We start from the raw sequence: 57,671 nt of genomic DNA, 5'->3' as shown, positions 1-57,671 counted from the left end.
GCACCGTCGCGATCAAGCTGGTGCGCGCCGAGCTCGCCGCGCAGCAGGAGTTCCGCGACCGGTTCCGTCAGGAGGTGCGAGCCGCGCGCCAGGTCGGCTCCGCCTGGACGGCACCGGTGCTGGACGCCGACACCGAGGCCGCCGTGCCCTGGGTGGCGACGGGCTATGTCGCCGGCCCTTCCCTCCAGGCCACGGTCTCCGGCCGACCGGGAACCCCGCCCGTCCCCGGCGTCGCCGGACAATCGGCACCGGTACCTGGCGTGTACGGCCCGCTGCCCGAACGCTCGGTCCGCATCCTGGGCGCCGGCCTCGCCCACGCCCTCCGGGCCATCCATGCCGCCGGGCTCATCCACCGTGACCTGAAGCCCTCCAACATCCTGCTGACGATCGACGGCCCGCGCGTCATCGACTTCGGCATCGCCCGGGCCCTCGACACCGTCACCGACGGTGGGCTCACCCGTACCGGGGCGCTGGTCGGTTCGCCCGGCTTCATGTCGCCGGAGCAGGTGCGTGGCGAAAGGGTGACCCCGGCGTGCGACGTGTTCTGCCTCGGCTCGGTACTGGCGTACGCGTCGACCGGCCGGCTTCCGTTCGGGGACTCCGACAGCGGTGTGCACGCGCAGATGTATCGGATCGCCCAGGAGGAACCGGATCTGACCGGCGTCCCGACGGGTCTCGTCGAGCTGATCCGGGACTGCCTGCGCAAGGCCCCGGCCACCCGCCCGTCGACGGACGCGATCCTGGAACGCCTGGCGGACGGTGACGCGGCGGAACCGTGGCTTCCGGGCGCGCTCATCGCCCAGCTCGGGCGCCACGCCGTGGAACTGCTGGACTCCGAGGACCCGGACGAGGGGCCCGAGCAGCGGCCACCCACAGGCTCGCAGGCCACGGCGCCCACCACGCCCGGCGTGTCCACCACCCCTCCTGCCGCCGCCGGACCCCCCGTTCCTTCCGTTCCTTCCGTTCCTTCCGCGCCCCCAGCTCCCACCCCCACCACTCCAGCCGGACCCGTCGCAACGGACGCATCGGGCGACCGGTCCGTTCCGACACCGCCCGGCGCCACGCACTCGATACCCACCATGGTCGGCGCCCCCGCTCCCGTACCGCCCCCCGCGCCGCATTCCCACGCGTACGGGTACCCGCCGCCCGCCCAGCCGCACCCGGGTCAGATGGCGTTCGGTACGCAGCAGAGCGGCACCGGGTACGGATATCCGCAGCAGCAACACGCGTACCAGCAGCCAAGATTCGGCCCAACACCTCCGTACGGCCCGCTCTACACCCCCGCCCCGCAGCCCGCCCCGGAACCCGTCCGACGGGGCAGGGGGGCGACGATCGCACTCGTCGCGGTGGCTGTACTCGTCGCGATCGGTGCGGGCGGGTCCGTCTACACGCTGTTGAACGAAAAGAGCCATGAGCTCGTTCCGTCCTCCACCGTGTCACCGCCACCGGCCGGGACGTCCTCAGGTGCGCACGGCGGCGACGATCAGGCGTCCTCGGCTCCGGACGATTCGCCCTCCGACGACGAGCGGAGCGGCCACGGCCCCATACCCGCCGGCTTCCTGGGCAGCTGGTCGGGTTCCATCGACACCCCCTCGGGGCGTTCGACCCGAGAACTCGTCATCCGGCAGGGCGCGGTCGGGGATACCGTGCTCACCCTCACCGCGGACGGACCGCTCGACGGCGGCGGGTCGTACCACTGCGTCTTCGAGGCTTCCCTGTCCACGGAGCCGTCCGTGTCCGGTCCGATGGAGGTCGACGCCTCCACGGTGGTCGTCGGTGAGCCGATGTCGTCCTGCACAGCAGGCAAGCCCACCGTGCTCACACTGCTCCCGGACGGCTCGCTGCACCGCAAGAACAAGGACGGCAGCGGACAGTTGGCCTATACCAGGGCCGACTGACCTTCCTTGCATGGAACTTGTGGCATGTCAGATGGCGGAACTGTCCTGGACGGAGCTCGCAACTCACCAGTGAGGAACCGACGTTCCTGGGCTGGCCGGAAACGAACGGATGAGAACGGACGGGGACAGCTCACGGGCGAAGAACGGCCCACTGACGGGAAGGGCCCACTGATGACGTGCCGACGGCGGGCGGGCACAGCCCTGGTGTACGAAGCGTCCCGACGGGGGACGGAGGGCGGCCTGACCGACCGAAGCGGATGCGGTACCGGCCTGCCCGCCGGAAGGTCTCGCCGCCGGGACCGGCACCTCGTCCTGGTGCCAATGGTCTCGCCTCGAAGCGAGAACTCGGTGGCGGGCCCGGGCCGTCACGGACGAGCATGGTGCGCATGAGTGACCAACCAGCGCGATGGAGCCAGGCGACCGTCTACCCCGATATGTGGGTCGATCCGGACGACGACCCCCGCGACAACGCAGGGCCGGGGCCGGAAGGCGAGCTTGCGACGCTGCAGGACTTCCTGACGGGCTACCGCATGACCTTGCGGATGAAGTGCGAGGGACTGGACGCGGAGCAACTGGCCCGTCGGTCGGTTCCCCCGTCGACGATGTCGCTGCTCGGCCTGGTCCGGCACCTGGCCGAGGTGGAACGGGACTGGCACAACTGGATCGGCGACGGTGACCCGCTGCCGAAGCTGTACGGCGAGCGTGACGCGGACTTCGACGGAGCCGTCGCCGAGCAGGCCGTGATCGATGCCGCGTACCGCGATCTGGAGCGTGAGCAGGCAGCGACCGACGCCGCGCTGGCCCGGCACCCGGACCTGAGCGAGCGCATGGGAAAAAACAAGATCGCGGTCCGGGAGCTGATGGTGCACAGGATCGAGGAGTACGCCCGTCACTGCGGGCACGCCGACCTGTTGCGCGAGTGCCTCGACGGAAGGGTGGGCCAGTGACGACGGCTGATCGGTGACAAGTGCGGGTCGGTGACGAGGGTGGGCCAGTGACGAGCGCGGGTCCGTAGGACGTCCGAATCCGTGACGGAGCGGGGACACACCGCACTCGGCGGGCGCCACCGATCCGCCGCCTGTCACCGGCGTCACGGCCCAACGACCCAACGGCCCAACGGCCGCATGGCCTCACGACCGCATGGCCTCACGACCGAGTATCCCTAGACCAGCGGCTTGACCGACATCAGAAGATGCTGGTGGGTCGGAGGCGTCGCCTGCCGAACCGCGTCCTCCCGGGACGGCCAGCCGGTAATCATCGCACGCTGCCCCGGACCCATCAGGTCGAGGCGGATCACCGGTGCGCCGAATGAGGACAGCCCGTTCGACAAGTACACGGGGTCGAACGCCACCGTCATCTCGTCGGCGCCGATGAGCTCGACGTCCAGACGCTGGGAGGCCACGTCGTCCTCGTACCCCGCCTGAAGCAGCGCCGAGCCGCCCGAGAACGTAAGGTGCAACGGGCTGCCGCCCTCGGCGACCACGGCGACCCGAGCGACCGATCCGGTCAGCTCCTCCCGATCCGCGATCACACTGACTGGGTCCGTCAGCGCGAACAGCTTGTCGTGGCGCGGCAGTCGGCCGTCGAGCAGTCGCACCGTGGCCCGCGCGCCGTCCTGTTCGAAACCGGCCGAGCCGCCGTCCAGGGCCAGTCGACACGCCCCGGACCGGTCGAAGGAACGGGTGATCTCGGACAGCCTGCGGGCGGATACCAGCACATCCGCCGAGACGTCCTCCCTGCCTGGCTTCCACGTGACCGTACGCACTGCGAACCGGTAGCGGTCCGTCGCGGCGAGCATCATCCTGTCGCCGTCCAGTGCCAGCCGGACACCGGTCAGCGTGGGCAGCGAGTCGTCCCAGGCCGCCGCCACCGAGACCTGGGCGACCGCATCGGCGAACTCCGCCGCGTCCACCTCCCCGAGCACCGGGGGCAGCTCCGGCAACGCCGGATAGTCGTCGAGCGACAGCACCGAGAGCCCGAACCGGGCGCCGCCACCGGTCAGGGAGAACCGTGCCCCCTCGACCGCGCACTCCACCACACCGTCGGGCAGCACCCGGCCCACCTCGACCAGCCGCCGCCCCATGACCAGCACCTTTCCGGGGCGCACGATCTCCGCGTCCACCTCGATGCACGCGGACGCCTCATGGTCCATGCCCGAGATGCGCAGCCGGCCGGCCTCCGCCTCCAGCAGCAGCCCGCCCAGCACCGGAACGGTCGAACGAGTCGGCAGCACCCGGGCCGCCCAGATCACGGCGTCGGTCAGCGCTCTGCACTCGATACGGAACTCCATGGCGATGGGCTCTCCCGGTCGGCTCTGCTCGCGGTCCTGGTCGTGAGCAGAGCCTAAGGGCTGTCCCGTAATCCCTGGCGGGCGCACGACGACAGCTACGGCGCCTCGCCGCGTTGTCGGAACGCCCACATACATCCAGTATGCGGGCGCCCCTCCGCCTTGCGATGCACCGCATCCGACGCCGCGCGCTGCTCCACCAGGGATTACGGGACAGCCCTTGGAGACCACCACTGACAACGGCCGGAAGAAGCCGAAGGAACAGGGAGAAGAGAAAGAAGGGAAGGGGAGAAGGGGGAACAGTCGCGGCCGACGGCAGCGGCCACCCCCGTGAGCCGCTGCCGTCGCCCCCATGCCCCTCTCCCGAAGGGCGCCGCAACCGTGTTCGAACTTTATGACGTCAGGTAGACGACAGAAAGATTCAGTTCGCACTGCGTGGGCCGCCCGAGGTATCAGTTCGCACAGTGAAACCGGTACGCTGCGCCCCGTTTTTGGCGGGCACAGAACGCGCGGAGACACAGAAACGTGGAGGCGCAAGGGCGCGTGGACGCGGAGGCACAGAGGCACGGGAGCACGGCGCGATGAGCGGAGGACAGGTGCAGGGGCGGCAACGGGCCGACGACGTACTGAGGATGTACCGGCTGGCCCGGACCGGTGGCTCGCGCGAACTCCTGCGCTGGGTGTCCAGTCGGGCCGAAGGATGGGCCGGGCTGCTCAACGCGGACGGAGGTGTCCTGCACGGCGCGACCAGGGCCACGGACGGCACCGATGCAGGGACAGCCATCCGGACGAGGACGGGGACAGGAGCCCGGACTGGCACGGGGGCAGAGGCAGGAACAGAAGTCGGGACAGGGACAGGGAAAGGGGCGGAGGCAGGGACAGGGACAGGGAAAGGGGCGGAGGCAGGGACAGGGACAGGGAAAGGGGCGGAGGCAGGGACAGGGACAGGAGTCCGGACGGGGGCGGACGCCGGTGTCCCGGCCACCGGCACCCCGGCCGCCGGCGCCCCGCCGACCACCGGGACCGCCGCGTGGGCCGTCGAGGCCGCCGCCTTGGCGGCCGACGGTGCCAAGGAGCTGGCGTCGCTCGGCGCGCGCTCCTTCTCTTTCGACGAGGGGCCGCACACCGTGCTGCTGTTCCCCCTGGACGGCCCGCCCGGCACCGCCGCCCCGCTCCTGGCCGTCGTCGCCCCGCGCCCGCTGCCGGACGGGCTGGCCACGCTGGTTTCCGACGTCGCCGTACCGCTCGCCATGTGCTGGGCGGCGGAGACCGTGGAGCGCACGCGCCGCCGCGTCGATCTGGCGGAGTCTCGCAACCGCGAAGCGGTGCTGCATCTGCTCATGACCGGCCAGCTGTCCCTCGCGCATCAGGTCGCGGGAGCGTTGAAGCCCGAACTGTCCGACCCGGTACGGGTGTGCGTCGTGGAATGCCCCGAGGGCCATCGGGACGAGGTGGCCCGGGTCTGCGCGGAGATCTCCGGAGGCAGGTCCTGGATCGTGCGGTGCCCCGTGTACTCGCGTCATCTGATCCTCGTCGTACCGGCCGGTCCGGACACGGCCGACCCACCGGTCGGACGCCGCGTCGCCGATGTGGTGGACGAGTGCATCGTCGGCGCGAGCGAGGACGTGCCGCTCTCGGATACGGCGACCGGTTACCGCCAGGCGTTCCACGCCCTGGCCGTGGCCCGCGGGCTGCCCAGCCGGCACGCCCGGTTCGGTTCGGCTCCAGAGGCGGCCCTGGTCGTCGGCGCGGCCGGTGCGCGGTGGGCGGACGCGCTCCTGAACCCGCTGCTCACCCACGTGCCAAGGCGCAGCCATGACCCGGGCAGCCAGGAACTGACGGCGACGCTCTCCTCATGGCTCTCCTTCTCCTCGCACGCCACCCAGCATCTGAAGATCCACCGGAACACCCTCGCGGCGCGACTGCGGCTGATCGGCGAACTGCTCGGCCACGACCTGAACCGGCTCGCCGACCAGGCCGCCCTCGACCTCGCGCTACGCATCCGCGCTACACCTCACACACCCACTGGGCCCCACACACCCGCCGCCCCCCGCACGCCCACCACACCCCAGGCCCCCCAGACTCCCCAGGCACCGCAGACGTCCCTCCCCGGTCGACTGGACGACCTGGACGACATCCTGCGCGGGCCGGCCGTCCGGGAATGGGCGGTGCACCAGTTGCGTCCCCTCGCCACGGCGGGCACCTCCCGGAGCGCCTCCGACCCGCGCAGCACCCTCCGCGTCTGGCTGGACTGTGAGGCCCAACTAGCCTGCACCGCCACCGCGTTGGGCATCTCGGTACCGGGTGCCCGCAAGCGCCTTACGCGCCTCGAGTCAGTGCTTCAGCGGTCGCTGCTCCAGGCGCCGAGCGCCCGCTACGACCTGTGGCTGGCCTTCCGCGCCTTGGAGATCGCGGAAGAATCCGGCGAAACCTTCTGAGCGCGCGAGCCGTTCCCTGGACGCGGAACGGGGGCGTGTCCGATCGAACCGGACACGCCCCCGTCGTGTGCGGGTGCGGGATACACCAACCGGCACCGCAGCCGGCCCTGTCGGTTCTGCCAGTCCTGCCGGTCCTGCCGATACTTCCCGGCCGCTACTCCCCGCCGCCGGTGCTTCCCAGCCGCGTCAGCAGCTCAAGTTGTCGCCGGGTGTGGTGCCGAGGATCTGTGTGAACGCCTTGTAGAGGTCGACACGGCTCTGGACCTGAGGCGGATTGCCCCCGTTGCACTCCAGGGCTCCGTTGATGGAGCGGATGGTCTCGCCGAATCCAGCGCCGTTCACCATGGCCTGGTGGGCGGTCATGGTGCCGGGACCGTTCTGGGTGTTCCAGTACCAGAGACCGGTCTTCCAAGCGACGGAGGCGTCCTGCTCGACCAGGTACGGGTTGTGCAGCAAATCGATACCGAGGGCGTCACCGGCGGCCTTGTAGTTGAAGTTCCAGCTGAGCTGGATCGGGCCTCGCCCGTAGTACGCGGCCTGACCGGCCGGGCAGCCGTAGGGCTGGCTGCTGTCGCAGTAGTGCGGATAGTTCGACGTGTTCTGCTCGACCACGTACACCAGGCCGCCCGTCTCGTGGCTGACGTTGGCGAGGAACGCCGCCGCCTCCTGGCGCTTGACGGTGTCGCTGCCGGTGTTCGCGAAGGCCGGGTAGGCGCTCAGCGCGGAGGTGAGCCCGCTGTACGTGTAGAAGGGGTTCCGGTTCGGGAACATCTGGTTGAACTGCGCCTCGCTCACGACGAAGCCGGACGGGTTGCCCGGGTCGGTACCGCCGCCTCCTCCGCCGCAACTGCCCTGATCGGCCCAGACGTCGGAGGTTCCGGGAGTCTCGTTCTGGGTCCACCACTTGGCGGTCCAGTTGTGCCCGTTGTAGGAGACCGTTCCGCCACCGGTGTAGACGGACGAGGAGCTCCAGGGTGTCGCGCACTCCGCCGCCGCGGCGGCAGTGGTGGCCGGAAGGGCCACCATCATGGCGGCAACCGCGCCCAGCGCGGCAAGCAGGCCCATGACGCGTCTGATCACGTGATCACTCCTTCGGTGCGGCGCACCGAAGCTGGACGGTGCGCCGTCATGGGGGGTGTGACGGCCACTCAAGCGCCGCTGGTCCAGACCTGTCAAGGTCTGGACCAGCCACGCAAATTCTTCCGAATCCCCACCTTCGGACCTGGCTCATGGAAGGGCTGATACGGCCGCACCACTCCCTCAACAGCGGTATGGGCGGGAGGACTTGATCCATATTCATGGCCGGAGGGGCACAACGGGAGGCTCCGCCTCCATCCAGCACGCAACACCCGGCCCGGGGTACGCGAAAGTCGAGACCGTCACACCCCATGCGGACTGTCGCACCCCATGCGGACCGTCGCCACCACACGAGAAGAACGCCAGAACGGTCAGGCCAGATCCCCCATCCACACCCGGCGGCCCAGTTCGTCCAACTCGGTCTTCAGTCGGCGGCACTCCGGCAACGCCCTGCCCAGCAGACGCCAGTACTCGGGGCCGTGCCCGGCCACCCGGACGTGGGCCAGTTCGTGCGCCACCACGTAATCCACGAGATGTATCGGCAATTGGAAGACCGCCCAGTGCAGGGAGATCACTCCGTTGTCGTCCATGCCGGCCCGGTAGCTCCCCCACCTGTGACCCAGGTCCCGTACGCGTACCCTCGGCTCGGGAACGTCCATCCGAGCGGCCCAGGGTTGCAGACGGCCCCGCATCCAACGCTGCCCCGCCCGGCTGTACCAGTCCGCAATCGCCCTGCGCGCGAGTCCTGGATCCGTCGCAATCGCGCTGTCCAGCCGCAGCCTTCCGGCAACGAGACGAACGGCGGGAACCGAGGCTTCGTCCCGCCTGTTGTCGACGATGAGCAGCCGATGGTCCCGCCCCAGGTACCGGTGGATCTCGCCGTCTCTGAGGGACCGCGTGGGATGGAGTTGGCGCCGCTCTTCACTGAGTCGCGCCTTGGCGTCGATCCAGCCGGCACTGGAGCGTACGAACTCTTCGGCCCGCCGGACCCCACACCCCATGGGCACGTGCAGGGTGAGCGACCTGTCCCGCTCGACCGTCAGGCCCAGACGCCGACGGCGCACGCTGATCCGCACGCGCAGTTCCCGCCCGTCGACGACCAGCGTGCCATCCTCGGTGAGCGCGCGCTCGCCGAGGGGGAAGGCTGGACCGGAAAGCTGGGACATATGGCTATTCTCTCCGTACCTCGGAGCGGAACGCTTCCAGGTGCTGCGTGGCATACCCCGCGAGCGTCGAGGCGAGCCGCTTCACCTCCTTGCGCCCCTCGCCTCTCTGGCGGTACCCGATCTCACGCAGCCGCGTGTACAGGCAGGCCTCCAGCCATGCCACGTGAGCCGCCTCACCGCCGAAGGAGGCCAGGCTCACCCGGTCGGTGATCTCCCCGTACACCTCGGCCACGACCCTGCGAAGTTCCTGCGGTTCCGGATGGCCCAGCAACTCGCTCTCCACCAGCTTCTCGCCAAGCAGTACGTAGAGCCGCTGCTCCATGGGGGTGAGGTCGGCTACGGTCGGGTCGGTCTCCTCGGCCCGCCGGGCCCGCTCGACCAGTGGGCCCAGCTCACGGACGATGTCGTCCCAGCGTCCGGCGAACTCCTCCAGCACCCGCTCCAGCTCCGCCGACAGCTGCCGGTACACCGCCCGGTCCTCCACTGCCTGCCGTTCCTCCAGGTGGTAGCGCAGGCCCTGGATCTGCTCGGCCGCCGCCTCACGCACCGGAAGCCTGCCCACGACCTCGTCGAAGTCGGGAGCGAGGATCGACACGGGCGGCACGGCCTGGTTCACCTCCTGCGCCTCCAGGTGGTCGGCGATCAGTGCACGTACCTTGCGTCCGTATCCGCGCATCACGAAGCCGCCACCGGTGTCGTCGCGGTAGTGGCGGCGCACACGCATCTGGAGCACACTCCACTGCCGCGCCTCGGGGAGGAAACCGAGGGCGTCCTCATGCGGCAGTGCCCGGTCCACCGCGCCCAGGAACTCTCCGAGCCTCTGGTCGAATTCCGCCCGCCGAGCGGAATCCTCGAGCTCGAACACCGCCTGCGCCAGTCCCGCTCCGGTCCTGAGGCCGTCCGCGTCGATGCCCACTGCCCTCAGCAACGCGCGGAACTCCGCAGCCGTCCGGCCGAGCTCGGGCAGTTCGTCGGACATGTCACGCAACGAGTCGAGAGCGCGCGGGTTGCCTTGGTAGGCGGCCAGGGTCACGGCGAGGTTGTTCAGTACGCCGTAGTAGTCGACGACCAGGCCCTCCGTCTTGCGACGGGCGGGCCGGTTGACGCGGGCGATGGCCTGAAGCAGCTCCGCGTCGCGAATCGGCCGGTCCAGGTAGAGCGCCTGCTCGATGGGGGCATCGAATCCGGTGAGCAGCATGGATTTCACGATGAGGATGGCGATGGGCGGCGGGTCGGCCGCCTCGTCGCCCCAGACCAGGTCGCTCCAGGGGTTCATGCCACCGACACAACCGGCGGGAACCGGATCCGGTTCGGCGGGCGGAGTGAACGCCCAGGGGTTGTCCGGGGGCAGTTGCGGGAACGGCTGGAGGAACCCGGCGATGTGCTCGCGCTGCTTCTTCTCGTCGGTCCATTCACGCCATCTCCCGGACTTCTGTTCCGAGCCGGCCGAGATCACGGGTACGAAGTCGATGCGCCGCAGCAGTTCCTGGAACTGCCAGGCACGCAGGAGAAGCGATTCCTCTCGGGTGTAGGTCTCCGGAGCCCTTCCCCTGAGCGACTCCCGCCGCCCGCTCCGGTCGAACTCCGCGACACGCAGCAGCAGTGTGGTGCGCGCCTCCTGGAAGGCGTTGCGGTAGAGGACCGCGGCCTTCCTGCTGGCCACGGCCACCTGCGCCTTGAACCCGCCTGTCAGTGGGCCGGTGACGTAGTGCTCCAGCATGTCGGCGGCCTTGCGCCAGATCAGTGGCGGCGACTCGGCCACGGCCCGCTTGGACGGGGTGCTGTACTTCGCGCGCACGCGCGCCCGCTCGGCCTCCTCCAGGGGCTCGATCAGGTCCTCGAAGCACTCGTCCAACTGCTCCTTGTCCCGCACCTCGGCGGTGGTCGCCCGACCCGTGTACCGCACGGGCACGACGACCTTGTCTCGTTCCGCCTCGGTCATGCGGTACGTGTCGAGGAACTCCGGTTCTCCGCCTGGCGTGCTGCTCGGCTCCAGGCCGAAGATGCGCCCGGTGTCGGTGAGTCTGCCCTCCATGAGCGGGGTGCCGGTGAAGCCGACCCTCGCCGCGTTGGGGAGGGCCTTGCGCAGGCAGGCGTGGAGCACGGAGGTGTGGGAGCGGTGGGCCTCGTCGACCAGGACGAGGACCCGGTCCGAGTCGCTGCACTCGGGGAAGATCCGCGCGGCCTTGCGCAGGGTCTCCTCGTCCGGTACGGGATCGGCGACCTCCTGAGCGCTCACACCCGCCGCGACCTTCGCCCGGCCGGCCTCGAACTCCCCGTCGAGCGAGCGTTCCTCACCCCCCGCCGTGTCACTCGTCCCGTCGGCGACGCGGACCAGGTCACCGAGGAACTTCTGGATGGTCGCGAAGATCACCGCACGCCCACCGGGGCGCCCGGCCCGGCCCAGCAGGCTCTCCAGATCCGTCCGGGACTTCGCCTCCCGTACCTCGGACTCGCTCAGCGCGACGGCCTTACGTAGCTGGCGCTGAAGGTCGATGCGGTCCGTGACCGCGACGATCGTGATGCCGTTCAGCGCGGGGTCCGGGCTCGCGTGCAGCCGCCGGGCGAGGAACTGCATGGTGAAGCTCTTGCCCGCCCCCTGGGTGTGCCACACGACACCGCCGCGCACGTCGAGGTCCCCGCCGGTGAAGGCGCGGCTGCGGCGCGTGCGCAGTCGCTGGACGATCTTCTCCGTCGCCCGGTACTGCTGGTGTCGGCAAACCACCTTCGCCGTCCGGGGCTCCACTGCCCGCCCCCGCACGCCCCGCCGCTTCGTTCCGGTGCCGCTGTCGTCGCCGAGCGGTTTCTCGAAGACGTAGTGCCGGACGATGTTGAGCAGATTGCCCGGCTTGAGGACGATCGCGGTCAGCTGCTGCTGGAGGGTGGGCCGGGCCTTGGCGTCGAGGAGCCCCCAGCCGCGCAGCTCCTGCCGCAGATGCTCCGGCTTCTCGTAGTCCGAACTGATGCTGCACCACAGGGAGTAGTGCTCTTCTGAGGAGGAGTACGTCCCGAGCGCGGCTTCCGTTCCGTCGGCGGCGACCAGCAGCTGGACCGGCGCGAACAAGTGCGGCACACCTCGTGGCGCGCCCGTTCCGCTGCGGGTGTCGTCGTCCACCGGGCGCGCGGTGTAGGCACGCAGGTCACGGATGGCCTTGCCCAATGGGTCACGTACGTCCGGGGACTTGCACTCGATGACGACGAGGGGGATGCCGTTCACGAAGAGCACGAGATCCAGAACGGCCGCCTTGCCGTCCGCGTCGCAGACCCTCAACTGATCGACGACGAGGTAGTCGTTGCGGGCCAGGACCTCCTCCCGGGTGCCCTCCAGCGCCTCGTACGACCAGTCGACGAACCGTGTCTTCACATCCCGCTCGTCCGGGCCGGAGTGCAGGACGCCGTCCAGGAGAAGCTGGGTCGCGGCGCGGTTGGCCTGCGGCAGCGACTGCGCGGACACGTGCCGTGCCGCGGCGCGCAGCGCGAGAAAGGCCGGGTTGGTGTGCGTATCGTCCGTCATCCACGGGGAGTTCCGGCGCACGGCGGCCCGCAGTCGCCGCTCCAGCAGTACGTCCCGGAAGTCGTCGCGCTCGCCCGCAGCCTTCAGCCGGGCGCCCTCGATGTGCCGCCACCCCATCGCCTTGAGATGCGCCAGCAGCGGCCACTCCGCCTCGACCTGCTCGGTCGTTCCCTCGACCTGCTCGGAGGTCGCCCCCTCGACCACTTCGGCAGCCATGCCCCGTGCCCCTCCCCGCGTACTGGCGAACCCGTGCGAAGGGTCCATTGTGCGCCAGTGCGGGCGGGCACGCGGCCAGGCCCCGCAACGGGCTGCGGGACCTGGCAGGTGGAGGCGGGGTACTCAGGTCTGGCGGCGCGTGGTGAGGATGCCCTTGCGGCAGTCCGGCCTGGCTGAAACGGGGTTGATGAGGCCAGCCGTTTCGTCGTCCAGCGCGTAACAGAGCTGAGCGTGCAGCACCTCGGCCTCGGCGGGGGTGAGACGGAGTGCGGCGTCAGCCTCGAAGGCCCCGTCACGGCGCAGCCAGAGGTCGATGGCGAGCAACCCGTCCGCCTCCCGCCGCACGGGCTTGCTCGGCACCCGGCTGATGCGTACCTGCCCCGCGCTCATCAGGCCACACCCCTCGCCGACGCGAGAACCACGCTGCCGACGCTGTGCGCCTGCCCCACCCCGGCCGCGACCACCAGCCCGTCGAGGGCGAGCCGCATGGCGGTGCGGCGGGCGCGGCGTTCGTGGTCGATGCTGCGGGGCACGAGGCCGAGCGGGCCGCACCCGCACGGGAGTTGGGGAGGGGTGGGGGAACCGACGCGGGGAGTGAGGACCCGCGCGGGTACGGACGTAGCGGAAGCGGGGGCGCGCAGGTCACGCGCCAGGGCGGGCAGAGCCATCTGCACGAGTGTTCGTGGCAGGTGGGTGCGGATACGGTGGAACATGCTGACGCTCCTCTGAGGCGTTGGCCATGCCCCGGGGTGGTGATGACACCGCCGGGGCACTTCGCGTCCAGGCGGTAGCCGATTAGCTACCAACCACAAACAGAGGGTAGCGACAAAAGTGCTGCTGCATCAACGTTGATGCGGAGTGCGATCAGGTTGGCATATGCGGCTGGGAAGGCTCCCGCTCACACGAGATCGTCGAACTCGCCGGCCTTGGCTCCCGCCAGGAAGGCCGCCAGCTTGCCCGTGGTCGTTCGGACGACCACGGCGGGATCGTCGCTCTCCCTGACGAGAACATCGCCGTCGACAACAGCAAGCTCCAGACAGTTCCCCGACTGCTCCGAGAAGGAGGACTTGCGCCACTGAATTTCCACGATCCTCAAGCTTTCATAGCTCGTGCAGCACCCTGCGGATGAAGTCGCGCGAACGCCCTGGTTCCAACGAGCGCGTCTCCATACGATCCAACACGGCGCGGTAGTTCGTCAGATGGGTCTCGGCGTCAAGGAACGTGATGCTGTTCGGTACGTCGATCTGCACAGTATCCAACTGCCGGACCGGACCGCTCGCGTACATCGTCGAGCTGCCCGCACTGGGAAACCCGCCCGCAGCGAACGGGATGACGCGCAGCGTCACGGAGTCCCGCTCGGAACACTTCAGCAGCTCTTCCAACTGCCGCCGCACGGTGGGTCGGTCACCAAAGAGCATCCGCAGCGCAGCTTCATGCAGGAGGAACGAACAGTCGGGAGGATCCGGCCGGTCGAGCAGTTCCCGGCGCCGCATCCTGAAGTCCACTTGGAGGTCCATCGCCTCCGGAGCCAACGGCGGGACGGCCTCACCGAAGACAGCGCGTGCGTAGTCCTCGTGCTGCAACAAGCCGGGAAGATGCGTGATCTGCACATGCCGCAACGACACGGCATGGTGCTCCAACTCCACCAGGTCCAGCATGAACGAGGCGATCGAGTCACGGAACTCGTCCCACCAGTTCGACCCGGCGCGTTCCCGGGCCATGTCCGCCAGCGCATCCACGTACGCGCGGTCCGGGCAGGAGTAGTTGGAGGCCCACACGCGTACACGGTCAGCGCTGACACCGAATCGCGCGGACTCAGTGTTGCTGATGGCGGTCTTGTCCACCCGGTGCAGTGCGGCAGCCTCGGTGAGGGAGAGCCCGACGTGCTCGCGCATCCGCCGAAGCTCGGCCCCGAGCCGCCGCTGACGGGCGGTGGGTGGCTTTCGCACAGGCATGGCCATTCCTTTTCTGAAGCTGACTAACGCAGGTGTCTAAGAACGGACCGCTTCCAGACCCTTGTCGCTCAACAGGTCATTCACGAGCCCCTTCTGCAACTTCCCCAGCTTTGCTAGCTGCGCTCGACTTTTAGCAATCGCCGCATCGAGAGCCTCGACCCTTTCAAGGAATTCCGCTTGATCAGCGGGAGTCATTTTCGGAACCGGACAAGAAAATACGTCAGATCGATTAATACTTGCCTGTGAAACGGCTGGCTTCGTTCGACTTGCGAAATGAGCGCGCGCGACAGACCCAGAAAGCCAGGCCTCAACGATTTTCGGTTGAATCTTGGAAGTGTCGATCCTGCATCGCATGATATTCGACTCGAACAGAGTGGGCTCTTCAAGGGCATCTACCATCGTGGCCTTCCCGACGAGGCCAGGAGCATTTACTCGATTTATCAGGACATCCCCGACCGAAACTCCGTACCGAAGCAATTCAGAATCAGAGGCCTTCACACGCAGCAAGCCACGAGTCAGATCAGAAGGCCCACCCTCGAAGCTATTGATGCGAACAATCGGAGCGCCTGACTGACCATAGCAATCTTCCGGCTTGTAAATACCGTTCCGGGGGCCATCAACGATAACATCCACCATGGGCAAACATTCAAAAAGAGACATCTGCTCGATGAGCACTTTTCGAATAGTTTGGAGCTTTGCAACCTCCGCCAGGACAGCCCTCTCAGACTCGGCGACGGAATCCAGGATCTCGACGATTCTGCGCTGCCGCGCAAGGGAGAGCAACGGGAAAGCGAGTTTCGCGAACCTGTCACCACCAAGGTGCGCAATACTCGTGGTCTTCTTCGCGATCGACGCGAATGTCCCATCGTTCAGCCAAGCCTTGAACACTTCACGCACATACGCCGGAAGCACAGCCGGGCCACTCCGAAATCGGATGAGGGTGTTCTGAAAGCAGTACTTACCCTGCGGCCCATCATAGATCGCACTACGGCCAACCAGTTCTAGACTCTGACCTTCATTCAGGAGAATGTCCCCAGGTTCCAGTTCATATTTCTGTCGCTCTGTCGGGCTGAAGCTCATCGTCTTCACATCGGAGTAGTCGATCCAACCGTCAAGCACGTTGGCGACACGAAGGTACGGAGCATGCATGCCGTCCGCCTGGCTGCTGGCCGGCGAAAGCTGCTTCCCCATCCGCACCTCACCGACCTCCCCCACGGGAACCCAGCGGATCTCGTCCGGTTCAGCCGACATAGCCCAGCTCCTTCAGGAACCCTTCCAGCCGCTTCGACGCGGCCTCCCGACGCGCCTCGATATCCCGCAGCGACACCAGGTACTTCCGCTCCCACCCCGCGTACGCGTCGATCAACTCCCGCCGACGCCGCACCACATGGCCCTCCAGTTTCGCCGCCAGGTCCTCCCGGAGGATGCCGAGCACGATCTCGCGCGCGCCCGCCTCGTCCAGCGCGTCCCGCACCTCGTGCAGACGGGGCGTGGGCCGCTCCTCTTCCGCAACGGAATCCGCACCGGAATCCACCTCGGCGTCGGCAACGGCCGCCGTCACCGTCACGTCCAGTGCCGTCTGCCCGGCCGCGGCGACAGCCGCAGGCTGCGCCGCCTTCCCCGCGCCCTTCTTCTTCGCAGCAGCGAGGCGTGCAGCGGCCTTCGCGGCGCCCCCCATCCCGTCCAGCGGGTAGAACGCCTCCTCCAGCGCCTTCACCGCCTTGCCCGCCGCGGTCCGCTGCTTCTTCAGCTTCTTCAGGTCCGTCTCGCTGAGCAGCGCCGCCGCCACCGCCGGATCAAGGGCCCCGGGGTCTGTGTCCCCGGACGCCTCGCCGTCGTCCTCCACCACGCCCGCCGCGGCAGCGGCCCGCGCGGCCTCCGCTTCCTCGGCCGCCTTGACCTTGGCGTCCAGATCGGCCTTGAGCGCGTCCGCCTCGGCCAGTTCACGCAGGAAGTCCGGGGCGATCCGGGCCACGACCTTGTGGCCGTACGCCTGGCGCCGCTCCGCGCCCGAGCGCTTGCGCGCGCCGCCGGTCCAGGGGTTCGGCTCCGGTTCCAGCATCGCCTCGACCGTGTCGACCCAGCCCTCGACGACGCCCTTGAAGCCGTTGCCGGCCAGGGCCTTCAGCTCGTTCCTGGCGTCCTGCCACCATCCGGCGACCGCTCCCGCGAGCGCGTACCGGTCCAGCAGGTCCACGTTGAGCAGCAGCTTGCGGAACGAGTCGATCAGGTCGGCGCGCAGCCGGGCGAGCTGGGACCGCTTCTCGAACTCCGTGCGGTCGTCGTCCTCGTAGGGCGCCAGGGACGCGATCTGCTCCGTCTCCACGGCCCACCACTTGTCGAACGCGTCCCAGAGCTCCCGCTCCCGGCCCTCGGCCAGGGCGGTCAGCCGCTCGGCGTCCGGTCGCTCGCCCTCGGGCAGGAAGTCGACGTACGCGGAATCGGGACCCCGATCGGCGAACAGGTCGGTGACGCGGATCCGGTACGCCTCCAGCAGCTTCGCCTTCTCCTCCGCCGCGATCTCCGACTTCGGCACCCCGCCCGACAGGTGTGCGCGGACGTCCTGCGGCTCGGGCGGCGGAGTGTTGTCGACGTAACGGCGGATGTTGAGGTTGTACGCGTTCTCCTTCAGCTCGGCCCGCTCCACCCAGCGGGCGAACCGCGGCACGCCCGAACCGTCGCCCACCTCGTCGTGGAACGTGGAGACGATCTTCTCCACGTGCTCCGGCAGCAGCACGTTCTGCGCCCGCTCGGAGTGGAACTCACGGTCGGCGTTGATGAACAGGACCTTGCCCTGCCGGTCCGGGTGCTTCTTCCCTCTCGCCCGCAGCACCAGCACGCAGGCGGGGATGCCGGTGCCGTAGAAGATGTTGGACGGCAGGCCGATCACGGCCTCCAGCAGGTCGTCCTCGATGAGCCGGGTCCGGATGTCGCCCTCCGCACCGCTGCGGAACAGCACGCCGTGCGGCATCACGGTGAAGACGGAGCCGCCCCGCCCCTCCACCATGTACAGCATGTGCTGGAGGAACATCAGGTCGGCCTTGCCCTTTTCCGACGTGTAGCCGTACTTCATACGGTCTTCAAGGCCGGGCGGCAGATCCTCCGCCTTGTAGTCCATGGAGAACGGCGGGTTGCTGAGCACCACGTCGTAGGACTTGTCGACATGCAACGGGTTGGTGAGCGTGTCACCGGTCTTCAGGTCGAAGTCGCTGGCGCCGTGGAACAGCATGTTCATCGTGGCCATCACCCACGAGCCGTTGTTGGCGTCCTGCCCGGCCAGGGCCAGGTCCTCGGTGTCGCCGCCGTGCTCCTCGATGTACTCCTTGGTGTGGATGAGCATTCCGCCGGAACCGACGCACGGGTCGTAGACATGCTGGTTGGCCTGCGGCCGAGCCAGTTCGACCATCATCCGCACGACCGCGCGCGGGGTGTAGAACTCGCCGCCCTTGGCGCCCGCCGAGTCCGCGAAGTCCTTCAGCAGGTATTCGTACGCGGCGCCGATGACGTCCGGGAACTCGAAGTCCTCGCCCCGCAGCCGCAGGCTCCCGAAGTGGCCGATGAGTGCGGAAAGCCGCTTGTCCGCGAGCTTGGCCGCCGATGTTCCGGTACCGCCGCCCCCGCCGATTCGGTTGAAGTTGACATGCCCGAACAGACCGCGAAGCCGCTCGTTGCCTTCATGGCCCTCCAGGGCGTCGAGCGCGGGCTGGAGGTAGCTCGTCGCCACGTCGTCCACCGCGCCGGCCAGTCGGGACCAGCGGGCCTGTTCCGGGATGTAGATGATCCGGTCGCGCGTGTAGTGGGAGGGCTCGTCCGCCTCCTCCTCGGCCTCTTCCCTGGACGCGCCCTGCGCCATCTCCTGGGCGATGATCCGGTCTCGGGCCGCGTCGAACTCGTCGTTCGCCCGCTTCAGGAACAGCAGCACCAGCAGAAAGTCGCGGTACTCGGCGGCGTCCATGGTGCCGCGCAGAATGTCCGCCGCGGCAAAGAGGTGACGCTCCAGTTGATCGAGCGTGAGCTTGGCCACGGACGGACTCCCTGGTGATGTGGTGCTGGTGATGACGGCGACGGGTGACGGGTGGCAAGCCCCGGCCGATCGCGGATGTACGCCGACGTACGCCGACGCAGCCTAGTAGCCGCTGAGGAGAAGACCCTCCTCGACGAAGTTCCAGACGTCGGTGTACGGATCCCATTTCTCTGGGTTGGTCGCTTCGACGCGATTGTTGATCGCCATTGCGTACTTCTTGGCGTCGGCGTATCGCTGCCCGTCCTTGCTGAGAACCTGCTCCTCACGCATGTGCTTCGACTGCTGCAAGGAGACGGTGCGGACCTGGCGTCCGTACGTCGCCGCGAAGCCGGGGCGGGAACGCAGCCGGCTGTTGGCATCGTCGCAGACACCGCCGAAGCTGCTCGTGTAGTTCGTGTAGTGCAGAAGCCGCCAGAGTTCGAAGCAGGGATGCGAATAGGCGACCTTGACGCCTTCCTTGTCCGCGAGCTGCTTGGCCTCGCGGATGTTCAGGTGGGCGTCGCGGTCGAAGAGCACCCACACCTGAGGATAGTTCCAGTCTCCGGTCCTCAGCCCGGCGTCCCTGGCCTCGCGCTCGACCTTGCGCAACGTACGAACGGCGTCCTTGACCATCGCGTACGGCTTGCGGTGCTTGCTTGCGGCGTTCTCGTTCTCGAAGTGGTGATCGACGCTGCGGCCCGCAGTGGCCGGGGTGCCCTTTTCCACGATGATGTCGATGTATTGGGGCTCGGTCACCTCGCCCTCGGTGAAGATGTACACCTGGCGGGCGCGGTTCGTACGGCCCTTGGCGCCACCCTTCTTGCGGGAAACGCTGTCCCCTCCCCTTGGCCTCGCCATCAGACCTCTTCCGCCTCCATCCGCGCCAAGTCGTCCGTCCGCACCAGCCGTCGCCCGATCTGCCCCTCGGAGACCTTCGGCACCGCGCCGAAGGACCCCGCGAGGTACGAGGCCATCAGGTCTTCCTCATCCGTGGGATCCCAGTCCGCGACCGACGACAGCTCCGTCGCACCACGCTCGTCCTTCTCGGTGAGCCAGAGCTGCCCCGGTTCCAGGAGCCGGCCGCCCCCCGGTGTCCGCAGCAGGGAGGGATCATGACCGGTGAAGACCAGCTGGGCGCCCTTGGGATTCACCCACGGAGCCTGGAAGAGGCGTACGACCTCTGCCGCGAAGCGCGAGTGCAGGCTGGCGTCCAGCTCGTCGATGAGCAGGACAGCTCCCGTGTCGAGGGCGAGCAGGAGCGGACCGATCAACGCGAACCAGGAGCGGGTGCCCCAGGACTCCGAGGACCAGTCCATCGCCGTCCGCTCGCCACCGCCCGCGTGGATCAGTTGTACCAGTGGGCGCCCCGATGACGACTGCTCGACCTCCACACCCACGATGCCGAGGTCGGCGACCCGCAGCAGTTCCTCGGCCCGCCGCCGGAAGTCCTCGCTCCGCAGCAGCTTCATGGCCGTGTAGTCCTCGCGCTGGGTGCGCTCGGTCTCGGGAGTGACGTCCCAGAGATTGTTCTTGAACCAGTCGAAGACCGGGGTGAGCTGCTCATGGCCGTCATTCGCGGCGCGCGTCAGGAGAAGGGCGTCCTGCCTGGTGGTACGGGCCAGCCGCGTGCGGTCGTGGAGCCGGTCACCAGGAAAGTCGAAGACCTTGTCACGTCCGGCGTCCCGATCGAACCACACCTGCCGACGGCCCTTGGGATAGGCGTAAAGCCATTCCGCCTCCACCCGCCGTGCGCCCAGCTCGAACCCGTACGTCCAGCGGACGCCGTCACCGAGGACGAAGTCCGCCTCGTACAGGGACGTCTCCGACGCGGCCTTGGGATCCAGGGCGAACTCGTCACGGGGAATACCGTCGTAGGACGTCCAGTCGGCGTAGGACCTCAGGACCGCATGGCGCATGTTCTTGAGCGCGGCGATCACATTGGACTTACCGGAAGCATTGGCTCCGAAGACAGCGACGACGGTGTGGACAGGAAGCCGGCTGCCGTCCGAAAGGGCCAGTTCACGAGCAGCGGCCCGCTCTCTCTCGCTGTCCTCGGGTGCGACGAACGACAGCTCCTGCTCGTCGCGCAGGGACCGGACGTTCGCCACCCGGAATCTCAGCAGCATCCTGGCTCCTTCATGGCGGACAGACTAGTCACACCATCCGGCCCGCGTACGCGGGTGTGCGGCGGCGGTCGACACGTAGCGTCCGGTCGGCCACCGCCGCGCAGCTCCCGGCGGGAGTCCTTACAGGAAGGAGTTGATCTCGATCGTCTCGGTGCGGCCGGGGCCGACGCCGATCGCGGAGATCGGGGCGCCGGACATGTCCTCCAGCGCCTTCACGTACGCCTGCGCGTTCTTCGGCAGGTCGGAGAAGGTCTTGGCCTTCGTGATGTCCTCCGACCAGCCCGGCAGCATCTCGTAGACCGGCTTCGCGTGGTGGAAGTCGGTCTGGCTGTACGGGAGTTCCTCAACCCGCCTGCCGTCGATCTCGTACGCGACGCACACCGGGATCTGCTCCCAGCCGGTCAGCACGTCCAGCTTGGTGAGGAAGAAGTCGGTGAGGCCGTTGACCCGGGTCGCGTAGCGCGCGATCACGGCGTCGAACCAGCCGCAGCGACGGTCGCGGCCGGTAGTGACACCGCGCTCGCCACCGATCCGGCGCAGCGCCTCGCCGTCCTCGTCGAACAGCTCCGTCGGGAACGGGCCCGCGCCGACGCGCGTGGTGTACGCCTTGAGGATGCCGATGACCCGGCTGATCTTCGTCGGGCCCACGCCCGCACCGGTGCAGGCACCGCCCGCCGTCGGGTTCGACGAGGTGACGAAGGGGTACGTGCCGTGGTCGACGTCGAGCAGCGTGCCCTGACCTCCCTCGAACAGGACGACCTTGCCCTCGTCGATGGCGTTGTTCAGGACCAGCGTCGTGTCCGCGATGTACGGCTTGATCTGCTCCGCGTACTGGAGCATCTCCTCGACGATCTTGCCGGACTCGATGGCGCGCCGGTTGAAGACCTTGGCGAGGAGCTGGTTCTTCTGCTCCAGGGCCGCCTCGACCTTCTGCTCCAGGATCGACTCGTCGTAGAGGTCCTGGACACGGATGCCCACCCGGTTGATCTTGTCGGCGTACGTCGGGCCGATGCCGCGCCCGGTCGTGCCGATCCTGCGCTTGCCGAGGAACCGTTCCGTCACCTTGTCGATCGTGACGTTGTACGGGGTGATCAAATGGGCGTTACCGCTGATCAGCAGCTTGGACGTGTCCACGCCGCGCTCGTTCAGCCCACTCAGCTCGGAAAGCAGGACCGCCGGATCGACGACGACACCGTTCCCGATGACCGGGGTGCACCCCGGCGACAGGATTCCGGAGGGGAGAAGATGGAGTGCATACTTCTGGTCACCGACGACCACCGTGTGGCCGGCGTTGTTGCCGCCTTGGTAGCGCACCACGTAGTCCACGGAACCACCGAGCAGGTCGGTGGCCTTTCCCTTGCCCTCGTCACCCCACTGAGCACCGAGCAGCACAAGTGCGGGCACAGGCGTACACCCCTTCCGGGCGGGGCATGTCCAAGGTCAGGGGCGTACATAAACGTCGTACATGCCGTACGACGATGTACGGCACGGCCTGAACCGTCGAACCGGGTGCCCCGGAATAGACGAAGCCCCTGGCGCAATAGCGAAAGGGGCTCTTGCACCAAGATGCTACCCGAGGAAGGACCGATGGTGTCGGCTGCCCAGCCCCCCGGCGACGGTGCGCACCAGCTGCTGGTGGTCATCGATCCGGTGGCCCGCCGGAGCGACGGCGAGTCCGTTCGCATCGCGAAGGACGTGCTCAGTGCCGGTTCGCATGTCAAGATCTGTCTGCCTGAAGGACCCGAGGAATTCGCACGGGCCTTGTCCCGCCGGGGGGTTCGGCGCCCGGTCGTGGTCGGCGACGACCTCGCGCTGCGGCGGGCGGTGGCCCTGCTGCACCGGGAGCGGGAACCGGCCGAGAAGTCGCTCGCGCTGATCCCGGTCGGCTCCGCCGGCACGCTGGAACTCGCCCATTCGCTCGGCGTGCCGCAGGGCGCGGTTGCCGCGGCGCGCACCGCCCTCGACGGTGCCGTGCGCAAGCTCGACCTGCTGGTCGACGACAGCGACGGCCTGGTGTTGGGGACTCTCCACATCCCGGCCCACCTGTCCCACCCTGCCCACCAGGTGCGCCCTGCCCACCAGGTCCACCTTCCGGACCATGCCCCGGGCCACGTCGTGGGCCGGGGCGCGCCGCCGGACGCGCCCATCGCCCCCGGGGCCACGACGGTGTGGGACACCTGCCGCTCGCTGGTCCGCGCCCTGGTGCGCCCGACCCCGTCGAAGCCCCCGGACCCGCCACGCACGCACCGGCTGCGGGTCGAGGCGGACGGCGTCCTGCTGAACGACCTGGACCGCCCGGTCGAGTCCGTGACGGTGACCTCGTGCAGCGACGACGGCCTCGCGGAGGTGGTGATACGTCCTCCGGAGGCGGATCCGGTCACGGCGGAGGCGAAGGCGGTCACGGTCTCGGGCGCGGACTTCCGGTACCGGGCGGACACGCAGGTCGGCGGCCCGGTGCGGACGCGTACGTGGACGGTGCGGGCGGGGGCCTGGGGGCTGATGCTGCCGGTGGCCGAGCCTGCGGCCGCGGCCGCGGCCGCAGCCGGAGGGTAGTCCCCCGAGGGGCGGGTGCCGGGGGTCGGGGGTGCCCCGGGCCCCGGGGCACCGAGGCAAGGACGCGGCCGAGGCCCCTCCCGGCCAGGGCCCCGGCGGTCGAGGATCCCGGCCGTCAGGGCCGAAGCTCAGGAGCCCTGGAGCCCTGAAGCTCCTCCGGTGCTCAGCCCCGACGCTCGCGAAGCTCAGGTGCCGGGGACCGGGAAACCGGGAGCTCAGCCCCGACGCTCCCCGGAGCTCACGAGCCCCGCAGCCCTTGAGCCCTTGAGCCCTTGAGCCCTTGAGCTCGTCAGGGTCAAGGTCAGGGCTCGGGCCCCTGACGCTTGTCGGGGCTCAGAGACTTGGCACGCGGCGGGTTCAGGAGCCCGGGCCCTCGGCGGCGGTCGGCAGGTCGAGCGTCTTGCGGTACTCGCGCCAGCGGTCCAGCATCCCGGCCAGCTCCGCCTGCACGAACTCGAAGAAGGCGGCAGTCTCGGCGAGCCTGGCCCCGGCCGGGGTGTGCTCCCCCAGCGTGCGGGCACCTTCCTTCAAGGTGTTCTCCCAGCGGGTGAGCACCTTGTCACGGTTGGTGAAGGTGGTGTACCAGAGCTCGTCGTGAAGGCGGTAGCGGTCCCGCCGCGAGCCCGGCTCTCGCTCGCGGCCGACCATGCTGACCTGCGTGAGGTAGTTGACCGCGCCGGACACCGCGGCAGGGCTGATCTGCAGTGCCAGGGCGAGTTCGGCGGACGTCATCGACCCGTCGTCGTCCGCGAGGAGCGCGGCAAAGACGCGGGACGCCATCCGCTGCATCCCCGCCTCCGTCATGTCGGACGCGAACCGTTCCACGAACCGTGACACGGCCTCAGCGTCCCGCTCGGTACGCGCGCTCTGTTCGGTTTCGCTGGTCATCGCCCGATCGTCTCCCGTCTCCCCTGCGTCTTTGGCCCCCACCGTTTCTCCGGCCTCGCCACGACTCCAACTTTATACAGTTCCTTAACTTCACAAATTTGTGAAAGTAGTGTACGTTCAGAACATGACGCAGGCAATCAGGGTGGCCGGGCTACGCAAGTCGTTCGGCCGGACGCGCGCGCTCACCGGTCTCGACCTCATGGTCGAGACCGGTGAGGTTCATGGCTTCCTCGGGCCCAACGGGTCGGGGAAGTCCACCACCATCCGGGTGCTGCTCGGGCTGCTGCGACCCGACTCCGGCACCGCGCGGCTGCTCGGCCGCGATCCGTGGGACGACGCGGTCGAGCTCCACCGGAGAGTGGCGTACGTCCCTGGTGACGTCACGTTGTGGCGCAATCTGTCGGGCGGCGAGGTGATCGATCTCTACGGGCGGCTGCGCGGTGGTCTCAATCAGGGCAGACGCGCCGAGCTGGTCGAGCGCTTCGAGCTCGATCCGACGAAGAAGGGGCGCACGTACTCCAAGGGAAACAGGCAGAAGGTCGCCCTTGTCGCGGCCTTCGCCTCCGACGTGGATCTGCTGATCCTCGACGAGCCGACCAGCGGCCTCGATCCGCTGATGGAGGAAGTCTTCCAGGACTGTGTCGCCGAGGAACGCGCGCGCGGGCGGACGATCCTGCTGTCCAGCCACATCCTCAGCGAGGTGGAGACGCTCTGCGACCGGGTCAGCATCATCCGTCAGGGCCGGACGGTCGAGACCGGCTCACTGGCGGACATGCGCCACCTGACCCGTACGAACATCACCGCCGAGCTGGCCGGCCCGCCCAATGGGCTCGCGCATTTGCCCGGCGTGCATGACTTCCAGGTGCAGGGCCTGCGCGTGACGCTCCAGGTCGACACGGACAAGCTGGACGCGGTGCTCAGGACGCTCTCCGCATCGGGCATCCGGACCCTGACCAGCACGCCGCCCACGCTGGAGGAGCTCTTCCTCCGCCACTACACGGCGGACGCTGCGCATACGGCGGACCCTGCGCATACGGCGGACCCTGCGCATACGGCGGACGCTGCGCATACGACAGGCACGACGGCTACAGCGGGCGGAACAGATGACGGGGCGGCGAGCGGGGCAGACGGCCGGGGTAGGCCGGGCGGCGGCGAGGGGGCGGGGGTGACGGGGCGGTGACTGCCATGACGACGACCGCGTCGACCGGTGCGAGCCCCCGGACCGCTCCCGTGTCCCGGCAGTTCGCCGGCACCCGGACACTGCTGCGGCTCGCGTTGCGGCGCGACCGGATCATGCTGCCGATCTGGGTGCTCGTACTCGGCGGCTCGTTCTCCTCCGTCGCCAAGTCCTTCGCCTCGCTGTACGACACCGCCGCCAGTCGGGCCGAACTAGCCGCGTCGATGAACGGCAACAGCTCCCTCAGGGCCCTGTACGGACCGGTCTTCACCGACTCCCTCGGCGGTCTCGTCAGCTGGCGGATGGTCTGCTTCGGCGGGGCGCTGGCGGCCGTGATGAGCCTGATCGTCGTCGTGCGGCACACCCGGGAGGAAGAGGAGACCGGACGTCAGGAGATGCTCTCCTCCGCAATGGTGGGGCGCCGCGCCCCGCTGACCGCCGCGCTGCTCACCGCGTTGATCGCCAACGCCGCGCTGGCGCTGGTCATCGCGGCCGGCATGGCCGGCTCCGGTGCGGGCGGGACGGGTGCGGTGGCACTCGCCGCGGCGGTCGGCGGGACGGGTGTGCTGATCGCCTGCACGGCCGCGACGGCCGCGCAGTTCACCGAGAGCGCACGGCTCGCGAAAGGGCTCACGGCGGCGGTGATCGGTGCCGCGTTCGTCCTGAAGGCGGCGGGCGATGCGTCGACGGACGACGGTTCGTCGGTCCTGACCTGGCTCTCCCCCCTCGGCTGGGCGGAGAACGTGCGGGCGTACGCCGGGACACGCTGGTGGGTGCTGCTCCTCATGGCGGCCGCGATCGCGGTCCAAGCCATCCTGGCATACGCCTTGGCGGGGCGGCGTGACGTCGGCATGAGCTTCCTGGCGACCCGGCCCGGGCCGTCGCGGGGGCGGATATCGTCGGCGTCCGGGCTCGCGCTGCGACTCCAGCGGGGTGCACTGATCGGATGGACGCTGTCGTTCGCCGCCGTCGGTGTCGTTTTCGGCGGACTGACCGACGGGGCGGCGGACCTCGTCGGCGACAACCCGAAGACGCAGGAGATCTTCGAGCGGATGGGCGGTCAGTCCGGGCTGACCGACGCGTTCCTTGCGGCGATGGTCTCCATGCTCGGCATGGTCGCCGCGCTGTACATCGTCGCGTCGGTGCTGCGGCTGCACGGCGAGGAGACCGCCGGGCGCGCCGAACCGGTGCTGGCGTGCGGGGTGAGCCGACTGCGGTGGGCGGCGGGACATCTGGGAGTCGCCTTCGGCGGGGCGGCCCTGATCATGGCGGTGGGCGGCCTCGGCCTGGCCGCCGGATACGGCCACGAACTCCCGGACATCCTGGGGGCGGCGTTGGTCCAACTGCCCGCGATCTGGCTGTTGGGAGGCGTCACGGTCCTGATGTACGGAGCGCTCCCAAAGGCCGCGGTGGCCTCCTGGGGCGTGGCCGGGACATGCCTGGCGCTCGGGTGGATCGGGCCCGCCCTGGATCTGCCGCAGGCGGTGATGGACGTGTCTCCGTTCACCCACCTGCCGAAGCTGCCGGGAGGCACCGGGATGGAGTGGGGCCCCGTGCTCGCGCTGACGGTGGTCGCGGTGGTGCTGGTGGGCGCCGGGGTGGTGGCGCTGCGACGACGCGACGTCCTGACCTGAGGAAGTGCCGAGCGATGACGAGAATCGACGAGAGACGGGCGGTGGCGCAGCGATGAGGTGCACGGCAAAGAGACGAGCGGTAACACAGCGATGAGGTGCACGCCGCAGAGGTCACGCGGCAAAGAGGTGGAGCGGTGATGCGGGCGGCCTCCGGCGCAACCGTCCTGTGGCCCGCCCGCGTCACCACGATCATGGAGACCCGGGGCGAAGCCGTTCGTGGGATCGCCGGCTGTCTGGCCGCCTCCCTCGGCGGGGTGGTCGGCATGCTCACCTGGGCCCCTTACGGCCGACGCGGCATCTTCGGCGGCTTTGAAGGGGAGTCGGAGTGGAACGTGCTCTGGCTGGGATTTCCCGTCATGGTGCTCGGCGGCATCACGGCCGGGATCGCTCTCTTCGCCCTCCTGACGGGAAAGTGGCGACTGGCCTTCGGGGCGGCGGCGCTCCTGGCGGGACTCGCGGTCTTCGGGCTGGCCTTCGACGTGCTGGCCGGACCACCGCTCTGCGGTCCCGGATGCTGAGCCGGAGCAGCAGGACCGGTGCGGCAGGACCGAAGCCGCCCGGCCCGCTCCACCGTTCCGGAGCTGCCGAGTCAGAGCCGCTGAGTCGGAGCTGCTGAGCCCGGGGCCACCGAGCCTGAGCGCCGCTGAGCCCGGGCCGCTGAGCCCGGGGCCGGTCCAGGAGCCGCCTGGTCCGGGCCTCGGGCCGGGAAAACCGGGGCCAGAAGCCGGGCCGGGACGCCGGGCCGGGAGCCTGCGCCCCGTCGCCCTTCGCATCGGTCACAGCTCGACGCGGAGTTCCTTCAGCCCTCTGATCACGTAGCCCGGGTTCCATTCCGGCTCGGTCACCAGCCGGAGGCCCGGAGCCCGGCGCAGCAACTCCCCGAAGGATGCGGCGAGTTCGAGCCGGGCGAGTGGAGCACCCAGACAGAAATGAATACCCGCGCCGAAGGTGATGTGCGGATTCTCGCGTCGGCTCAGGTCCAGAGTGTCCGCAGCCGCGAAGCGGGCGGGGTCACGGTTGGCGGAGCCGAAGAGCAGGGCCACCTCGGAGCCGCGCGGGATGACCGTGCCGTCGATCTCGATGTCGTCGAGGACCCAGCGCTCGAACATCTGGAGCGGGGTGTCGTACCGCATCAACTCCTCGATCGCCGTCGGCAGCAGCCCGTGGTCGGCACGGAGGGCGGCAAGCTGTTCGGGGTGGCGCAGCAGCGTCCACCAGCCGTTCACCGTGGTGTTGACGGTCGCCTCGTGCCCGGCGTTGAGGAGCAGTACGCAGGTGGAGATCATCTCCTGTTCGCTCAGTCGCTCCCCCTCGTCGTGAGCGGCGATGAGCGCGGAGATCAGATCCGTACCCGGGTTCTTGCGCCGCTGCGCGATCAGTTCGCGCAGGTACGCGGAAAAGTCGAGCGAGGCGCGTACGGCAGCGCGGGCGGTGTCCTCCGACGGGTTCAGCTCGAACATGCCGCAGATCGCCGCGGACCAGGGGCGCAGCGGGGCGCGGTCGGACTCCGGGATGCCGAGCATCTCGGCTATGACCGCCACGGGCAGCGGTTCGGCGACCGCTGTGAGCAGATCGCCGCCGCCCGCCTCGACGAACGGGTCGACCAGTTCGGCGGCGAGCCGCTGCACCGTCGGGACGAGCCGCTCGACGGTGCGCGGGGTGAACGCCTTGGAGACCAGGCGCCGGATCCGGGTGTGGTCGGGCGCCTCCAGGTCGAGGAGCCCCTGTCCGTTGAGGGTGTGGAAGGGCTCGTGCTCGGCGGGCGGCGGGGTGCGGCCGAACTCCTCGTGGGTGAATCGGTGCAGGTACGTACGGCCCAGGCGACGATCGCGCAGCAGCGCGGACACATCGGCGTGGTGCGGGACGAGCCACTGGTTACTTGGCTCGAAGTAGTGCACCCGTCCGGCCTCCCGCAGCGCGGTGTAGGCCGGGTACGGGTCGGCGACAAACACCTGTGACCAGGGGTCGAAGGACGCGGACGCGTGGGAGCCGGAGGTCTCGGACGGCCGGAAGAGAACATCGGCCGCGGAGCGGGAAGATGGGCGCATATAGGGGACGCTAACCGGCCAAGTCGCCGCGGACCAGCCCTGTCCCCGGTCGGACCTTTCCGGCCCCGCTCCGTCCCTCCCTCGTACCGGATCACGACGACGTTCACACCCGGAACGGACACCTGCGGTCTCCCAGGCCGAGGAGACCGCAGATCGGAAATCCGCAGATCGGGAAGGCCATGTGCCGGCTCAGGAGGGTATGACCAGCCTGGCCTCGTACGCGAAGACGGCGGCCTGTGTGCGGTCGCGCAGCCCCAGCTTCACCAGGATGCGGCTGACATGCGTCTTGATGGTGGACTCGGCGACCACCAGGCGCGAGGCGATCTCCGCGTTCGACCGGCCTTGAGCGATGAGGACGAGCACTTCCGTCTCGCGTTCCGTGAGGTCTCCGACCCGTGCGAGCGCGGGAGGGCGCGGGGCCTCGGCGAGCTTGGAGAACTCGTTGATCAGCCGCTTGGTGACAGCCGGGGCGAGCAGGGCCTCACCGGCAGCCACCACCCTTACGCCCTCGGCGAGTTGCCGGGCGGAGGCGTCCTTGAGAAGGAATCCGGACGCCCCGGCGCGCAGCGCCTGGTAGACGTACTCGTCAAGGTCGAACGTCGTCAGTACCAGCACCTTGGCGTCCGCGTCGGCGGCGACGATCTCGCGGGTGGCCTCGATGCCGTTGAGTTCCGGCATCCGGATGTCCATCAGCACCACGTCGGGACGTAGCGCGGCGACCCGGGCGATGGCCTGCCGACCGTCGACCGCCTCACCGACGACCTCGATTCCCGGCATGGCGTTGAGCAGGACCGAGAACCCCTCGCGGACCATCATCTGGTCGTCCACGATCAGCACCCTGATGGGCGGTGCGGGAACGGAAGCGGAGGTCGAGGTCATGCCCGGTCCGCCGGGTCCGTACGGTCCACCGGATCCTGCTGTTCCCTCGGGTCCTGCCGTTCCCTCGGGTCCTGCCGTTCCGTCGGGTCCTGCCGTTCCAGCCGCTTCGGGCGTTCGTCCCGGTGCACAGCGTCCACAGCCTCCGTCCTGTCCACGGCCTCGGTCCTGTTCACGGCCTCCACCCCGCCCACAGCCTCGCTCCTACTCACGGCCTCCACCCGACCTCCAGCTTCCAGTCGGTCCGCCTCGTCCCCCTCTGGCGCTCGCTTTGCCCGCCCCGCCCGGGACGCCTGGGCCCTCTCCGTCGCCTGCGTCGTCCGGGCCGTCTCGTTCATGTCGGGCGCGGTTCCCGAGTCGGGGTCGAGCGCCACGGGGATGAACGCGGCGATCTCGTAGCCGCCCTCCTCGGTCTCCCCGGCCGTCATCGTGCCGTTCAGCATCGCGACCCGCTCCCGCATCCCCGTGATCCCGTGACCGGCCCCCGGCGAGGGTTTCACCGGAGCGGTCGGCGGCCCGTTCACGACGCGCAGCCCCAGCCCGCCGAGCACGTAACCGATCTCCACCTCGGCGGTCGCGCCCGGAGCGTGCCGCAGCGTGTTGCTGAGGGCCTCCTGAATGATCCGGTACGCCGAGAGCTCGACGCCCTGCGGGAGCTCACGTATCGCGCCGGTGACCGTCTTCCCGGTCTCCAGCCCCGCCTCGCGCACATTGGCGAGGAGCCCGTCGAGCTGCGCGAGCGTGGGCTGAGGCGCGTCCGGCACCTGCTGGTCGTCGGCCCGTACGACGCCGAGGACCCGGCGCAGTTCGGTGAGGGCGGAGACCGCGTTCTCGCGGATCGTGAGGAACGCCTGCTCCAGCTCGGGCGGCGGGTTCTCCACGCGGTACGGGGCGGCCTCGGCCTGGATGGCGACGACCGACATGTGGTGGGCTACCACGTCGTGCAGTTCCCGGGCGATGGTGGTGCGTTCCTCCAGCAGCGTGCGCCGGTCTCGTTCGACGGCGGTCACCGTGCGCTGCACGGTGACCTCGCGCTCCGCGTCGCGACGGATCTGCACCACGGCGACCAGCAGCAGTGCGAGCGCGGAGACGAAGACGAGGGGAGCGTTGGTCGGCGAGGAGTGCCAGCCGCCCAGGCTTTCCAGCAGGGCACCGAACAGCCCGGTGATCCCCCACATCCAGGCGGCGGTACGCGGCCGCGTCCGGGCCGCGACCACCACCAGCACCACCAGGTGCGAGAGAAGGGTGCTCGACGTCCACGGCCAGCCGTTGCCGCCCACGAACGCCACGAACGGGGCGAGTGCCAGCGACGCCCAGAACGCGCCGACCGGCCGGACCAGCGTCATCAACACCGTGGCCACAGGAAGCAGCACGGTCACGACGGCCTCGACCATGAAGCGCAGGCCCGAGGAGCCCTCCGAGGCCAGGCCCATGACCGCCACGAAGAACGCGGCCACACCGACCAGAGCGTGGGGCGTCCAGGCGGCCCGCTCACGCATCCGGTTCGGCAGCCTGCCGGTCAGCAGCCCGTCCGTGCGCATTCGTGCCAGCGGACGGTAGGCGAAGGCGTCGCTGAGAAGATCCTGCCGCAGTCCGCCCAGCGCCTTCGCGGCCAGCCTGAACTCGGGGCTTCGGGTTTTCGTCTCGGTCACATTTCCACGGTAGGGGCCGGTACGGCCCGGGTCGTCAGCAGTGATACGGATCCTGCGCCCTCCATCGCAAGTACTACGGAGCCCGTTCACGGCGGAGGGAGTCGACCGCGGAGCCCATCCGCCACAGAACGCATCCGCTACAGAGCGCGTCCAGTCCAGATCCCGTCGGCCACAGATCGCGTCGGCCGCAGAGCTCGTCGGCCACAGAGTCCGTCGGCCACAGAGCCCGTTCGGGACGATGCGCGCGAGCGGGTACGGGTCCGGCCGGTGGTGCGTGGCAGGAACGTTTCCGTCGCCGATCACCAGGCCAGCTGGGCGAGTTCCTCCGCAACCACCGCGCACGCGCCGCTCGACGGATCGATCAGCGGGAAATGGCCGACCTCGGGCAGCAGAGTCAGTCCCACCGTCTCGCCCGCCCGCGCCGCCGCGTCGACGAACGCCTCCGCGACGGGTTGCGGCACATCGAGATCGGTGGTGCCCTGCACCACGACCGTCGCGATCCCCGTGGGCAGCAGCACGGCCGGGTCGACGTGACGGGAGCGCTCCTCGAACTCCTCCTCGCGGCCGAGGAACTGACCGACCGCTCCCGAGCACACGTCCAGCTCGACGGCCCTGGTGAAGTCCGCGATCGGCGCGAGGGCGACGACACCCCGCAACGGGGGCGGCGCCGGCAGCCGCCACGGCGACCCCTCGGGCAGCACGTGCCGGGCGGCGGCCCACAGGGCGAGGTGCCCGCCCGCCGAGTGCCCGGTGAGGACGATCCGTCGTACGTCGGCCTCCGGGAGTTCCCGGGCCAGCAGGGCCGGCAGCGCGTCCATCGCCGCGGCGACGTCGTCGAACGTCTCGGGCCAGCGGCCCGCGACCGGCCCTTGCCCCCGCTGCTGCGGGATCTCGCCGCCGCGCCGGTACTCGACGTTGGCCACGGCGAACCCGCGCCGGGCGAGGAAGTCCGCGAACGGCGACGTGTGCTGCCGGTCGTACGGCGCCCGCCACGCCCCACCGTGCAGGACGACGACGACCGGCGCCCCGGCCCGGCCGTCCCGTGGTGCATAGAAGTCGATCAGCTGGTCGGGGTGGTTCCCGTAGGCTGCGGACGCGTCGGGGGCGACTGGTGGGTGAGAGAAGGCTGACTCGGTCTCGGCTGTGTCCCGATCACGCGCGGCGGAATCCGACATGCTGCTCCAACCCGTCCTGTCCGTCTCGTCCGTTGGGCCCGACTGCCCGGCGCGCCAATGGCGTGTGCTCGACGGTCCACCAGTCCAACTGGCCTGACCTGCGGGGACGGTACCAGTACCGACGGCTCCCGTCCCCGCCGACGGATCAAGGCAGCGCCCGGCCCACCGGCCCCCGGTTTGCCTGCCCACCCGGCGCAGCACCCAGTGCCGAGTACTCAGCACTCAGCACTCAGCACTCAATGGCCAGCTCACCGGCTATTGCGGCTGGCGAGCACTTCACCCAGCACCCGCGCCGCCCGTTCGGCGTCCGCGAACCCCACATACAACGGGGTGAACCCGAACCTCAGCACGTCGGGGCGCCGCAGGTCGCCGACGACGCCCCGTTCGATGAGGGCGCCCATGACCGCCTCGGCGTCATCGCACCGCAGCGCGACCTGGCTGCCGCGTTCCGCGTGCGCGACCGGGGTGACGGAGGTGACCCGGCCCTCGGGGACGTACGCGGCGACGCACTCCAGGAAGAAGTCCGTCAGCGCCAGGGACTTGGCCCGGACCGCCTCGATCGACACCCCGTCCCACACGTCCAGCGACGCCTCCAGCGCGAGCATGGAGAGGATGTCGGGCGTGCCGACCCGGCCCCGTACGGCACCGTCAGCCGGAACATACCCGGGCGTCATCCCGAACGGATCGGCGTGCGACGTCCACCCGGGCAGGGGCGAGTCGAAGTCCGCCTGATGGCGCTCGGCGACGTACAGGTAGGCGGGCGAACCGGGCCCACCGTTCAGGTACTTGTACGTGCAGCCGACCGCCAGGTCCACGCCGTGCACGTCGAGCCCCACCGGCAGGGCGCCCGCGCTGTGGCACAGGTCCCAGACCGCGACGGCGCCCGCCGCGTGCGTGGCGGCGGTGAGTCCGGCCAGGTCGTGGAGCCTGCCGGTGCGGTAGTCGACGTGGTTGAGCAGGACGGCTGCGGTACGGGGGCCGAGGGCGTCCGGCACCTCGGCGGGGGCGACCGGGACGAGCCGGTGGCCGGTCATCCGGGCCGCGGACGTCGCGATGTACCCGTCCGTGGGGAACGTCGTCGCGTCGACGAGAATCTCGTCACGCCCCTCGGGCGCCAGCCGGGTCGCGGCGACGAGGGCCTTGAAGACGTTCACGCTGGTGGAGTCGCCGACGACGATCTGTCCGGCGGCGGCGCCGACGAGGGGGGCGATGCGGTCGCCGATCCGCTCGGGCGCGGTCCACCAGCCGCTCTCGTCCCAGGACCGGATGCGCAGCTCCCCCCACTCGCGGGTGAGCACCTCCCTGAGCCGGTCGGGCACGTGGACGGGCAGCGCCCCGAGCGAGTTGCCGTCCAGATAGACGGTGTCGTCGAGCGCGAACAGTTCGCGCGTGCCGACGAGCGGGTCGGCCGCGTCGAGCGCGCCGGCCCGCGCACCAAGGCCGTCGGATACCGAGGTGTCGGAAGCCGAGGTGTCGGAAGCCGGAGTACGGACGCCGGACGCCGCGCCCCGCCCGGCCTGGCCGTCGGATTCCGGGGCGTGCCTGGTGAAGGTCTCAGACATGGCTGCGCGCACTCCACAACTCGGGGAAGACGTTCTTCGTGGCCCGCTTCTCCAGCCAGGCGACCCCGGCGGAACCACCAGTACCCGTCTTCGAGCCCATCGCGCGCCGGGTGGCGACGAGGTGGTCGTTGCGCCAGCGCCACACCAGTTCACCGACATCGGTGAGCGCCTCGCCGAGCCGGACCAGCTCGTCGTTCTGGTCGGGATTCGCGTAGATCTCCGCCCAGACGGCCTCGACCTCGGGCGACGGTTCGTACTTCTGCGTCAGGTCACGTCCGAGCACGGACTGCGGTACGGCATGGCCGCGCCGGGCGAGCAGGGCGAGCGTCTCGTCGTACAGCCCCGGTTCGCCCAGCGCCTTCTCCAGCTCGGCGCGGACGCGGGGGGCGCCCCGGTGCGGCACCAGCATGGACGCGGACTTGTCTCCGAGCAGGAACTCCATCCGCCGGTACATCGCCGACTGGAAACCGGAACCCTCGCCGAGGGCGCCCCGGTAGGAGTTGAACTGTGCGGGGGTGAGCTGGGCGAGCGGCGCCCAGGAGGCGTTGAGCGCCTCCAGTTCGCGCACGGACCGCTTGAGCGCGTCGCGTGCGACGGTCAGCCGGTCCTCGCGCAGCGCGTGCGCGGCGGTCTCCCACTCGTGCACGATGACGGTGAACCACAACTCCATGACCTGGGTGGTGACCAGGAAGACCATCTCGCCCGGATCGTCGGAGAGAGGGTGCTGGAGGTGGGTCAGGACATCCGCCTGGACGTAGTCCTCGTACGGAGTCGTTCCCTCGAAGTCGAGATGCGGGGTCTCCGCACCGGTGGCTTCGGGGTCGGGGTGGATCGTCGACATTACTGTCTCCTCGACACAAGCTTCCGGGTAGCGGTCCGCCCCTTCCGTGAGGTGGTGGAGCTCCGGTCCCCTGTCGGCATCCTAAACGGAGGCCGGGAGAGCACGCAGGCCCCGCGGACGTGGGTACCGACATCCACGGGGCCCGACATGCAAAGTTGCGCGTACGTGCGTATCCACACGTGCACGCACACGCGTCCGCTGCGTGCGCGGGCGTCCCCGGCGGGCGTACCCGGCGGAACGCCGCGTGGACACGCCACTCGCATTCAAGTACGCCGCCCGGGTACGCCGCTCGGGTGCTCTCCTAGCCGAGGGTCTCGGCGGCGGTCGGCGAGGAGTCGCGCAGGAACGTCGTGCAGCGCTCGTACTCCTCCTGCTCTCCGATCGCCCCGGCGGCCCGTGCCAGTGCGTGCAGGGCGCGCAGGAAGCCCCGGTTCGGCTCGTGCTCGAACGGCACGGGGCCGTGGCCCTTCCATCCGGCCCGACGCAGAGCGTCGAGGCCGCGGTGGTAGCCGGTGCGGGCGTAGGCGTACGACTCGATGACGCGACCGCCCTCGAACGCCTCGTCGGCGAGCTGCGCCCAGGCCAGGGAGGAGGTCGGGTACTTCGCGGCGACATCTGCGGGAGCCGCGCCGCTCGCGAGCAGTTCGCGCGGCTCGGGGTCGTCCGGCAGATGGGTCGGGGGCGGTCCCCCGAGCAGGTTCTCGTGGATCGACATGCGTTCAAGTGTGCCTGGCACATGCGCGCCGGGGGTAGCCGGGCGCACAGCGATGAGGCCGGTTCACGCTGATGTGCGCGGGCATTCCCCGCTGTGAAGGTTCACGCCGAGTATCGCCCGGTACTCCCCGCGCCTCCCGCGCCTCCCGCACTCCCAGGCCCTCCCGGCCTTTCGCCACGCGCGAACCCGTCACGTAGGGGTTCGTCACGTAGGGGTTCGTCGCACGCGGCCTCACCGCGCGCGGGTTCCAGGGGCGGGGCGACGATGCCGCAGTGCACCGTGCACTCGGGCCGCAACCTCCCCTCCTGCCGCTCCCTCCTCCGCAGCTTCCGCAAACCCACCCGCCGCGCCTTCCCTCGCGCGCCCTCCTCCTTCTCCTCCTTCTCCGCCTTCTCCTCCTTCTCCCCCTCCTTCACCGCCTCCTCCTCCAACTCCGCTGCCCGTACCGGCGGGTTCCGTACGGCTGCCCAGGCGATCAGCGAGCCCAGCACGAGCAGCCCGGCGCACATCGGCATGGCCCGCCGGAACGTCACCGCGAACTCCTCGGCGTTCCGGTACGCGTCGGGCCCCATCCCGGCGAGCAGCGGCAGAGCGGCCACCGCGATCAGCCCTGCGGCGCGGGCGGCCGCGTTGTTGATCCCGCTGGCGAGACCGGCCCGTGCAGTGTCCACGGAGGCCAGGACGGTCGCGGTGAGCGGTGCCACCAGGGTGACCATTCCGGCGCCGAGCAAGGCGACGGCGGGGAGAACATCCGTGAGATAGGCGGAGACGGAGGGCGCCCCGGGCCCGACCCTCAGCATCAGCAGCATCCCGGCGGCGGCGATCAGGGGGCCTGTGGCGAGCGGGACACGGGGCCCTATGCGCTGTCCCAGCTCGCCCGATGATGCGGAGAAGACCAGCATCAGCAGGGTCGTGGGCAGCAGGGCCGTGCCCGCGCCGAGGGCCGAGTACCCGGCCACGACCTGGAGCTGGATCGCGGCGAGGAAGAAGAAACCGCCCAGCGCCGCGTACACGCAGAGGGTGATGATGTTGACGACGGTGAACTGCCGGGACGCGAACACCGAGGGCGGCAACATCGGGTTCCGCCGTCGGCGCTCCACCCGCACGAACGCGACCCCGAGAGCGATCCCGGCGGCGGCCGTCCCGATCACCACGCCGGACACGCCCCGGCCGGGGGCCTCGATCAGCGAGTAGGTCACCAGGGCCAGGGCGAATGCGGCGAGCACGGCGCCCAGGACGTCGAAGCGCCCGTGCGCGTGCGGGTCCCGCGATTCCGGTACGTGGCGCAGCGCCACCGGGACACATATCGCGGCCGGCGGCACATTGAGGAGGAAAACCCACCGCCACCCCGGCCCGTCGACGAGCCAGCCGCCGATGAACGGCCCGACGGCGGCACCGATCCCGCCGAACCCCGACCACAGCCCGACCGCACGGGCCCGGTCGTCGGGGTGGAAGCTCGCCTGGATCAACGCCAGCGAGCCGGGCGTGAGGAGCGCCCCGCCGATCCCCTGGAGAGCGCGGGCGGTGATCAGGACGGCGGCGTTCGGCGCGACCCCGCACATCACGGAGGCGGCGGCGAACCAGACGATTCCGACGACGAAGACCCGTCGCCGCCCGAACCGGTCGCCGAGGGCGCCCCCGAGGAGGATCAGCCCGGCGAGGGTCAGCATGTAGGCGTTGACGGTCCATTGCAGGGCGGCCAGGTCGGTGCCGAGGTCCTTGCCGATACGGGGCAGGGCGACGTTGATGACGGTGGAGTCCAGCAGGGCCATGCTGGAGCCGAGCACGGTGGTGAGGACGACCCACCGCCCCACAGGGGAGGCGACCCGGATGGCTCCCGTCTCTGCGTCAGGCATATGAGCAGCATCCCCGCTCCGGGCCGCGGCAGCTATCTGAGCGAATCCGCCCGTAGACATACATAGCGAATCCGTCCGTCCGTAGGCATGCATGCCTACGGACGGACGGAACCATCCCAAGAACCCAAGAGACCTTGGAGAATCCAGAAGCCCCGAGATCCCACCGGGACGGCCCGGAACCCTGACCTACGAAACTCTTCCCGCCACGGGCCTCACACCACGGCCTTCACACCACGGCCCTTATGCCCCGGATCAGCGCCTGGACGCCCGCATCCGCCTTGGACCTCGGGCACCCGACGTTCAGCCGTACGAAGTTCTGCGCCCCGTACACCGCCCCCGGCATCACCGCGACCTTCTCGCGCTCGATCAGTGCCCGCTGCAACGCCTCGTCGCAGTCGGCGCCGACGATGCCCACCGGCCGCAGGTCGATCCACGCCAGGTAACCGGCCTGCGGCGGTTCCCATCCCAGATCCGGGAACGCCTCGTTCAGCCGTTCCGCCACCAGCGCCAGGTTCCCGCCGACATAGCCGCGGACCTGGTCCAGCCAGTCGCCGGCCTCCCGGTACGCCGCTATGTGCGCGGTCAGCGACAGCACGGCCGGGGAGGCGAGCCCCTCCGCCGTCTCCATCCGGCGCAGGAACTCCGCCCGGTCGGCCGGGTCACCGATCAGACCGTACGAACCGGTCAGCGCGGGAAAGTTGAACGCCTTCGACGCGGAGGAGAGCAACGCCCAGCGCGCTTTACCTTTCCCCTCGCCGTCCCGCTGCGTCTTGTCCTCACCCTCACCCTCACCGGCCACGCACGTCCACGGCACATGCGCATGCCCGGGGTGCACGAGGTCGGCATGGATCTCGTCGCTGATCACCGCGACACCGTGGCGCGCGGCGAGCGACGCCATCCCACCGAGTTCGTCGCGCGTCCACACCCGCCCGGTCGGGTTGTGCGGCGAGCACACGACCAGGACCTTGCTGTCGGGGCGGGCCAGTTCGCGTTCCAGCGCGACGACGTCCTCCACCGGAACGCCCCGCAGTTCGCGCCCGAGCCCGGTGATCGCCTTCCGGAAACCGTCGTACACCGGGGTGTGGACGACGACGCCCTCGCCCGCGACCGTCCACATCTGGAGCAGCTGCGAGAGCTGGCTGAGCACGGACGGCCCGTAGACCAGCTGCCCGGTGTCGATCTGGGCCCCGTGCCGGGTCGCGTACCAGTGGGCTATCGCCGAACGGAAGTCGTCCTGCTGCCAGGTCGTGTATCCGAAGACGCCGTGGTCGAGCCGGTTCCGCAACGCCCTCAGCACCTGCGGGGCGGTCTCGAAATCCATGTCCGAGATGGTGAACGGCAACAGCCCGTCCACCCCGAACCGATCCGCGACCCCGTCCCACTGGACGGACCAGGTGCCACGACGGTCGATGACGGTGTCGAAGTCGTAGCGCGCGCCGGCACTCACAACGGTTCTCCCCTGCCTGCCACGCTGTGGGCCCGGCACTCCGAAGGTTCCAGATGGTTCCAGGTGTGCCGGGCCCACAGCCACCTCACGTGCCGCCTCGCGCGGCGCGCTCCGGACGTCCGTTACTTCAGCTTGGTGCCGGTGGAACGCAGGTCGGCGCATGCCTTCGTCACACGCTCGGCCATGCCCGCCTCGGCGGACTTGCCCCAGCTTCGCGGGTCGTAGACCTTCTTGTTGCCGACCTCGCCGTCGACCTTCAGCACACCGTCGTAGTTGCGGAACACGTGGTCCGCGATCGGGCGGGTGAAGGCGTACTGGGTGTCGGTGTCGAGGTTCATCTTCACGACGCCGTTGTCCAGAGCGGTCGCGATCTCCTGCTCGGTGGAGCCGGAGCCGCCGTGGAAGACGAAGTCGAACGGGGACGCCTTGCCGTACTGGGCGGCGACGCCCTCCTGGAGGTCCTTCAGCAGCTCGGGCCGGAGCACGACGTTGCCCGGCTTGTAGACCCCGTGGACGTTGCCGAAGGAGGCGGCCAGCAGGTAGCGGCCCTTCTCACCCAGGCCGAGCGCCTCGGCGGTGCGCAGCGCGTCGTCGACGGTCGTGTACAGCTCGTCGTTGATCTCGTGCGAGATACCGTCCTCCTCGCCGCCGGTCGGGGTGATCTCGACCTCAAGAATGATCTTGGCGGCGGCGGCCTTGGCCAGCAGCTCCTGACCGATGGCCAGGTTGTCGGCGAGAGTCTCGGCGGAGCCGTCCCACATGTGGGACTGGAACAGCGGGTTCTGGCCCTGGGCGACGCGCTCGGCGGAGATGTCGAGCAGCGGACGTACGTAGCCGTCCAGCTTGTCCTTGGGGCAGTGGTCGGTGTGCAGCGCGACCTGGATGTCGTACTTGGCGGCGACGATGTGCGCGAACTCGGCCAGGGCGACAGCGCCGCTGACCATGTCCTTGTTGTACTGGCCGCCCAGGAACTCCGCCCCACCGGTGGAGATCTGGACGATGCCGTCGCTCTCCGCCTCGGCGAAGCCACGCAGTGCGGCGTGCAGGGTCTGGGTCGATGTCACATTGATGGCCGGGTAGGCGAACTTGCCTGCCTTCGCCCGGTCGAGCATCTCGGCGTAGACCTCGGGGGTTGCGATGGGCATCTGTCCGCTCCTTGGGATATGCGGGTGTGCGTGCTGGTTCCCTGACCTGGGGGCGACATCATCGTCGCCCCCATCTTCCCAGACTCCCGCCACGGCTCCACCCGGCCCGCGCGCACAGCGCCCTGCCGGGCGGCCTGGGGCACGCGTCGGGGGTGGGCCGTTTCACGTGAAACGGCCCACCCCCGAAGAAATTCACAGGTCAGCCCACGTATCAGGCGAGATCGAGGTCGGCCACCGAGTAGACGTGGATGTACGGCAGACCGGCCTCGGCGATCGCCGGAGCCGCACCCCGCTCCACGATCACGGCAACGGCGACGACCTCGCCGCCGGCCTCTCGCACCGCCTCGACTGCTGTCAGCGGCGAACCGCCGGTCGTCGACGTGTCCTCGACGACCAGACACCGGCGACCCTTCACATCCGTGCCCTCGATGCGGCGCTGCATCCCGTGCGCCTTCTGCGCCTTGCGGACGACGAACGCGTCCAGCTCCTGCCCGCGCGCGGCGGAGGCGTGCAGCATCGACGTGGCGACCGGGTCGGCCCCCAGCGTCAGGCCGCCCACGCAGTCGTAGTCCAGTTCCGCGGTGGCATCGAGCATGACCTGCCCGACCATCGGGGCGGCCTTGCCGTCCAGCGTGATGCGGCGCAGGTCGATGTACCAGTCGGCCTCAAGACCCGAGGAGAGGGTCACCTTGCCGTGTACCACGGCCTTGTCCTTGATCTGCTGGAGCAGCTCAGCACGTACGTCAGTCATGGCTACGAGCTTAAGGCGCACATGCCGGGGCACATTCCGGGCAGGGTGCGGGCCGACTCCGGGCAGGGTGCGGGCCGATTCCGGGCAGGGTGCGGGCAGGATCCGAGCAGGGTGCGGGCAGGATCCGAGCCGAGTCCACGCAGGGTCGGGCTCCGGCCCTGGTGCCCGGCTCGCGCCCCCACCGGCCCGTCCCCACGTCGTACTCGTGTCCCGCCCGGCGCCGGATCCCACCCGGTGCCGGGCTCGTGCCCCCTGCCCCGGTGCCGGGTTCGCGAACCCGGCCGTCCCCGCGCCCGACTCGTGGCCCGCCCGGCCCATCCCAGTCCCGGACCTGCCTCCGTGGCGGCCCCGTCCGGGTTCCGGTCCCGGACCTGCCCCCTTGCCGGTCCCGTCCCGGTTCCGCTCCCGGCGTCGGTCAGAGCCTGCGCCAGCTCCAGGTCGTCCGGATCTCCAGCGGGTCGATCGGGGTGACGTACCGGGGCTCGGTGTTCAGCCCGTTCGGCGGGCCGGACTGCGGTTCCACACAGACGGCCTCCGGCTGTTCGTCGTAGATCACGACCCACTCGGCCCGGCTCTTCACGGTCAGCTCCAACTGCTCCGGCCAGGTGAGCGTCACGTCGACGCCGTCCGGCATCCCGAAACAGTCGTCCCAGGGTCCGGGCAGCGGCGGGAGGCGGCGGCCGGTCGGCAGGTGGTCCTCGCCCCGTTCCTCCTGCCAGGCCGCGTCGAAGGCCACCTGCACGTCCTTGCCCCCACCGCCGAGGTTGCGCAGGAACCAGGGGTGCCAGCCGGCCTGTGCCGGGAACGAGTTCTCGTACGTCTCGATGCCGAACGCGAGCACGAGTGAGTCCTCGGACAGCTCGAAGGTCTGGGTCACCCGGCCCGGATACGGCCAGGGGTCGACGAGGTCGTAGTAGAACGAGGCGTCCCGCTCGCCCACTCGGGCGGTGCGCCAGGCGGTGTCCCTGCCGGTCCCGTGGATGGCGTGCGGCGGGGCGTTCAGCGGCAACCGGTGCGGTACGTCGCCGTTGCGGAAGAGCCCGTACCCGGTGCGTCCGCACCACGGCACCATCGGAAAGCAGCCGTACCGCTCCCCCTGCCGCAGCAGTTCGGTGCCACCGATCCGGAGGCTGCCGATGCGGCAGCCGTTGGCGGGGTCCACGGTCAGTTCTGCGTCGCCGACGGACAGCCGGACGTCCTTCTCGCTGCTACTCACACGACCGACATTACTGGCGCGGCTACCTCCGTCGTCGCAACGCCCGGCCCACCACGACGGCCGACGCGAGCGCGAGCGCGGCGGCGGGGGCGACCCAACGGAGCGTGGCCCCCGCGGTCGTCGTATCGGGTGACGGCACAGGCGCGTACCTGCCGCGCGGCGGCGCGTGGTCGACCTCCTCGGCACTGCGGCCGATCATGGTGCGCCGGGCGTGCGCGGCCTCGACCGGAGGGCCGTCGGGGACGGTGAACTCCTCCTCCGGGTCGAGCGACGGCGGCGGCACGGGGGTGTCGAAGACGGAGCCAGTGCCCGAAGGCTTCTCGGCGGAGGACGCCTCATCCGGGGCGGCGTCGTGCGTGGGCGGCGTGTCGTCGTCGACGCCGTCGGTGTCGTCATCGCCGGTGCTATCGCCGGTGCTTCCGGGAGCGGCGGCGGGCCGGTCCGTCGCCGCGCCGGTCGTGTCGGCCTCCTCGGCCCCCTCCTCGATGGCCTGCTCGACCGCCTCACCCACGGTCCGCTCGGCCTCGTCGAGGGCCGCGTCGTCGATACCGCGAAGCGTCTCGCCCTCCGGGCCGGCCTTGGGACCAGTCATCGGGCGGACCTCCGCGCCGGCCGCCGGACCATCCGTGCCCTCGTCCACCGGGCCGCCCGCGGCGCCAGCCTGCGCGCCGTCGGCCGCCTCGCCGTCCCTCAGCGTCTCGTCCGTCAGCGTCTCCGTCACGAGCTGCTGCGTGAAGCGGTCCAGCAGGCGGACGGCGGCCGCGAGCGCCGCCGCCGGGTCCAGGTCCAGGATGCGGCCGTCCCCGGCCGCCGTACCCGCGAACCGGATCGCCGTACCGCCGTCCCGCTCGGTGAGCCCGATCGTCAGCCTCAGCTTCGCCGAACCGCCGCCCCGGGCCTCGACGCCCTCGCCCACCACCAGGACATCGCCCTGCCGCGGGCCTTCCGGCCTCTCCGGCCCCTTCGAGCCTTCCCGGCTCTCCGAGTCCGCCCCACCGCCGGGGCCACCCTGCGGTACGACGGTGAGCCGCAGCGCACCCCGGTACGTGATCGTGTGGCCGTCGACCCGGATCCTCAGCCGCCCCGAGAGCGGGTCGGCCGACGCGCCGACGTCCTGACGCAGCCCCGGCACGCAGCGCGCGACACGGGCGGAATCACTCAGCGTCCGCCGCAGAGAGGGGACCGAAACCGGAACGAACACCTCATGCTCCATGGAAACCGAGCCTACTCAGCCCCAGCCGTCACGTCAGCGGTTCCGCGTCGCGAGGACCCGGACACGCGATTCACCGACGCCCACCCCCGCCCTCACCGTCCCCTGCCGGCACTCACCACGGCTCCCTCACCGTCCCACTCTCCCCCTACCGACACCCGCCCTCAGCCCCCTCACCGTCACCCACCCACACCCACCACCGGCTCCCTCCCGCCATCCCCGCCCCGCTCCGTCCCCCGCTCCCTGTCCCTCTCCCCACCTTCTCCCCGTCCTCGGCTCACCGGTCCTCCCAGTACCGCGGGTGGACCAGTGTCGACGGCGACAGCCCGCGCAGCCGGGCATCCTCCGCGTCCCGTTCCGCGTGCTCCAGCGAGCGCCCGGTCAGCGACCGCAGCCTCGGTGCCGAGGACGCGAGCCGGAGCGCCGGGGCACGCTCCGCACCGGCGAGGACGAAGCCCCAGCCGTGCCCCGCCTGCGCCCGGTGCGTGGCGCGGTCGGGCCCGGCCGCGAAATCGGTGAGCCGGCCGCTGATCCGGTACGGGCGGGTGTGCAGGCCCGCCGCCCTCATCGACGCCTCCACCGTCCAGTACGTACGCGGCCGGGACACCGAGGGGCCGCCATGCACCACCACCCGGCCGCCCGGCGCCAGGACCTCGGCGACCAGCCCGTAGAACTCCGTCGAGTAGAGCTTGGTACTGGCCGAGATCCCCGGGTCGGGCAGGTCTGAGATCACCACGTCGTAGCGGTCGCGCGCGGTCCGCAGCCAGGTGAAGGCGTCCGCGTCGACGGCCGTCAGCCGGGCGTCTCGGTAGGCGTGACGGTTCAGCGCCGAAAGGGCCCGGTCGGTACGGGCCAGCCGGGTGAGACCGGGGTCGAGCTCGACGACGGTGACGCCCCGCACGTCCGGATAGCGCAGCACCTCCCGGGCGGCGAGCCCGTCGCCCCCGCCCAGGATCAGGACGCGGGCATGCGGCCCATCCATCGCCGGGTGCACCAGGGCCTCGTGGTAGCGGTACTCGTCGCGCGCGCTCACCCGCAGCCGCCCGTCCAGGTAAAGGTCCAGGGAGCCGCGCCCCGTCCCCGTCAGCACGACCTCCTGCAGCCCGGTCTGCACCGCGACCCGCACCCCGTCCCCGTACACCGCGCGCCGCGCCGACCGTTCGAACTCGTCGACCAGCGCCGTGGCGACGGCCAGGAGGGCGATCACGGCTACGTTGACGAGGATCAGCAGCCACCGGGAACGCGGGGTGAGATCCCGCCGGAACACCCACAGCACCAGCGCCCCGCCCGCCGCCGCGTTGACCGCGCCGGTGAACAATGCGCCGCTGAGCTGCCCGAGCATCGGCAGCAACAGGAAGGGGAACGCCAGCCCGCCGACCAGCGCGCCCACGTAATCGGCGGCGAACAGATCCGCGACGGTGCCCCCGGCGTCCTGCCGGTCGACGCGTTGGATCAACGTCATCAGCAACGGGATCTCCGCACCGATGAGGATCCCGATCGTGAGCGAGAACCCCACCAGGGCGTACCGCGACTCCCCGAACCACGCGAACGTCGCGTACAGCGCCACCGCCGACGAGCCCCCGACGAGTGCGAGCACCGCCTCGATCAGCCCGAAGCCGACCGCCGCCCGACTGCGCAAACGTTTCGCGAGAAGCGAGCCGACGCCCATCGCGAACACCATCACGGAGAGCACGACGGACGCCTGGGTGACGGAGTCGCCGATCAAGTACGAGGCGAGCGCGACCAGTTCGAGCTCGTACACCAGGCCGCAGGCGGCACAGACGAAGACGGCGGACAGCACGAACCAGCGGCCGGTCCTCGGCCGTACGGAAAGATGTGCCGCGCCCCCTCGCAGCGGAACCTGCTGGTCGATCACGGTGCGAACGCTACGTTACGAGAAGGTGGCTTTGGGTCACCCGCAAGGGTGTAAGCGGCGTATTCCAAAGGAGTCGGGGCGATTCAGAGCGTCGCCGCCGCGGGCGTCCGCACTCCCACGCGCGTGCGCGTCACCACCAACTGCCCTTCCTGCGGGTACGCGTGCCAGGTCCGCCACCGCACCTGTTCCCCGGTCCGTTGGGCGAGCATCGCCGTGAAGGCGTGTGGGCTGCCGGGGAAGGTCCCGGCGAGACCGTGCGGGTGATCGGCCACCAGCGCGAGGAGTTCCTGCGCGCGCCCCGCGAACGAATCCGCCGAGAGCGTCTCCACGCGCGCCGCGAATTCGTACTCCCACTCGCCGAGCCGCTTGGCGACACCGAGCGGCAACGGCGTGCTGCTGCCGGGAATACACGCGACGGTTTCGGAACAACTGCCGTGCTCCTCCTCCAGGAGCACCTGGTGGGAGGCGCCGAGCAGGCGCAGTTGCAGTCGGGCTCCCGCGAGATCGAGGTCGAGCACGGCCAGGGCGGGGAGCGGTTCGCGCCCCAGCGCCCAGGCCAAGTCGGCGGCACGGGTGTCGGAGTAGGCAGTCTGGAGGGTCGTGAGCATGAGTCGGCTCCGCAAGAAAGCGTGGACACATGGACAGGGGACGCCTCCGACGCGATGCACGTGGGAGGTTTGGAAGCGCCCGATCAGGTCCAACTCGGGTCCGAGGGCTGGATGTTCTGCCCATCGAGGGAATCACGAAGCAAGCCGCATCCACAGCGTTTTTGCCCAACTTGCCGCGGTTTCCATCCGCCCGGGGGCCCCTCGGTTCATCTGTTCACCCGATAACTTGAGGAAGCCCCAACAAAACGGTGCCCGGCGGGATTTCAACCGCCGGGCACCTTCCGTACACCGATCCCCGAAACGGGGCACGAGGCCCTGCACGGACGCTGATCAGCCGTTCCGGGCCGATTGCCCGCACCCAACCACCCGGCACGGACAGCGCCGTTACGACGCATCCACAGCCACGGCCCATGCGTTGAGCGCTTTTTCACGTCTCACCACGACAACTTCCCTACGTCGAGCGACGCATGTCGTCCACGTCGTGTCCACCGACGCTCGTCGACTGTCGTGCGCGGTCCGCGCCGTATCGGCCACCCCGCATCGACCGCTCGGGTTCGTCCACGGTGTGCGCTCCACGCCGTATCAGTCGCCGCCACCACCGCCGCAGCCGCCGCCACCGCCGCCGCACGAGGAGTGGCCGCCCCCGCACGAGTGGCCCCCGGAGTGACTGCCCGAGTCGCCGTCACCCGCCCACCAGCCGCCGCCACCGCCGTCACTGCCACCGCTGTCCCCACTGCCCCGACGTCCGCCCCGGCCACGAGCCTTCTGCCGGTTGCCCGCCTTCATCAGGAGCGAGACGATCAGTCCGATCACGGCGACCGCTATCACCACTCCGACGAATATCTTCATCGACCTCACATCCTTCCGTTCCCCCGAAGCGAGGTCCCCCGCTTCCTGGCGCGCCGTCGCGCCGGGTACATCGTCGTACCGGTCGACGCCCATCATCACGCCGTTCTCGTACGGAGGATGCCCCGCCCCCCGTACGCCGAAATCAGACTTGAGCAACTCCAGAGCTTGCGCGCAGGATGGCGGCCATGACTCAGGGACGACCGCTGCTCAACCGCCGCCTCGAAGAGTTCGGCACGACGATCTTCGCGGAGATGTCGGCGCTTGCCGTACGGACCGGCTCCATCAACCTCGGTCAGGGCTTCCCCGACACCGACGGCCCGGAGGAGATCAGGGAGGCCGCGGTACGTGCCCTGCGCGCCGGGCACGGCAACCAGTACCCGCCGGGCCCGGGCATCCCCGAACTGCGCGCCGCGATCGCCGACCACCAGGGACACCGCTACGGGCTCGACCTCGACCCCGACACCGAGGTCCTCGTCACCGCGGGCGCCACCGAGGCCATCGCCGCGTCGCTCCTGGCGCTGCTGGAACCCGGCGACGAGGTCATCGCCCTGGAGCCGTACTACGACTCGTACGCGGCGTGCATCGCCATGGCGGGCGGCGTCCGCGTCCCCGTCACCCTCCACCCCGACGCGGCCACCGGTGCCTACCGCCTCGACCTCGACGAGCTGCGCGCCGCCGTCACCCCCCGCACCCGGCTGATCCTGCTGAACACCCCGCACAACCCCACCGGCACCGTCCTCACCCGCGAGGAACTCGGCGCGATCGCCGCACTGGCCTGCGAACGGGACCTCCTCGTCGTCACCGACGAGGTCTACGAGCACCTGGTCTTCGAGGGCGAGCACGTCCCGCTCGCCACCTTCCCGGGGATGAGCGAGCGCACCGTCACCATCGGGTCGGCCGGCAAGACGTACTCCTTCACCGGCTGGAAGGTCGGCTGGGTCACCGCGAGCCCCGGGCTGGTGGCAGCCGTCCGCTCGTCGAAGCAGTTCCTCACCTATGTGTCCGCGGGCCCGCTCCAATACGCGGTCGCCGAGGCGCTGCGCCTGCCCGACAGCTACCACGACGAGCTGCGCGCCGACCTGCGGGCCAAACGGGACCTGCTGAGCGGCGGGCTCGCCGAGGCCGGTTTCGAGGTCTACCGCCCGGCCGGGACGTACTTCGTCACCACCGACATCCGCCCCCTCGGCGAGAGCGACGGCTTCGCCTTCTGCCGGGCGCTGCCCGAGCGGTGCGGAGTCGTCGCCATTCCGAACGCGGTCTTCTACGACCACCGCGAGCAGGGCGCGCCGTTCGTGAGGTTCGCCTTCTGCAAGCGGACGGAAGTCCTGCACGAAGCGGTGGACCGCCTCAAGCGGCTGGCGTCCTGAGAACGAGCCGGACGAACGCGGCCCGGCCCGGGGCAGTGGTCGTGAGGACCACCGCCCCGGGCCGGGCCGTCGTTCCCGTGCGGACGTGCGCGGGGCGGGCGGAGCAGACCGCCCGGGCCGCTCAGGCGTCCGGAGCGGACGGACCCGAGCCGTCCGGATTCTCCTCGGCCGACGCCAGACCAAGACGCTCCTGGAGCCACTTGTCGAACTCGATCGAGGCGCGCACCCAGCTGACCACCGAGGAGACGAAGTGCTCCAGGCTGACGCCCGTGCCGATGAGCATCTGGGCCTCGCCGATCAGGCGGACCGAGACGTCGGTGTCCTCGGAACCCTCCTCGGGCTCGTGGGTGTGCGTGTACACCTTCGGCCACAGGGTGCGGCGGTTCCAGTCGTCGATCGCGTCGAGGAGGACCGGGCGCAGGTCCGCGGCGTGCGGGCGGTCGTAGAACGTACGGACCGAGAAGACCTGCTGCTCGGCCTCGCCGCGGAACATGAAGTAGGTGCGGAACTCCTCCCACGGCGCGGCGAGGTCGCCCTCGTCGTCCACGACGTACTTCAGTTCCATCTGGTCCAGGAGCTGCTTGACGAGGTCCTGGTCAGGGACGACGGGGCCCTCCGGTCCTGCGGCCTGCGGTTCGGGCTGGCCCCCGAAATTAGGAATCGAGGACGGATCGATGCTCACCGTGGTTTTCCCTTCGTGCGGTTGCCGACATCCTCTCCCATGGCGGGCGGGGGATGGCAAGCCCCGACAGGCCCGATCCGCCACGAGCTGACAAGCAGCCCGTGCGGGCCGGGCCCGCCGGGGCCCGTAGGAGGTTCGGAAGGGCTCGGAACCGGCACTGACACGGCGCCGGGGCGGTGACGTCCCGGCGCCGGGAGCGTTGCGACGCGAAGCCGTGTGGGTGACGACGCCACGCCCGGCGCGTCACGGCGCGGACGGCGCTACGACGCGGCGCCGACGAACAGGCCGTCCCCGGTCCGGTCCACCTGGACCGTGTCCCCGTCCCTGACCTCGCCCGCGAGGATCTCCTTGGCGAGCCGGTCCCCGATCGCCGTCTGGATGAGGCGGCGCAGCGGCCGGGCCCCGTACGCCGGGTCGTTGCCCTCCTCGGCCAGCCAGGCCAGGGCCTCCGGCGTGACGTCGAGGGTGAGCCGACGGTCGGCCAGCCGCTTCGCGAGCCGGTCGATCTGGAGCTTCGCGATGTGCGAGAGTTCGTCGCCGGTCAGCGCGGAGAAGACCACCAGGTCGTCCAGCCGGTTCAGGAACTCCGGCTTGAACGAGGCCCGTACGACCTCCAGGACCTGCTCCTTCTTCACCTCGGGCTCGGTCAGCGGGTCCATCAGGAACTGGCTGCCCAGGTTCGAGGTCAGGATCAGGATGGTGTTGCGGAAGTCCACCGTCCGGCCCTGGCCGTCGGTGAGCCGGCCGTCGTCGAGGACCTGGAGCAGGATGTCGAAGACCTCGGGGTGGGCCTTCTCCACCTCGTCCAGCAGGACCACGCTGTACGGGCGACGGCGCACCGCCTCCGTGAGCTGCCCGCCCTCCTCGTAGCCGACGTATCCGGGCGGGGCGCCGACGAGCCGCGCCACGCTGTGCTTCTCGCCGTACTCGCTCATGTCGATCCGGACCATCGCCCGCTCGTCGTCGAACAGGAAGTCGGCGAGCGCCTTCGCCAGCTCCGTCTTGCCGACCCCGGTCGGGCCGAGGAAGAGGAACGATCCGGTGGGCCGGTCGGGGTCCGCGATCCCGGCACGGGTACGCCGTACCGCGTCCGACACCGCCCGCACGGCCTGGGTCTGGCCGATGAGGCGCTTGCCGAGCTCGTCCTCCATGCGCAGCAGCTTCTGGGTCTCGCCCTCCAGCAGGCGCCCGGCCGGGATGCCGGTCCAGGAGCCGACGACGTCCGCGATGTCGTCCGGGCCGACCTCCTCCTTCACCATCGTGTCCTTGGCGGCCTCCTGCTCGGCCTCGGTCGCCTCCGCCAACTCCCGCTCCAGGCCCGGGATCTCCCCGTACAGCAGCTTGGATGCGGTGTCGAAGTCGCCGTCGCGCTGGGCGCGTTCGGCCTGGCCGTGCAGTTCGTCGAGGCGCTCCTTCAGCTCACCGACGCGGTTGAGGCCCTGCTTCTCCTTCTCCCAACGGGCGTTGAGACCGCGCAGCTCCTCCTCCTTGTCCGCGAGATCGCGACGGAGCTTCTCCAGACGCTCCTTGGAGGCGGCGTCGGACTCGTTCCTGAGCGCCAGCTCCTCCATGTGCAGGCGGTCGACGGCACGCTGGAGCTCGTCGATCTCGACGGGCGAGGAGTCGATCTCCATGCGGAGCCGGGACGCCGCCTCGTCGACCAGGTCGATGGCCTTGTCGGGGAGGAAGCGGGAGGTGATGTAGCGGTCGGACAGCGTCGCGGCGGCCACCAGCGCGGAGTCCGCGATGGAGACCTTGTGGTGGGCCTCGTACCGGCCCTTGAGACCGCGCAGGATCGCGATGGTGTCCTCCACGCTGGGCTCCGCCACCAGCACCTGCTGGAAGCGCCGCTCCAGGGCGGGGTCCTTCTCGATCCGCTCGCGGTACTCGTCGAGCGTCGTGGCGCCGACCATGCGCAGCTCGCCGCGCGCCAGCATCGGCTTCAGCATGTTGCCGGCGTCCATGGCGGAGTCGCCGCCCGCGCCCGCGCCGACGACGGTGTGCAGCTCGTCGATGAACGTGATGATCTGCCCGTCGCTCTCCCTGATCTCGGAAAGGACGGTCTTCAGCCGCTCCTCGAACTCGCCGCGGTACTTCGCGCCCGCGACCATCGCGCCGAGGTCCAGCGAGACGAGCCGCTTGTTCCTCAGGGACTCGGGGACATCGCCCTTGACGATGCGCTGCGCGAGCCCTTCCACGACGGCCGTCTTGCCGACGCCGGGTTCACCGATGAGCACCGGGTTGTTCTTGGTACGGCGTGACAGGACCTGGACGACGCGCCGGATCTCCTGGTCGCGCCCGATGACCGGGTCGAGCTTGCCCTCGCGCGCGGCGGCCGTGAAGTCCGTGCCGAACTTCTCCAGAGCCTTGTACTGACCCTCCGGGTCGGGTGTGGTCACCCGGCGTCCTCCCCTGCTCTCCTCGAACGCGTCCAGCAGTCTCTTCGCACTTGCCCCCTGCCCGGAGAGGATCTCACCCGCCCGGCCGCCCTTCGCCGCGACGCCGATCAGCAGGTGCTCGGTGGAGACGTAGTCGTCGCCGAGGTCCTTCGCGCGCCGCGCGGCGTCGGCGATGACGGCCAGCAGCTCACGGTTGGGCTGCGGCGGGGCGACGGTCGAGCCGGTGACACTGGGCTGCGCGCCCAGGAGCCGTTCCGTCTCGGTGCGCACCACGATCTGGTCGGCCTCCACGGCGGCGAGCAGATCGGTGATGTTCTCGTTGTCCTCCCCCGCGAGCAGCGCGAGCAGCAGATGCCCGGGGGTCAGATCGGGGTGACCGTCCTTCACGGCCCTGCTGGTGGCCGCGTTGAGGGCGTCCCGGCTCTTGTTGGTCAGCTCGGCGTCCACGTGCGTCATCTCCTCCTTGCGGTGGCTGCTCTCTCCACACACTGACTTAGTCAACGTCTACTAAGTTGAGTCTATTCCACTCAACCCGATTTTCGGACACCCACCGCCGTGCCGGGGCCCTCCCCGCCGGGCCGGGACGGATCACCACCGGGCCACGCCCCGTCCCTCGCTGCGCGCGCCTCGCCGTACGGTGGCGGGTCCCCTCCCTACGCGCCTCGCCGTACGGTGGCGCGCCGACCGATCGGCCAGGGCCGGGCCCGGCGCGCCGTTCCGAGTGAACCGGCCGGACGGGACCACCGCCGCCGCCGGCCAGGAAGGCCCTGCCTACGCTGTGCACATGGCAGTCGACGTGACGAACCCGAGCTCCGAGTACCTCGCGTTCTGGCGCGAGCACCACCTGTGCACCCTGACCACCCCCCGCCCCGACGGCACGCCGCACGTGGTGCCGGTGGGCGTGACGTACGACCCCGCGGCCGGGCTCGCCCGCGTCATCAGCGACAAGAGCACCCGGAAGGTGGCCAACGTCCTGGCGGCGGGCCCGGCCGGCGCCCGGGTGGCGGTCTGCCAGGTCGATCGGCGCCGCTGGGCGACGCTGGAGGGGCGCGCGCGGGTGCGTACCGATCAGGAGGCGGTCGCCGAAGCCGTGCGCCGCTACGCGGAACGCTACGGGCGCACGCCGGCGCCCAACCCGAACCGCGTCGTCATCGAGATCACCCTGGACCGGGCGCTCGGCAAGGCATGAGACCCGGCGGGGATCGAATCCCTGCGGGGCATGAGACCCGTGCTCGGCTCGGCACGGCACGGCACGGCTCGGCACGGCACGGCACGGCACGGCACGGCACGGCACGGCACGGCACGGCACGGCACGGCACGGCACGGCACGGCAAAAGCACAACGGCGCCATCGTGTTCAGGTCACGATGGCGCCGTTGTGTGGGGGAGTGACTGAGCGACGTGTAACGACGGGGGATCGCTCAGGCACTGCGGGGGGTGGCCGAAATGGTCTCTGGTTGGAACAGTTGGTGGTCCCGCCGGTCGAGATTGACGAAGATCATGTCGTACCGGATCGCGCAGCGGACGGGCTGCGGTGCTCCGCGCGGCTTGCGCAGGCAACGGTACGCACGCACTTCGTCGTCTTCTTCGCGCGCGACAACGATGGGGTCGCCGAACAGAGTGACCATCAGCGAGTCGCCACGGCGGGGGAGGGCTGTGACGAGATCGATGAAATGCCAGCCTGATCGGTAGGCCGTGGCCATTTCCCGCCGGAAGGTCCGGTCGTCCGGCGGAATGGTCATGCGCCCGGGTGGTCCGGCGTGGACCAGGCGATGTCACCGGGCGCGGACGCCGCCTGGACACCCCATGCGATGTCGCCCTGGGCGGTGGCCGGGGCGACCCAAGCGATGTCACCAGGGGCCGCGGCCTGAATGGACCAGGCGATGTCACCCGACGCCTGGGTGGACCACGCAATGTCACCCGGCGAGGATGCCGCCTCGCTGTTCCATGCGATGTCGCTGCCGCTCACCGCCCCGAGTCCCAGGGCCGCGGCGAACGAGACGGCAAGCGCCGAGCGAAGCATTCGCTTATACATAGTCGGCTTCGTCCTCACTTGTGGATTCTTCTCCCCCGCACCTAAGACGATGTCCCACCTGGGCACACGAACACCACCGGGTCGATGCATCATGTTCCTGCATGTTCATGAACCTGGGGGGTGGAGAATATGGTCACAAGCGACACAAAGCCGACACATCCTCATGGGATCACCGAACTCTGCGAGCCAGGGGTGCGGCTTTACGCGAGTGCTTTGCGGTCGGGACGTATCGCGAGGAGCGAAGTGGAACCGGCCCCCTGCCTCATGGACTTCGCCCTGCTGCACCCCGACCCCGACGACGCCGACTGGTTGCGCCCCGTACCGCCGTCCGCCGTACTGGCGAAACACCTGCACCCCATCGAACGCGAAATCCAGGAGCGCCGACAGCATTCGGTCCTGCTCACCGAGTCCTTCGAGCCGTTCATGGACATCAGCGCCCAGGATCCGCCGACCACTCACGCCATCACCGTGCTGGAGGGGGTCAACCGGATCAACGCGGCGCTGGACCTCGCCACAGCGGAGTGCCGTTCGGAAGTCCTCACCGTCCAGCCGGGTGGCGGACGCAGCGAGGATCGCCTCAGCGAAGCCCTGGAACGCGGTCTTTCCGTGGTGGATCGCGGTGTCAGCATCCGCACCCTCTACCAGCACACCGTACGGCACAGCCCCGGCACCCTGGCCTACGCCGAGCGCATGGCCGACGACAACGTGGAGATCCGTACCCTCGAAGAACTCATCGAACGGCTCATCGTCTTCGACCGCACCGTGGCGTTCATCCCCGCCCAGGACGACCGCCAAGTCGCCCTGGAACTGCGCCATCCCGGGCTCGTCGAGTATCTGGTCAAGGTGTTCGAGCAGCTCTGGACCCGCGCGGCGCCGCTCCTCGAAGAGGTCAAGTACGACCCGACTCCCGAGGGAATCAGCGGCGTTCAGCGGTCCATCGCCCAACTCCTCGTGGAGGGTCATGTCGACGACTCCATCGCCCGCCGGCTCGGCATGAACGTCCGCACCTGCCGCGCACACGTCGCCAAGCTGTCCGCCGTCCTCGGCAGCAACAGCCGCGCCCAGCTCGGCTATCTGATCGCACGCTCGGGGATTCTGGAACAGGCGCCGGACTGACGGGGTCGCAATCGCGAAACACCGGAGCACCGCCCGGCGCAGCCCCCGGGCCACGCACAACCCGTTCCCGCCCCCGCTCGTCCAACTCCTCGCGCGCACGACCGCGTACGTGACCTACGCATATGCGCGTACACGTGCGTAGACGCGTGACGCGTCACGCTACGCGTACCGCACCGTGCTGCACCGCACCACACCACAAGGAGAGTGAGCTCGCGCTCGGCTCAGCGGCGCCCGCCGGTGCCGACGAACCGGAGACGGACCAGCTCTGGATCGCGGCGCCGTACGACCTCGTTCTGCCGGCCGCGGACGCCGACGGAACGGTGACCGGCAAGACCGTCGATGTGCGGCTCGGGCACGACAACACGCACAACTCCGTGACCGGTGGGCGCCTCACGGTCGACGCCTCCCAACTCGCGGGAGTGGCCGAGATCAGCCGGCCCTCGACCTGCTCACCGGCCACCGACACCCTCACCGCAACCTGCGGCTTCGGGTCCCTGGACGGCTCCCCGTACGTCTCCGTCGCCCGGATAGGCGTGCGCGCCGCGGCCGGTGCGCCCGCCGACGCCAGCCTCGTCGAGGGCGGCGCGAAGGGCTCGGGCGCCACGTTCAAACGACGACCCCGAACTGCGGATCTCGGCCTTCGACCCGCAGCTTTCCAACAACACGGCCGGGTTCACGATCACCGGCAACTGACCGACCGCGGGCACCACGACCGGCTCACGCCGTACGCGGCGTGCCTCCCCACTCCGCCAGCAGCTTCTGCCGCTCCGCCCGCCCGGGCGTTCCGCCCTGCCACGAACGGCCCCAGGCGAGCAGGGCGGCGGGGGTGGCGCGCCCGTCCACGTACGCGTCGAGCAGGTTCTGCGACAACCGGAACTCGGCGGAACCGTAGGAGGTGGTGGGCGCGTACGCGGTCAATTCCACTTCCTCGTCGACGGCTTCGAGGCGTACGAACATGGCCGGGCCGTCGTCGAACCCCCCGAAGGCGACGGTGCTCACGGAGTCCAGCAGGATCCCGGCCACCCGTCCCGGCGAGGACCGTACGGGGGCTCCGACCACCGTCGCTCGCCGGATGTCGCGCCACGCCCAGGTGCCGCGCTGGTCCTCCCCGAGCCCTGTCAGGCCCTCCTCGGTGAGCAGCACGCCGGGACCGGGCTCGTTCGGCGGGGCGCCGATGTGGGCCGACGTTCCGGTGATCCAGAAAAGACCGACCATGGACATGTGCGGTGACTCCCAACTGTGCCGCCGGGCGACCAGCCCGGCCGTGACGTGCGGTGCGGTGCGGTGCGGTGCGGTGCGGCGAGAACGCGCGGGACGGTGACGACCCCGCCCCGCTCCCCGTTCCCCGCTCTCACGAGGCAGGACGCGGTCGAACAGGGGTGGGTTTCGTCCGCGTCCACAACCAGGTCCACGGCGCCGCTCACGCGGGCAGGTGCACCCGGTGAGGCTCCAGCGGCACGCCGCGGAGGAACGGGTCGTGCCGCAGACCACTGGAGCCCACCACAAAGCGCCGGACGCACAGCAGCGTCCACGTACGCCCACGTGGGCTAGGGGCCAACGCTGCGAGCGTGCCCGTCGCCTCAGTCCTTGGGCCGCTTGGGCCGCCAGACCACCAACGCACTGGCCTGCTGCACATCCTGATACGGAACCAGGTCGCGCCGGTACGAGGCGTGCACCTGGGCCTCGCGCTGCCGCATCGCCGCCGCCGCGCCGTCGACCGCCGCCGTGAGCTCGGCGACGCGCTGCTGGAGAGCGGCGACCTGGTTCTCCAGCTCGATGATGCGCTTGATGCCGGCGAGGTTGATGCCCTCGTCCTGCGACAGCTGCTGAACCGTGCGCAGCAGCTCGATGTCGCGGGCCGAGTAGCGCCTGCCGCGCCCGGCCGTGCGGTCGGGCGAGACCAGCCCCAGGCGGTCGTACTGGCGAAGTGTCTGCGGATGGAGGCCCGAGAGCTGGGCCGCGATCGAGATCACGTACACCGGTGTCTCATCGGTCAGTTCGTACGGATTACGTCGTCGGCCGTCCACCTCAAGCTCCCTTCGCCGCCTGGAACAGCTCCGCCCGCGGATCGCTGCCCGCGGTCGCCTTCCGGTATGCCTCCAACGCTTCCCTGGCCTCGGCGTTGAGGTCCTCGGGCACCTTCACCTCGACGGTGACCAGCAGGTCGCCCCGGGTGCCGTCCTTGCGGACCGCGCCCTTGCCGCGGGCGCGCATCGTGCGCCCGTTGGGGGTGCCGGCCGGCAGTTTCAGGGTGACCGGCGGGCCGCCGAGCGTGGGCACCTTCACGTCGCCGCCGAGCGCCGCCTCCGTGAAGTCGACGGGCACGGTGACCGTGAGGTTGTCGCCCTTGCGACCGAAGACGGGGTGCGCGTCGGCATGGACCACGACGTACAGGTCGCCGGCCGGTCCGCCGCGCTCGCCGGGACCGCCCTTGCCGCGCAACCGGATCCGCTGGCCGTCCGAGACGCCCGCCGGGATCCTGACCTGCATGGTCCGGGCCGACTTCGCCCGGCCGCTGCCCTTGCAGACGTCACAGGGGTCCTGGGCGATGAGGCCCCGGCCCTTGCAGTCGACGCAGGGATCGGTGAGCGAGAAACCGCCGCCGGTGCCGCGCGACACCTGGCCGGTGCCGAGACAGGTCGGACAGACCCTGGGGGTGCCGTTCTTGTCACCGGTGCCGGAGCACGCCTTGCAGGGCGCCTGGCTGGACATCCGCAACGGGACCGTGGCCCCCTCGACCGCCTCGGTGAAGCTGAGCGTCACCTCGGACTCGATGTCCTGGCCGCGGCGCGGCTGCGTCCGCGTACCCGCACCGCCCCGGTTGAACAGACCGCCGAAGACGTCGCCCAGACCGCCGCCGAATCCGCCCGCGCCGCCGCCCGGACCCTGGCCCTGGGCCCCTCCGAAGAGGTCGCTCAGGTCGAAGTTGAAGTTGCCCCCGGCGCCTCCCGGCCCGGCCCGGAACCCGCCGTTGCCGAAGAGGGCGCGCGCCTCGTCGTACTCCTTGCGCTTCTTGGCGTCACCGAGGATGTCGTTCGCCTCGGAGATCTCCTTGAAGCGTTCCTCCGCCCTGTCGTCGCCCTTGTTGGCGTCCGGGTGGAACTCGCGGGCGAGCTTCCGGTACGCCTTCTTGATCTCGGCGTCGGTGGCGTCCTTGGGGACGCCGAGGACCTTGTAGTAGTCCTTCTCGACGAAGTCCTTCGTGCTCATCGACGTCCCTCCTTCCGGACGATCGGGCGGGGGGGGGGGGGGGGGGGGGGGGGGGGGGGGGGGGCGGGGGGGGCGGGGGGGGGGGGGGGGGGGGGGGGGGGGCG

Annotated in this window: 46 protein-coding genes and 2 pseudogenes (1 of these 48 running past the window's edge); 10 read left to right on the top strand and 38 right to left on the bottom strand. The window is 70.0% G+C overall.

Translation table 11 applies throughout. The features are described from left to right. A protein-coding gene (locus ACGF2V_RS12310; RefSeq protein WP_362707619.1) for a serine/threonine-protein kinase crosses the window boundary here: on the top strand, nucleotides 1-1,898 show its 3' portion. It extends 112 nt beyond the left edge of the window; the window shows 1,898 of its 2,010 coding nt (coding positions 113-2,010); the start codon falls outside the window, past its left edge; the stop codon is at nucleotides 1,896-1,898. Nucleotides 1,899-2,284: 386 nt separating this feature from the next. Next, on the top strand, nucleotides 2,285-2,845 hold the full coding sequence (locus ACGF2V_RS12305) for a DinB family protein (protein ID WP_362625609.1): 561 nt from the start codon (nucleotides 2,285-2,287) through the stop codon (nucleotides 2,843-2,845). Between the two features lie 215 nt (nucleotides 2,846-3,060). Here the strand turns inward: ACGF2V_RS12305 and dnaN are convergent, their stop codons facing one another. After that, on the bottom strand, nucleotides 3,061-4,188 hold the full coding sequence (gene dnaN / locus ACGF2V_RS12300; RefSeq protein ID WP_362707622.1) for a DNA polymerase III subunit beta: 1,128 nt from the start codon (nucleotides 4,186-4,188) through the stop codon (nucleotides 3,061-3,063). Between the two features lie 965 nt (nucleotides 4,189-5,153). Between dnaN and ACGF2V_RS12295 the strand changes: the two are divergent. Continuing rightward, nucleotides 5,154-6,623 (top strand): annotated as a pseudogene (locus ACGF2V_RS12295) (helix-turn-helix domain-containing protein); the annotation flags it as partial. A gap of 186 nt (nucleotides 6,624-6,809) precedes the next feature. Here ACGF2V_RS12295 and ACGF2V_RS12290 read toward each other — a convergent pair. The 12 genes from ACGF2V_RS12290 to ACGF2V_RS12235 form a co-directional block, all read right to left on the bottom strand. Then, a complete protein-coding gene (locus ACGF2V_RS12290) occupies nucleotides 6,810-7,703 on the bottom strand; it encodes a glycoside hydrolase family 19 protein (RefSeq protein ID WP_362707625.1) in 894 nt (297 codons plus the stop codon). A gap of 368 nt (nucleotides 7,704-8,071) precedes the next feature. Continuing rightward, nucleotides 8,072-8,866, bottom strand: a complete 795-nt coding sequence (locus ACGF2V_RS12285; protein ID WP_362707628.1) for a SprT family zinc-dependent metalloprotease — start codon at nucleotides 8,864-8,866, stop codon at nucleotides 8,072-8,074. 4 nt (nucleotides 8,867-8,870) lie between these two features. Next, nucleotides 8,871-12,596 (bottom strand): type I restriction endonuclease, encoded by a 3,726-nt coding sequence (locus ACGF2V_RS12280; protein ID WP_362707631.1) that lies wholly within the window; start codon nucleotides 12,594-12,596, stop codon nucleotides 8,871-8,873. A gap of 123 nt (nucleotides 12,597-12,719) precedes the next feature. Next, complete coding sequence (locus tag ACGF2V_RS12275) at nucleotides 12,720-12,986, bottom strand: hypothetical protein (RefSeq protein ID WP_362707634.1); 267 nt, start codon at nucleotides 12,984-12,986, stop codon at nucleotides 12,720-12,722. After that, nucleotides 12,986-13,309 carry a hypothetical protein gene (locus ACGF2V_RS12270; protein ID WP_362707637.1) on the bottom strand — a complete coding sequence of 108 codons (324 nt, stop codon included), beginning with the start codon at nucleotides 13,307-13,309 and terminating at the stop codon, nucleotides 12,986-12,988. The genes ACGF2V_RS12275 and ACGF2V_RS12270 overlap by 1 nt, the downstream gene beginning before the upstream one ends. 185 nt (nucleotides 13,310-13,494) lie before the next feature. Continuing rightward, the gene (locus ACGF2V_RS12265) at nucleotides 13,495-13,692 is read right to left on the bottom strand and encodes a DUF397 domain-containing protein (protein WP_392911800.1); all 198 of its coding nucleotides are present in this window, start codon (nucleotides 13,690-13,692) and stop codon (nucleotides 13,495-13,497) included. Nucleotides 13,693-13,696: 4 nt separating this feature from the next. Then, nucleotides 13,697-14,551 (bottom strand): helix-turn-helix transcriptional regulator, encoded by an 855-nt coding sequence (locus ACGF2V_RS12260; protein WP_362707642.1) that lies wholly within the window; start codon nucleotides 14,549-14,551, stop codon nucleotides 13,697-13,699. 36 nt (nucleotides 14,552-14,587) lie between these two features. Continuing rightward, nucleotides 14,588-15,802 (bottom strand): restriction endonuclease subunit S, encoded by a 1,215-nt coding sequence (locus tag ACGF2V_RS12255; RefSeq protein WP_362707644.1) that lies wholly within the window; start codon nucleotides 15,800-15,802, stop codon nucleotides 14,588-14,590. Then, entirely contained in the window at nucleotides 15,792-18,575 is a 2,784-nt protein-coding gene (locus ACGF2V_RS12250) for a class I SAM-dependent DNA methyltransferase (RefSeq protein ID WP_362707647.1), read from the bottom strand. The genes ACGF2V_RS12255 and ACGF2V_RS12250 overlap by 11 nt, the downstream gene beginning before the upstream one ends. A 102-nt stretch (nucleotides 18,576-18,677) precedes the next feature. After that, the gene (locus ACGF2V_RS12245; RefSeq protein WP_362707650.1) at nucleotides 18,678-19,412 is read right to left on the bottom strand and encodes an RloB family protein; all 735 of its coding nucleotides are present in this window, start codon (nucleotides 19,410-19,412) and stop codon (nucleotides 18,678-18,680) included. Then, entirely contained in the window at nucleotides 19,412-20,680 is a 1,269-nt protein-coding gene (locus ACGF2V_RS12240) for an ATP-binding protein (RefSeq protein WP_362707653.1), read from the bottom strand. The genes ACGF2V_RS12245 and ACGF2V_RS12240 overlap by 1 nt, the downstream gene beginning before the upstream one ends. A gap of 120 nt (nucleotides 20,681-20,800) precedes the next feature. Further along, the gene (locus ACGF2V_RS12235) at nucleotides 20,801-22,084 is read right to left on the bottom strand and encodes an adenylosuccinate synthase (RefSeq protein ID WP_362625617.1); all 1,284 of its coding nucleotides are present in this window, start codon (nucleotides 22,082-22,084) and stop codon (nucleotides 20,801-20,803) included. Nucleotides 22,085-22,270: 186 nt separating this feature from the next. Between ACGF2V_RS12235 and ACGF2V_RS12230 the strand changes: the two genes are divergently transcribed. After that, complete coding sequence (locus ACGF2V_RS12230) at nucleotides 22,271-23,233, top strand: diacylglycerol kinase family protein (protein WP_362707698.1); 963 nt, start codon at nucleotides 22,271-22,273, stop codon at nucleotides 23,231-23,233. A 357-nt stretch (nucleotides 23,234-23,590) separates the two neighbouring features. Here ACGF2V_RS12230 and ACGF2V_RS12225 read toward each other — a convergent pair whose 3' ends face one another. Next, nucleotides 23,591-24,121, bottom strand: coding sequence for a MarR family transcriptional regulator (locus ACGF2V_RS12225; protein ID WP_362625618.1), 531 nt, complete (start codon nucleotides 24,119-24,121; stop codon nucleotides 23,591-23,593). A gap of 124 nt (nucleotides 24,122-24,245) precedes the next feature. On the opposite strand from ACGF2V_RS12225, the gene ACGF2V_RS12220 reads away from it, so the two are divergent. The 3 genes from ACGF2V_RS12220 to ACGF2V_RS12210 all read left to right on the top strand — a co-directional run bounded on the left by ACGF2V_RS12220 (nucleotide 24,246) and on the right by ACGF2V_RS12210 (nucleotide 27,450). Next, a complete protein-coding gene (locus tag ACGF2V_RS12220) occupies nucleotides 24,246-25,301 on the top strand; it encodes an ABC transporter ATP-binding protein (RefSeq protein WP_362707656.1) in 1,056 nt (351 codons plus the stop codon). Between the two features lie 5 nt (nucleotides 25,302-25,306). Further along, a complete protein-coding gene (locus tag ACGF2V_RS12215; protein WP_362707658.1) occupies nucleotides 25,307-26,932 on the top strand; it encodes an ABC transporter permease in 1,626 nt (541 codons plus the stop codon). A 137-nt stretch (nucleotides 26,933-27,069) separates the two neighbouring features. Next, entirely contained in the window at nucleotides 27,070-27,450 is a 381-nt protein-coding gene (locus ACGF2V_RS12210; RefSeq protein WP_362707661.1) for a hypothetical protein, read from the top strand. A 258-nt stretch (nucleotides 27,451-27,708) separates the two neighbouring features. Here ACGF2V_RS12210 and ACGF2V_RS12205 read toward each other — a convergent pair whose 3' ends face one another. From ACGF2V_RS12205 to ACGF2V_RS12130, 16 genes and pseudogenes are all read right to left on the bottom strand, one after another. Further along, on the bottom strand, nucleotides 27,709-28,980 hold the full coding sequence (locus ACGF2V_RS12205; protein WP_362707663.1) for a cytochrome P450: 1,272 nt from the start codon (nucleotides 28,978-28,980) through the stop codon (nucleotides 27,709-27,711). A 189-nt stretch (nucleotides 28,981-29,169) separates the two neighbouring features. Further along, complete coding sequence (locus ACGF2V_RS12200; RefSeq protein WP_362625628.1) at nucleotides 29,170-29,859, bottom strand: response regulator transcription factor; 690 nt, start codon at nucleotides 29,857-29,859, stop codon at nucleotides 29,170-29,172. Nucleotides 29,860-30,221: 362 nt separating this feature from the next. Continuing rightward, nucleotides 30,222-31,508 (bottom strand): annotated as a pseudogene (locus ACGF2V_RS12195) (sensor histidine kinase); the annotation flags it as partial. A gap of 299 nt (nucleotides 31,509-31,807) precedes the next feature. Then, nucleotides 31,808-32,683: an alpha/beta hydrolase gene (locus ACGF2V_RS12190; protein WP_362625630.1), complete on the bottom strand. Its 876-nt coding sequence runs from the start codon at nucleotides 32,681-32,683 to the stop codon at nucleotides 31,808-31,810. Nucleotides 32,684-32,931: 248 nt separating this feature from the next. Next, nucleotides 32,932-34,245, bottom strand: a complete 1,314-nt coding sequence (kynU, locus tag ACGF2V_RS12185; protein WP_362707666.1) for a kynureninase — start codon at nucleotides 34,243-34,245, stop codon at nucleotides 32,932-32,934. Beyond that, nucleotides 34,238-35,086 (bottom strand): tryptophan 2,3-dioxygenase family protein, encoded by an 849-nt coding sequence (locus ACGF2V_RS12180; protein ID WP_362707669.1) that lies wholly within the window; start codon nucleotides 35,084-35,086, stop codon nucleotides 34,238-34,240. Before ACGF2V_RS12180 ends, kynU begins: the two co-directional genes overlap by 8 nt. Nucleotides 35,087-35,387: 301 nt before the next feature. Then, nucleotides 35,388-35,801, bottom strand: coding sequence for a DUF3151 domain-containing protein (locus tag ACGF2V_RS12175; protein WP_362625636.1), 414 nt, complete (start codon nucleotides 35,799-35,801; stop codon nucleotides 35,388-35,390). A gap of 101 nt (nucleotides 35,802-35,902) precedes the next feature. Continuing rightward, on the bottom strand, nucleotides 35,903-37,657 hold the full coding sequence (locus ACGF2V_RS12170) for an MFS transporter (protein WP_392911787.1): 1,755 nt from the start codon (nucleotides 37,655-37,657) through the stop codon (nucleotides 35,903-35,905). Between the two features lie 226 nt (nucleotides 37,658-37,883). Beyond that, entirely contained in the window at nucleotides 37,884-39,104 is a 1,221-nt protein-coding gene (locus ACGF2V_RS12165; RefSeq protein ID WP_362707672.1) for a MalY/PatB family protein, read from the bottom strand. A gap of 122 nt (nucleotides 39,105-39,226) precedes the next feature. Next, nucleotides 39,227-40,249, bottom strand: coding sequence for a class II fructose-bisphosphate aldolase (gene fbaA, locus ACGF2V_RS12160; RefSeq protein WP_362707675.1), 1,023 nt, complete (start codon nucleotides 40,247-40,249; stop codon nucleotides 39,227-39,229). A gap of 211 nt (nucleotides 40,250-40,460) precedes the next feature. Further along, nucleotides 40,461-41,000, bottom strand: coding sequence for an orotate phosphoribosyltransferase (gene pyrE, locus ACGF2V_RS12155; RefSeq protein ID WP_362707678.1), 540 nt, complete (start codon nucleotides 40,998-41,000; stop codon nucleotides 40,461-40,463). A 415-nt stretch (nucleotides 41,001-41,415) separates the two neighbouring features. Next, nucleotides 41,416-42,216, bottom strand: coding sequence for an aldose 1-epimerase (locus ACGF2V_RS12150; RefSeq protein ID WP_362707681.1), 801 nt, complete (start codon nucleotides 42,214-42,216; stop codon nucleotides 41,416-41,418). A gap of 22 nt (nucleotides 42,217-42,238) precedes the next feature. Then, nucleotides 42,239-43,417: a hypothetical protein gene (locus ACGF2V_RS12145; RefSeq protein WP_362629866.1), complete on the bottom strand. Its 1,179-nt coding sequence runs from the start codon at nucleotides 43,415-43,417 to the stop codon at nucleotides 42,239-42,241. A gap of 286 nt (nucleotides 43,418-43,703) precedes the next feature. After that, complete coding sequence (locus ACGF2V_RS12140) at nucleotides 43,704-45,302, bottom strand: polyamine aminopropyltransferase (protein ID WP_362629833.1); 1,599 nt, start codon at nucleotides 45,300-45,302, stop codon at nucleotides 43,704-43,706. A gap of 83 nt (nucleotides 45,303-45,385) precedes the next feature. Beyond that, on the bottom strand, nucleotides 45,386-45,910 hold the full coding sequence (locus ACGF2V_RS12135; protein WP_362629835.1) for a DUF2617 family protein: 525 nt from the start codon (nucleotides 45,908-45,910) through the stop codon (nucleotides 45,386-45,388). 582 nt (nucleotides 45,911-46,492) lie between these two features. Then, nucleotides 46,493-46,759 carry a hypothetical protein gene (locus tag ACGF2V_RS12130; protein ID WP_362629838.1) on the bottom strand — a complete coding sequence of 89 codons (267 nt, stop codon included), beginning with the start codon at nucleotides 46,757-46,759 and terminating at the stop codon, nucleotides 46,493-46,495. Nucleotides 46,760-46,944: 185 nt separating this feature from the next. On the opposite strand from ACGF2V_RS12130, the gene ACGF2V_RS12125 reads away from it, so the two are divergent. Then, complete coding sequence (locus tag ACGF2V_RS12125; protein ID WP_362629841.1) at nucleotides 46,945-48,126, top strand: pyridoxal phosphate-dependent aminotransferase; 1,182 nt, start codon at nucleotides 46,945-46,947, stop codon at nucleotides 48,124-48,126. Nucleotides 48,127-48,247: 121 nt separating this feature from the next. Here the strand turns inward: ACGF2V_RS12125 and ACGF2V_RS12120 are convergent, their stop codons facing one another. Further along, nucleotides 48,248-48,808 (bottom strand): YbjN domain-containing protein, encoded by a 561-nt coding sequence (locus tag ACGF2V_RS12120; RefSeq protein WP_362629843.1) that lies wholly within the window; start codon nucleotides 48,806-48,808, stop codon nucleotides 48,248-48,250. A gap of 260 nt (nucleotides 48,809-49,068) precedes the next feature. Then, nucleotides 49,069-51,654 (bottom strand): ATP-dependent chaperone ClpB, encoded by a 2,586-nt coding sequence (gene clpB, locus ACGF2V_RS12115; protein WP_362707700.1) that lies wholly within the window; start codon nucleotides 51,652-51,654, stop codon nucleotides 49,069-49,071. A 337-nt stretch (nucleotides 51,655-51,991) separates the two neighbouring features. Here clpB and ACGF2V_RS12110 point away from each other — a divergent pair, with 337 nt between their 5' ends. Beyond that, nucleotides 51,992-52,396 carry a TIGR03618 family F420-dependent PPOX class oxidoreductase gene (locus ACGF2V_RS12110; RefSeq protein ID WP_362629846.1) on the top strand — a complete coding sequence of 135 codons (405 nt, stop codon included), beginning with the start codon at nucleotides 51,992-51,994 and terminating at the stop codon, nucleotides 52,394-52,396. 231 nt (nucleotides 52,397-52,627) lie between these two features. On the opposite strand, the gene ACGF2V_RS12105 is transcribed toward ACGF2V_RS12110, so the two are convergent. Next, complete coding sequence (locus ACGF2V_RS12105) at nucleotides 52,628-52,948, bottom strand: (2Fe-2S)-binding protein (protein ID WP_351525674.1); 321 nt, start codon at nucleotides 52,946-52,948, stop codon at nucleotides 52,628-52,630. Next, on the bottom strand, nucleotides 52,945-53,229 hold the full coding sequence (locus ACGF2V_RS12100) for a hypothetical protein (RefSeq protein ID WP_362707685.1): 285 nt from the start codon (nucleotides 53,227-53,229) through the stop codon (nucleotides 52,945-52,947). Before ACGF2V_RS12100 ends, ACGF2V_RS12105 begins: the two co-directional genes overlap by 4 nt. A gap of 141 nt (nucleotides 53,230-53,370) precedes the next feature. Between ACGF2V_RS12100 and ACGF2V_RS12095 the strand changes: the two genes are divergently transcribed. Continuing rightward, on the top strand, nucleotides 53,371-54,357 hold the full coding sequence (locus ACGF2V_RS12095) for a helix-turn-helix transcriptional regulator (protein WP_362629852.1): 987 nt from the start codon (nucleotides 53,371-53,373) through the stop codon (nucleotides 54,355-54,357). 221 nt (nucleotides 54,358-54,578) lie between these two features. Here the strand turns inward: ACGF2V_RS12095 and ACGF2V_RS12090 are convergent, their stop codons facing one another. The 4 genes from ACGF2V_RS12090 to dnaJ all read right to left on the bottom strand — a co-directional run bounded on the left by ACGF2V_RS12090 (nucleotide 54,579) and on the right by dnaJ (nucleotide 57,567). Then, complete coding sequence (locus ACGF2V_RS12090) at nucleotides 54,579-54,713, bottom strand: hypothetical protein (RefSeq protein ID WP_362629855.1); 135 nt, start codon at nucleotides 54,711-54,713, stop codon at nucleotides 54,579-54,581. Between the two features lie 361 nt (nucleotides 54,714-55,074). Then, a complete protein-coding gene (locus tag ACGF2V_RS12085) occupies nucleotides 55,075-55,578 on the bottom strand; it encodes a hypothetical protein (RefSeq protein WP_362629858.1) in 504 nt (167 codons plus the stop codon). 359 nt (nucleotides 55,579-55,937) lie between these two features. After that, nucleotides 55,938-56,384 (bottom strand): heat shock protein transcriptional repressor HspR, encoded by a 447-nt coding sequence (locus ACGF2V_RS12080; protein ID WP_362629861.1) that lies wholly within the window; start codon nucleotides 56,382-56,384, stop codon nucleotides 55,938-55,940. A 1-nt stretch (nucleotide 56,385) separates the two neighbouring features. After that, a complete protein-coding gene (gene dnaJ, locus ACGF2V_RS12075) occupies nucleotides 56,386-57,567 on the bottom strand; it encodes a molecular chaperone DnaJ (RefSeq protein WP_362629864.1) in 1,182 nt (393 codons plus the stop codon). Nucleotides 57,568-57,671 lie beyond the last annotated feature (104 nt).

This window comes from Streptomyces sp. NPDC047982 (genome assembly GCF_043204165.1).
GTDB lineage: Bacteria > Actinomycetota > Actinomycetes > Streptomycetales > Streptomycetaceae > Streptomyces.
This window is presented reverse-complemented; position numbering and strand designations above follow the sequence as displayed.

Bases quoted from the DNA above. Each gene is read 5' to 3' on its own strand.
- ACGF2V_RS12260 (WP_362707642.1), bottom strand. From the start codon at position 14,551: ATGCCTGTGCGAAAGCCACCCACCGCCCGTCAGCGGCGGCTCGGGGCC.
- pyrE (WP_362707678.1), bottom strand. From the start codon at position 41,000: ATGACTGACGTACGTGCTGAGCTGCTCCAGCAGATCAAGGACAAGGCC.
- ACGF2V_RS12270 (WP_362707637.1), bottom strand. From the start codon at position 13,309: ATGTTCCACCGTATCCGCACCCACCTGCCACGAACACTCGTGCAGATG.
- ACGF2V_RS12205 (WP_362707663.1), bottom strand. From the start codon at position 28,980: ATGCGCCCATCTTCCCGCTCCGCGGCCGATGTTCTCTTCCGGCCGTCC.
- ACGF2V_RS12210 (WP_362707661.1), top strand. From the start codon at position 27,070: ATGCGGGCGGCCTCCGGCGCAACCGTCCTGTGGCCCGCCCGCGTCACC.
- ACGF2V_RS12200 (WP_362625628.1), bottom strand. From the start codon at position 29,859: ATGACCTCGACCTCCGCTTCCGTTCCCGCACCGCCCATCAGGGTGCTG.
- ACGF2V_RS12110 (WP_362629846.1), top strand. From the start codon at position 51,992: ATGGCAGTCGACGTGACGAACCCGAGCTCCGAGTACCTCGCGTTCTGG.
- ACGF2V_RS12095 (WP_362629852.1), top strand. From the start codon at position 53,371: ATGGTCACAAGCGACACAAAGCCGACACATCCTCATGGGATCACCGAA.
- ACGF2V_RS12180 (WP_362707669.1), bottom strand. From the start codon at position 35,086: ATGTCGACGATCCACCCCGACCCCGAAGCCACCGGTGCGGAGACCCCG.
- ACGF2V_RS12245 (WP_362707650.1), bottom strand. From the start codon at position 19,412: ATGGCGAGGCCAAGGGGAGGGGACAGCGTTTCCCGCAAGAAGGGTGGC.
- ACGF2V_RS12220 (WP_362707656.1), top strand. From the start codon at position 24,246: ATGACGCAGGCAATCAGGGTGGCCGGGCTACGCAAGTCGTTCGGCCGG.
- ACGF2V_RS12130 (WP_362629838.1), bottom strand. From the start codon at position 46,759: ATGAAGATATTCGTCGGAGTGGTGATAGCGGTCGCCGTGATCGGACTG.
- ACGF2V_RS12135 (WP_362629835.1), bottom strand. From the start codon at position 45,910: ATGCTCACGACCCTCCAGACTGCCTACTCCGACACCCGTGCCGCCGAC.
- ACGF2V_RS12240 (WP_362707653.1), bottom strand. From the start codon at position 20,680: ATGCTGCTGAGATTCCGGGTGGCGAACGTCCGGTCCCTGCGCGACGAG.
- ACGF2V_RS12125 (WP_362629841.1), top strand. From the start codon at position 46,945: ATGACTCAGGGACGACCGCTGCTCAACCGCCGCCTCGAAGAGTTCGGC.
- ACGF2V_RS12305 (WP_362625609.1), top strand. From the start codon at position 2,285: ATGAGTGACCAACCAGCGCGATGGAGCCAGGCGACCGTCTACCCCGAT.
- dnaN (WP_362707622.1), bottom strand. From the start codon at position 4,188: ATGGAGTTCCGTATCGAGTGCAGAGCGCTGACCGACGCCGTGATCTGG.
- ACGF2V_RS12190 (WP_362625630.1), bottom strand. From the start codon at position 32,683: ATGTCGGATTCCGCCGCGCGTGATCGGGACACAGCCGAGACCGAGTCA.
- ACGF2V_RS12275 (WP_362707634.1), bottom strand. From the start codon at position 12,986: ATGAGCGCGGGGCAGGTACGCATCAGCCGGGTGCCGAGCAAGCCCGTG.
- ACGF2V_RS12225 (WP_362625618.1), bottom strand. From the start codon at position 24,121: ATGACCAGCGAAACCGAACAGAGCGCGCGTACCGAGCGGGACGCTGAG.
- kynU (WP_362707666.1), bottom strand. From the start codon at position 34,245: ATGTCTGAGACCTTCACCAGGCACGCCCCGGAATCCGACGGCCAGGCC.
- ACGF2V_RS12100 (WP_362707685.1), bottom strand. From the start codon at position 53,229: ATGCTTCGCTCGGCGCTTGCCGTCTCGTTCGCCGCGGCCCTGGGACTC.
- ACGF2V_RS12175 (WP_362625636.1), bottom strand. From the start codon at position 35,801: ATGTCGATCCACGAGAACCTGCTCGGGGGACCGCCCCCGACCCATCTG.
- ACGF2V_RS12085 (WP_362629858.1), bottom strand. From the start codon at position 55,578: ATGTCCATGGTCGGTCTTTTCTGGATCACCGGAACGTCGGCCCACATC.
- ACGF2V_RS12280 (WP_362707631.1), bottom strand. From the start codon at position 12,596: ATGGCTGCCGAAGTGGTCGAGGGGGCGACCTCCGAGCAGGTCGAGGGA.
- ACGF2V_RS12105 (WP_351525674.1), bottom strand. From the start codon at position 52,948: ATGACCATTCCGCCGGACGACCGGACCTTCCGGCGGGAAATGGCCACG.
- dnaJ (WP_362629864.1), bottom strand. From the start codon at position 57,567: ATGAGCACGAAGGACTTCGTCGAGAAGGACTACTACAAGGTCCTCGGC.
- fbaA (WP_362707675.1), bottom strand. From the start codon at position 40,249: ATGCCCATCGCAACCCCCGAGGTCTACGCCGAGATGCTCGACCGGGCG.
- ACGF2V_RS12255 (WP_362707644.1), bottom strand. From the start codon at position 15,802: ATGTCGGCTGAACCGGACGAGATCCGCTGGGTTCCCGTGGGGGAGGTC.
- ACGF2V_RS12170 (WP_392911787.1), bottom strand. From the start codon at position 37,657: ATGCCTGACGCAGAGACGGGAGCCATCCGGGTCGCCTCCCCTGTGGGG.
- ACGF2V_RS12215 (WP_362707658.1), top strand. From the start codon at position 25,307: ATGACGACGACCGCGTCGACCGGTGCGAGCCCCCGGACCGCTCCCGTG.
- ACGF2V_RS12285 (WP_362707628.1), bottom strand. From the start codon at position 8,866: ATGTCCCAGCTTTCCGGTCCAGCCTTCCCCCTCGGCGAGCGCGCGCTC.